Source organism: Paenibacillus sp. FSL R7-277 (assembly GCF_000517965.1).
In the GTDB taxonomy this organism is placed as follows: domain Bacteria; phylum Bacillota; class Bacilli; order Paenibacillales; family Paenibacillaceae; genus Paenibacillus_AQ; species Paenibacillus_AQ silagei.
This window is the reverse complement of record NZ_ASPX01000036.1, coordinates 57,672-115,342: the sequence shown is the minus strand read 5'-3', so window position 1 is coordinate 115,342 and position 57,671 is coordinate 57,672. Positions and strand designations below refer to the sequence as shown.

Annotated in this window: 53 protein-coding genes and 1 riboswitch (2 of these 54 cut by a window edge); of the genes, 42 read left to right on the top strand and 11 right to left on the bottom strand. The window is 54.2% G+C overall.

Annotated elements, in window-relative coordinates; genetic code table 11:
* The 6 genes from C173_RS14075 to C173_RS14050 form a co-directional block, all read right to left on the bottom strand.
* Positions 1-336, bottom strand: the 5' portion of a protein-coding gene (locus C173_RS14075; protein ID WP_036725785.1) for a hypothetical protein. It extends 243 nt beyond the left edge of the window; only the first 336 of its 579 coding nucleotides appear in the window; the start codon lies at positions 334-336; its stop codon lies off the left edge, out of view.
* A 4-nt stretch (positions 337-340) separates the two neighbouring features.
* Positions 341-865 (bottom strand): GrpB family protein, encoded by a 525-nt coding sequence (locus C173_RS14070; RefSeq protein WP_036725784.1) that lies wholly within the window; start codon positions 863-865, stop codon positions 341-343.
* 126 nt (positions 866-991) lie between these two features.
* On the bottom strand, positions 992-1,222 hold the full coding sequence (locus C173_RS14065; RefSeq protein WP_036725782.1) for a hypothetical protein: 231 nt from the start codon (positions 1,220-1,222) through the stop codon (positions 992-994).
* Between the two features lie 121 nt (positions 1,223-1,343).
* A complete protein-coding gene (locus C173_RS14060) occupies positions 1,344-1,775 on the bottom strand; it encodes a GNAT family N-acetyltransferase (RefSeq protein WP_036725779.1) in 432 nt (143 codons plus the stop codon).
* Positions 1,776-1,899: 124 nt separating this feature from the next.
* Entirely contained in the window at positions 1,900-2,829 is a 930-nt protein-coding gene (locus C173_RS14055; RefSeq protein ID WP_162174693.1) for an alpha/beta hydrolase family protein, read from the bottom strand.
* Between the two features lie 119 nt (positions 2,830-2,948).
* Positions 2,949-3,935, bottom strand: a complete 987-nt coding sequence (locus C173_RS14050) for an alpha/beta hydrolase (protein ID WP_036725774.1) — start codon at positions 3,933-3,935, stop codon at positions 2,949-2,951.
* A gap of 207 nt (positions 3,936-4,142) precedes the next feature.
* Between C173_RS14050 and iolG the strand changes: the two genes are divergently transcribed.
* The 18 genes from iolG (at position 4,143) to C173_RS13965 (ending at position 30,184) form a co-directional block, all read left to right on the top strand.
* The gene (gene iolG / locus C173_RS14045) at positions 4,143-5,192 is read left to right on the top strand and encodes an inositol 2-dehydrogenase (RefSeq protein ID WP_036725772.1); all 1,050 of its coding nucleotides are present in this window, start codon (positions 4,143-4,145) and stop codon (positions 5,190-5,192) included.
* 39 nt (positions 5,193-5,231) lie between these two features.
* On the top strand, positions 5,232-6,065 hold the full coding sequence (gene iolB, locus C173_RS14040) for a 5-deoxy-glucuronate isomerase (RefSeq protein ID WP_036725770.1): 834 nt from the start codon (positions 5,232-5,234) through the stop codon (positions 6,063-6,065).
* 198 nt (positions 6,066-6,263) lie between these two features.
* A complete protein-coding gene (locus C173_RS14035; protein ID WP_036725768.1) occupies positions 6,264-7,274 on the top strand; it encodes a LacI family DNA-binding transcriptional regulator in 1,011 nt (336 codons plus the stop codon).
* A gap of 868 nt (positions 7,275-8,142) precedes the next feature.
* On the top strand, positions 8,143-9,153 hold the full coding sequence (gene iolC, locus C173_RS14030; protein WP_036725765.1) for a 5-dehydro-2-deoxygluconokinase: 1,011 nt from the start codon (positions 8,143-8,145) through the stop codon (positions 9,151-9,153).
* Positions 9,154-9,200: 47 nt separating this feature from the next.
* The gene (locus C173_RS14025; RefSeq protein WP_036725762.1) at positions 9,201-10,661 is read left to right on the top strand and encodes a CoA-acylating methylmalonate-semialdehyde dehydrogenase; all 1,461 of its coding nucleotides are present in this window, start codon (positions 9,201-9,203) and stop codon (positions 10,659-10,661) included.
* A 23-nt stretch (positions 10,662-10,684) separates the two neighbouring features.
* Positions 10,685-12,631: a 3D-(3,5/4)-trihydroxycyclohexane-1,2-dione acylhydrolase (decyclizing) gene (gene iolD / locus C173_RS14020; RefSeq protein WP_036725759.1), complete on the top strand. Its 1,947-nt coding sequence runs from the start codon at positions 10,685-10,687 to the stop codon at positions 12,629-12,631.
* 94 nt (positions 12,632-12,725) lie between these two features.
* Positions 12,726-13,622, top strand: coding sequence for a myo-inosose-2 dehydratase (iolE, locus tag C173_RS14015; RefSeq protein ID WP_036725856.1), 897 nt, complete (start codon positions 12,726-12,728; stop codon positions 13,620-13,622).
* Between the two features lie 748 nt (positions 13,623-14,370).
* Positions 14,371-16,638: a helix-turn-helix domain-containing protein gene (locus C173_RS14010; protein WP_036725758.1), complete on the top strand. Its 2,268-nt coding sequence runs from the start codon at positions 14,371-14,373 to the stop codon at positions 16,636-16,638.
* A gap of 411 nt (positions 16,639-17,049) precedes the next feature.
* Positions 17,050-18,663: an extracellular solute-binding protein gene (locus C173_RS14005; protein WP_036725756.1), complete on the top strand. Its 1,614-nt coding sequence runs from the start codon at positions 17,050-17,052 to the stop codon at positions 18,661-18,663.
* Positions 18,664-18,800: 137 nt separating this feature from the next.
* Positions 18,801-19,640 (top strand): ABC transporter permease, encoded by an 840-nt coding sequence (locus C173_RS14000; RefSeq protein WP_235191891.1) that lies wholly within the window; start codon positions 18,801-18,803, stop codon positions 19,638-19,640.
* Positions 19,641-19,665: 25 nt separating this feature from the next.
* A complete protein-coding gene (locus C173_RS13995) occupies positions 19,666-20,538 on the top strand; it encodes a carbohydrate ABC transporter permease (protein ID WP_036725750.1) in 873 nt (290 codons plus the stop codon).
* Between the two features lie 78 nt (positions 20,539-20,616).
* Positions 20,617-21,519: a sugar phosphate isomerase/epimerase family protein gene (locus C173_RS13990; RefSeq protein ID WP_051478053.1), complete on the top strand. Its 903-nt coding sequence runs from the start codon at positions 20,617-20,619 to the stop codon at positions 21,517-21,519.
* 69 nt (positions 21,520-21,588) lie between these two features.
* On the top strand, positions 21,589-23,367 hold the full coding sequence (locus tag C173_RS13985; RefSeq protein WP_036725745.1) for a hypothetical protein: 1,779 nt from the start codon (positions 21,589-21,591) through the stop codon (positions 23,365-23,367).
* A 509-nt stretch (positions 23,368-23,876) separates the two neighbouring features.
* Positions 23,877-25,259, top strand: coding sequence for a radical SAM/SPASM domain-containing protein (locus tag C173_RS13980; protein WP_036725743.1), 1,383 nt, complete (start codon positions 23,877-23,879; stop codon positions 25,257-25,259).
* A 69-nt stretch (positions 25,260-25,328) separates the two neighbouring features.
* Positions 25,329-25,463 carry a hypothetical protein gene (locus C173_RS35350; protein ID WP_268748449.1) on the top strand — a complete coding sequence of 45 codons (135 nt, stop codon included), beginning with the start codon at positions 25,329-25,331 and terminating at the stop codon, positions 25,461-25,463.
* A gap of 77 nt (positions 25,464-25,540) precedes the next feature.
* A complete protein-coding gene (locus C173_RS13975; RefSeq protein WP_036725742.1) occupies positions 25,541-26,911 on the top strand; it encodes a radical SAM/SPASM domain-containing protein in 1,371 nt (456 codons plus the stop codon).
* A 28-nt stretch (positions 26,912-26,939) separates the two neighbouring features.
* Entirely contained in the window at positions 26,940-28,895 is a 1,956-nt protein-coding gene (locus tag C173_RS13970) for a B12-binding domain-containing radical SAM protein (RefSeq protein WP_036725741.1), read from the top strand.
* A gap of 41 nt (positions 28,896-28,936) precedes the next feature.
* Positions 28,937-30,184, top strand: a complete 1,248-nt coding sequence (locus C173_RS13965) for an MFS transporter (RefSeq protein WP_235191890.1) — start codon at positions 28,937-28,939, stop codon at positions 30,182-30,184.
* Between the two features lie 139 nt (positions 30,185-30,323).
* Here the strand turns inward: C173_RS13965 and C173_RS13960 are convergent, their stop codons facing one another.
* Both C173_RS13960 and C173_RS13955 read right to left on the bottom strand, forming a co-directional pair.
* Positions 30,324-30,638, bottom strand: a complete 315-nt coding sequence (locus C173_RS13960; protein WP_155991457.1) for a hypothetical protein — start codon at positions 30,636-30,638, stop codon at positions 30,324-30,326.
* Between the two features lie 140 nt (positions 30,639-30,778).
* Positions 30,779-32,143 carry a helix-turn-helix domain-containing protein gene (locus C173_RS13955; protein WP_036725736.1) on the bottom strand — a complete coding sequence of 455 codons (1,365 nt, stop codon included), beginning with the start codon at positions 32,141-32,143 and terminating at the stop codon, positions 30,779-30,781.
* A 116-nt stretch (positions 32,144-32,259) separates the two neighbouring features.
* On the opposite strand from C173_RS13955, the gene C173_RS13950 reads away from it, so the two are divergent.
* The 8 genes from C173_RS13950 to C173_RS13915 all read left to right on the top strand — a co-directional run bounded on the left by C173_RS13950 (position 32,260) and on the right by C173_RS13915 (position 42,107).
* Positions 32,260-34,539, top strand: coding sequence for a glycoside hydrolase family 3 C-terminal domain-containing protein (locus tag C173_RS13950; protein WP_036725734.1), 2,280 nt, complete (start codon positions 32,260-32,262; stop codon positions 34,537-34,539).
* A gap of 62 nt (positions 34,540-34,601) precedes the next feature.
* A riboswitch (guanidine-I (ykkC/yxkD leader) is annotated at positions 34,602-34,713 on the top strand.
* A 58-nt stretch (positions 34,714-34,771) separates the two neighbouring features.
* Positions 34,772-35,131, top strand: coding sequence for a DMT family transporter (locus C173_RS13945; protein ID WP_036725854.1), 360 nt, complete (start codon positions 34,772-34,774; stop codon positions 35,129-35,131).
* 1 nt (position 35,132) lies between these two features.
* Positions 35,133-35,447: a DMT family transporter gene (locus C173_RS13940; RefSeq protein WP_036725732.1), complete on the top strand. Its 315-nt coding sequence runs from the start codon at positions 35,133-35,135 to the stop codon at positions 35,445-35,447.
* Between the two features lie 111 nt (positions 35,448-35,558).
* A complete protein-coding gene (locus C173_RS13935; RefSeq protein ID WP_036725731.1) occupies positions 35,559-36,422 on the top strand; it encodes an aldo/keto reductase in 864 nt (287 codons plus the stop codon).
* Positions 36,423-36,896: 474 nt separating this feature from the next.
* Complete coding sequence (locus tag C173_RS13930) at positions 36,897-38,336, top strand: PTS mannitol transporter subunit IICB (protein WP_036725729.1); 1,440 nt, start codon at positions 36,897-36,899, stop codon at positions 38,334-38,336.
* 108 nt (positions 38,337-38,444) lie between these two features.
* On the top strand, positions 38,445-40,511 hold the full coding sequence (locus tag C173_RS13925) for a BglG family transcription antiterminator (protein ID WP_036725727.1): 2,067 nt from the start codon (positions 38,445-38,447) through the stop codon (positions 40,509-40,511).
* A 16-nt stretch (positions 40,512-40,527) separates the two neighbouring features.
* Positions 40,528-40,962: a PTS sugar transporter subunit IIA gene (locus C173_RS13920; RefSeq protein WP_036725726.1), complete on the top strand. Its 435-nt coding sequence runs from the start codon at positions 40,528-40,530 to the stop codon at positions 40,960-40,962.
* Positions 40,962-42,107, top strand: coding sequence for a mannitol-1-phosphate 5-dehydrogenase (locus tag C173_RS13915; protein ID WP_036725725.1), 1,146 nt, complete (start codon positions 40,962-40,964; stop codon positions 42,105-42,107). Before C173_RS13920 ends, C173_RS13915 begins: the two co-directional genes overlap by 1 nt.
* A gap of 204 nt (positions 42,108-42,311) precedes the next feature.
* Here C173_RS13915 and C173_RS13910 read toward each other — a convergent pair whose 3' ends face one another.
* The gene (locus C173_RS13910) at positions 42,312-43,385 is read right to left on the bottom strand and encodes a M42 family metallopeptidase (protein ID WP_036697912.1); all 1,074 of its coding nucleotides are present in this window, start codon (positions 43,383-43,385) and stop codon (positions 42,312-42,314) included.
* A gap of 153 nt (positions 43,386-43,538) precedes the next feature.
* Here C173_RS13910 and C173_RS34235 point away from each other — a divergent pair, with 153 nt between their 5' ends.
* The 16 genes from C173_RS34235 to C173_RS13835 all read left to right on the top strand — a co-directional run bounded on the left by C173_RS34235 (position 43,539) and on the right by C173_RS13835 (position 56,623).
* Complete coding sequence (locus C173_RS34235) at positions 43,539-43,715, top strand: hypothetical protein (RefSeq protein WP_155991454.1); 177 nt, start codon at positions 43,539-43,541, stop codon at positions 43,713-43,715.
* A gap of 139 nt (positions 43,716-43,854) precedes the next feature.
* Positions 43,855-44,352: a stage V sporulation protein AC gene (gene spoVAC, locus C173_RS13905; RefSeq protein WP_036725723.1), complete on the top strand. Its 498-nt coding sequence runs from the start codon at positions 43,855-43,857 to the stop codon at positions 44,350-44,352.
* A gap of 3 nt (positions 44,353-44,355) precedes the next feature.
* On the top strand, positions 44,356-45,390 hold the full coding sequence (gene spoVAD, locus C173_RS13900) for a stage V sporulation protein AD (RefSeq protein WP_036725720.1): 1,035 nt from the start codon (positions 44,356-44,358) through the stop codon (positions 45,388-45,390).
* Positions 45,387-45,737 (top strand): stage V sporulation protein AE, encoded by a 351-nt coding sequence (gene spoVAE / locus C173_RS13895; RefSeq protein WP_036697920.1) that lies wholly within the window; start codon positions 45,387-45,389, stop codon positions 45,735-45,737. The genes spoVAD and spoVAE overlap by 4 nt, the downstream gene beginning before the upstream one ends.
* A gap of 221 nt (positions 45,738-45,958) precedes the next feature.
* A complete protein-coding gene (locus C173_RS13890) occupies positions 45,959-46,915 on the top strand; it encodes an AAA family ATPase (RefSeq protein ID WP_036725719.1) in 957 nt (318 codons plus the stop codon).
* A gap of 1 nt (position 46,916) precedes the next feature.
* Entirely contained in the window at positions 46,917-48,167 is a 1,251-nt protein-coding gene (locus C173_RS13885; RefSeq protein ID WP_036725716.1) for a DUF58 domain-containing protein, read from the top strand.
* Positions 48,164-50,407: a DUF4129 domain-containing transglutaminase family protein gene (locus tag C173_RS13880; protein WP_036725714.1), complete on the top strand. Its 2,244-nt coding sequence runs from the start codon at positions 48,164-48,166 to the stop codon at positions 50,405-50,407. Before C173_RS13885 ends, C173_RS13880 begins: the two co-directional genes overlap by 4 nt.
* Before the next feature lie 95 nt (positions 50,408-50,502).
* Entirely contained in the window at positions 50,503-51,027 is a 525-nt protein-coding gene (locus tag C173_RS13875; protein WP_036697929.1) for a YqeG family HAD IIIA-type phosphatase, read from the top strand.
* 8 nt (positions 51,028-51,035) lie between these two features.
* Positions 51,036-52,157, top strand: a complete 1,122-nt coding sequence (gene yqeH / locus C173_RS13870; RefSeq protein ID WP_036725851.1) for a ribosome biogenesis GTPase YqeH — start codon at positions 51,036-51,038, stop codon at positions 52,155-52,157.
* A gap of 20 nt (positions 52,158-52,177) precedes the next feature.
* On the top strand, positions 52,178-53,056 hold the full coding sequence (gene aroE / locus C173_RS13865; RefSeq protein ID WP_036725704.1) for a shikimate dehydrogenase: 879 nt from the start codon (positions 52,178-52,180) through the stop codon (positions 53,054-53,056).
* Between the two features lie 51 nt (positions 53,057-53,107).
* Positions 53,108-53,401, top strand: coding sequence for a ribosome assembly RNA-binding protein YhbY (gene yhbY / locus C173_RS13860; RefSeq protein WP_036697934.1), 294 nt, complete (start codon positions 53,108-53,110; stop codon positions 53,399-53,401).
* 12 nt (positions 53,402-53,413) lie between these two features.
* A complete protein-coding gene (locus tag C173_RS13855; RefSeq protein WP_036725703.1) occupies positions 53,414-54,004 on the top strand; it encodes a nicotinate-nucleotide adenylyltransferase in 591 nt (196 codons plus the stop codon).
* Positions 53,988-54,566, top strand: a complete 579-nt coding sequence (gene yqeK / locus C173_RS13850; RefSeq protein WP_036725702.1) for a bis(5'-nucleosyl)-tetraphosphatase (symmetrical) YqeK — start codon at positions 53,988-53,990, stop codon at positions 54,564-54,566. Before C173_RS13855 ends, yqeK begins: the two co-directional genes overlap by 17 nt.
* Positions 54,563-54,910 (top strand): ribosome silencing factor, encoded by a 348-nt coding sequence (gene rsfS, locus C173_RS13845; protein ID WP_036725699.1) that lies wholly within the window; start codon positions 54,563-54,565, stop codon positions 54,908-54,910. Before yqeK ends, rsfS begins: the two co-directional genes overlap by 4 nt.
* Complete coding sequence (locus C173_RS13840) at positions 54,907-55,830, top strand: CvfB family protein (protein WP_036725698.1); 924 nt, start codon at positions 54,907-54,909, stop codon at positions 55,828-55,830. Before rsfS ends, C173_RS13840 begins: the two co-directional genes overlap by 4 nt.
* Positions 55,831-55,852: 22 nt before the next feature.
* Positions 55,853-56,623 (top strand): class I SAM-dependent DNA methyltransferase, encoded by a 771-nt coding sequence (locus tag C173_RS13835; RefSeq protein WP_036725696.1) that lies wholly within the window; start codon positions 55,853-55,855, stop codon positions 56,621-56,623.
* A 683-nt stretch (positions 56,624-57,306) separates the two neighbouring features.
* Here C173_RS13835 and C173_RS13830 read toward each other — a convergent pair.
* Positions 57,307-57,465, bottom strand: coding sequence for a hypothetical protein (locus C173_RS13830; protein ID WP_036725695.1), 159 nt, complete (start codon positions 57,463-57,465; stop codon positions 57,307-57,309).
* 118 nt (positions 57,466-57,583) lie between these two features.
* On the bottom strand, positions 57,584-57,671 hold the 3' portion of the coding sequence (locus tag C173_RS13825) for an ArsR/SmtB family transcription factor (RefSeq protein ID WP_036725693.1). Its footprint extends 872 nt past the window's final position; the window shows 88 of its 960 coding nt (coding positions 873-960); the start codon falls outside the window, past its right edge; it ends in the stop codon at positions 57,584-57,586.

Here is a 57,671-nt window from a genome sequence, read left to right as displayed (position 1 = left end):
ATGCCCCCGCCACTGCTCCCCTAAAGCCGACCGTAACAGATTCTTATTCACAGGATCAACTCCCCTGAACATCTCCAGTCCGGCAGGACCAAGATCCATGAAGAGGTTCCCGCAATTGGAGCACTGGTAAGCGGATTTGAACAGTCTAGTGATTAGGGATCTAATCCTCATAGCAGCTTCTTCCTTATCCCGCGGCGTCGGACCCGATTTCTCAATAGCATCGTCAATCTCATCCATAAGATCATCCTGATCCTGGTCCGCAAGGAAGTATCCTTTATAGGGCAAATAATCCGTATTGTCGTGGATTCGGTGTCCGCATTCACATCTGAAATTCATCGGCTCACCTCGCATCAGAACGCAGGCTTGTGTACCAGGAAAGCGCCTGTTGTTCCATTGAGCTCACAAATGCTTTTTTGGCCGGGCCGTACTGGCTGGTATCCTCGAAGCGATCCGCTAATTCTTGTTTGAACTGACTGTATCTTGCCGCTTCCGACGGATGGGCTCTTAAATAATCTCTGAACACGAGGTGCCGTTCAATCTGAGGGTTGTCTGCCTGATAACAATGAATATGATGCGTCCTTGCCTCTCCGCCCTTGCGGAATAGCCTTCTGCCGGGAATTCCCCATTCTCCACCTGCATCATATCCGAGCAGAGTCATCTTATCGTTGTACGAGTCGATTTTGCCTATGTCTTTTACAATACACATCATATCAATGACGGGTTTAGCTTTTAAACCGGGCACTGAGGTGCTGCCAAAATGCTCAAAACGTACGATTTCATCCGCAAATATTGTAGTTAAAAACGAAGCTTCCTCTTGGTAACGGTTAACCCAGTCCGGATTATAATCGCTTAGTCTAACTTTCATGAAAAACCCTCCTACGATACAGTTACTACAGGATCACCCTCTGAATTGATTGGAACAACGGTTTCGCTAGGCTGTAATGCTACATTTCGAGACACAGCACCCTTATGAAAATACTCCCGCGTTATCCTACTCATCGAGTATAGTGGCTAGAGTGACCGCCAGGATTATTGGAATTAACATTGCAATTGTGCTGATTATTATAGCGATTAAGGATTTCTTTCTATCAGCCTTCATTTGTTGCAAACTCAAAGCTATACTAATAATTCCAAAGACAACACCAATCAGCGACGAGATGAACATGCCTCCAGTTAAGGCAATGAAACTAAGAATAAGTGCTATATTCCTTTTAGCTTTCATAAGTAATCTATCCTTCTCTTAGATGCTTCAGGCAACACCTTTAATTTCCAATCTTCTTTTCCCAATTAAATAGATGTATGCTTGACTGGGGGGTGCGGTAGCCTAAGCTCTGGCTAACGAATTAACTGTTTTGAGAGATTTCTTTGGTCAAATAATAGTGAGAGTAACTGCCGGCGTTATGTATCGTTCCGAACACTTCATACCCTTGCTTTAAGTAAAAGTCCAATGCCTGAAAGCTTAGGGTATCTAATTTGATAAAATCACATTTTTTTTCTTTAGCCATTTTTTCGGCTTCGAGCAGCAGTTTCTTTCCATATCCGAATTTCCTGTAGTCCTCGTCAACGAATAGATACTGTACCTCTAACCAGTTCCAGCATATTTCACCAGTTAGTCCGCCGTATACATTTCCATCGCTATCCTTCAAAAGAAGGTTGACAGCTTGATATCTGCCCTTCAATTCGTCAGGGAAATGCTTGAGATTGAATTCAATCATTTTGTTTGTAACATAAGATGTATCGTTTGTGCCGGGCACTTTCACTATTTGTAATTGCATTTGGAACACTCCTTCAAGCAAGAGTTACGATAGCTTAAGTGTATCATTGAGTACCCGTATTTAGCTGTAAAGAACATTTAAAATTAAGCAATACTGCCCCTGCAACTACGTTTATTAATTCATGCTAAGTTCCTACAGGTTCACCCTCTGCGTTGATGGGAACGACGGTTTCTCCAGGCTTTAAAGCGAGATTTCGGCCCGCCTCACCCTTACAAAAGACCGCCTCCATGAATGCGGTTGCAGCTTCTGCGGTAACAGCATGAACGGGGACTGCGTGTTGATCACCGTAATGAAGCGGAATATCCGAAAACGACATGTGCTGAGCCCCTTTTACCCGATAGAAATGGGCATTATTCAGAGAGTTGAAGGCATAGCGCTGCCCATCGATGTAATCGTATGCAATGGTCTCATTCATAGATGCTGCCATCTCCCGGTACGCCGAAGCTTCTTGCCGCAGCAGCAGAACTGGAACAGAAGAGGGTACGTCTTCGCGGCGAATGAGGTGAAAACTGGGATCGAGCAGGACAGCCGCCTTGATCCGGTGATCCTGCTTGGCGGCCTCCAGGGAGGCGGCACCTCCGAGCGAATGTCCCATGACAGCAACCTTATCCAGGTCGAACACCCCGGCGAGCTCAGCATCATCGGAGCAGTTAAGCGTCTCAAGAACGTCCATAACTGCGTTTATGTATTGAACCCGGTTGAGGAGCAGACGGGACCAACTGGTGTAGTCGCTGCTTGCCAGCTCCGCCATTTCTGGTGCCTGCTTGAGATAGCTGCCGTCTGGAAATACGGTGAACACGGACTCATGCGGAGCGCTAATTGTAACTACCACGTAGTTTTTGGAGACTAGTTTGGAGATCAATCCAAGATACATATCGCGTTCTACACCGAAACCAGGGGAGAAGAGGACGACGGGATACCCTCCCTGTTTTGGAGCTATGGCCCCGTTGGTTGTTACACTGGTAATATTCAAGTTGTCCAGATCCACGCCCATCTCTGTCAAAAGCTTGGCGGCCTTCGCCTGACAAGGGGCATACAGGTCTATACCCTTCACCGGTTCTCCCCCGATGGCTGGATGAAAAATACTAATAACGAGTCTGGAACTTCCTTTTAGAACCCTTATGAATCTCCCAATCATGTTAGCTCACCTTTCATAATGGATATATATTCCTACTAAATAGACGCCTGCTTGTCTGTTTGGTTGCGATGATTTTCTCTTAATAAACTCAGTACCGAATCTACGACAGCTTGCGGCTGATAGAGTTGAATGGAATGCCAGCTATCCGTGGCGATGATCTGCCGGGTTTTTGCGGTTAACTGGAGGAGCTTCTTCTGTGATTGTTGCCAATCCTCATTCTGCCTTCCGGCAGATAATACGATGATTGGTAATTCCGGAACTAAAGGCTCTGACTCTATTAATTGGAGGGCACTTTCTATAGTGCAGAGAGATTCCAGATATGCCGCTTTATACGCATTATTTCGATATCCGAGTGTATTCACTGTATGTTGAACTGGTGGAGGCAGCCGTTTGGCACCAATAGGTTGTTTTAATAGACGGGGCAACCCAATAGGGGATAAAAGATAACCCATTCTTAGCCGTCTCAGGTGCCGCAGCCGTTCTTCATATCTGATTTGATTAAAAGTGGATTCTATGAATCTTTGCTCATGTGTGGAGTCCACAAGAATAATCCCGGAGACCTCTTCAGGATACTTAGAAGCAAACAGCCGCATGATCATTCCGCCATAGGAGTGCCCTACAAGAATGTATGGGGGTTCTAATTCAAGCTGCGTCAATAATTCCCGCAAATCACGAACATAGCCTTCGCAAGTCGGCTCACTGATAGGTGTAGTGCTCCAACCGAAACCGGCCCGGTCATAGGAGAGGACCTTGGTATGCTTGGCTAATGCGGGCTGAACCAATGACCAATCCAGAGCACAACCGCCCATTCCTGCTTCCAATAGAATCGTCGGAAGATTACTTGTGTTGCTGCCGGTAACCATCGCATGGAGATGATGTGAGCCAACGGAAATCTTTTCTCCTGGAGCTTTATATTTATACAGAAGGTATCTGGAAAGAGCCGCTTGAATCCCTGTGAATGGAAGTCCGATCAGAGAAATAATGACACGAAGCAGGCTTTCGGTAAAATTAATTTTGCTCATAAGTCACCTCATTTGCTGTTCTAGCTTAGATAATATAGGAATTCATGGGGTGTTAAAGAGAAATCTTACTGTATCTATTTCCTATTTTATTTCGGCCTACGCTTATCTGATCTTTTTGAGAAAAGATTTGCTTGAAGCTTTCCCGGGCATGAAGTATACTGTTCTCGGGAAGGTTAAGCGCTTACCCTTTGAGGAGGATAAGCGAACATGGTTAAACCGATTGTAGTTGGCATTATCGGCGCGGGAAGAATCGGCCGCCTCCACGCAGACAATCTGCGTGCGATGCCGTCGTTCAAGCTGAAGTCCATAGCTGAAGCTATGATGAGTGAGGAATTGCTGGCCTGGGCAGAGAGCAGGGGGCTTGGCTCTGTTTTTGCTGCGGGTGAAGATATACTGAATGATCCTGAGATTGAAGCGTTGTTCATCTGCACGCCGACCGATTCGCATGCGTCCTGGATTGAGCGGGCTGCGCACGCGGGCAAACATATCTTCTGTGAGAAGCCGATTAGCCTCTCCTCGGAAGAGACCCAGCGGGCTTTGCAGGCGGCAGAGGACGCTGGCGTGCTGCTGCAAGTCGGCTTCAACCGCCGGATGGACCCCAGCTTCCGAAAGCTGAAGCGGCTGGTTCAGTCCGGAGAGCTGGGGAATCCTCATATTGTGAAGATTACCTCGCGTGACCCGCAGCCTCCCGGTGAAGCTTATGTACGTTCTTCCGGTGGGATGTTCATGGATATGACGATTCATGATTTCGATATGGCCCGTTATCTGGTAGGCAGTGAAGTGGCTGAGGTCTACACCCGGGGGGCGAACCTGATTGATCCGATGTTCGGCCGTTGCGGGGATGTGGACACCGCCGTCATTACATTGACGTTCGTGAATGGGGCGATCTGCGTGATCGACAACAGCCGGCAGGCCGTATACGGCTATGATCAACGGGTCGAGGTCTTCGGAACGCTGGGTTCGGCGACCGCCGACAACTGCCGCCCGACAACAGTTGAGGTATCCACCGCGACTTCGGTTACCCGCGATCAGCCGGAGCATTTCTTCCTGGAGCGCTATAACCAGGCATTCACGGAGGAGATTGTTGCGTTTGCCCGTTCAGTAAGGCTACAGGAGCCGGTGATCTGCAGCGGCCGTGACGGCGAAGCCGCACAGCTCATTGCTGAAGCAGCCAGAGAATCGTATCTGAGCGGACTTCCCGTCAAGCTGTCTGTAACTGCTGCGGAAGCAGGATTTTCTGAACTGCAGGCCTTGTAAGCGGATACAGATTCTGAAGACAGAGGAGGATGAACGAGGATGTCTGATCTACTGATTAAGGCCGGAGCGCCGGATAAGGATGGCTGTATCGCTGCGGTCAGCCCCGAGAGTGCCGGATGGAAGTATGTCGGGTTCGAGGTGTACCAATTGCAGGCCGGGGCTACCCTGGAGCGTGATAGCGGGGGGAACGAGATCTGCCTGGTGCTGCTGGCGGGCAAAGCAGATATAGAGGTGGATGGCGAGCGGTTCGCCGATATCGGCGGACGCATGTCAGTCTTTGAAGATATGGCTCCTTATGCTGTGTATGTTCCGGCGGGAGCGCATTATGAGGTTACTGCACTGACAGAGCTGGAGCTTGGAGTCTGTCTTGCTCCGGGAAGCGGCAAATATCCGGCACGGCTGATTACCCCGTCAGATGCGGCAATCGAGGATCGCGGCTATGGCAGTATGTCACGCAAGGTTGTTAATATCCTGCCAGAGCAGAGTGTGGCCGAGAGCCTGCTGGTGGTCGAGGTGCGCACGGGCGGCGGCAATTGGTCCAGCTATCCGCCGCACAAGCATGACCAGGATAACCTGCCGGCCGAATCCTATCTGGAGGAGACTTACTATCACCGGGTTAATCCCGCCCACGGCTTCGTGGTGCAGCGGGTCTATAATGATGACCGCAGTCTCGACGAGACTATTGCTGTTCCGGATAAGAGCATTGTGCTTGTGCCGGAGGGCTATCATCCTGTCTCAGCACCGCCGGGATATGATTCGTATTATCTTAACGTGATGGCCGGACCGGTGCGCACATGGGTGTTCCACAATGATCCCGATCATGAGTGGCTGTTCAAGCCGGGACAGAGCGGGTCTGCGGCAGCGGCAGAGTAAATAGAGCTGCAGAGTGTAGAAAGTTATGCAGCTTGGCAGATAAGCGAATGGATTATTATGGGGCTTCCGCGCAGCGGGAGCCTTTTTGAACTAGCTGATTTGTAGAAGACACACATACCCGATAGATAGACAGCGTGGGAGGACTTCCTTATAATCGAAGGATAAGAAGGCATGAACGCAAAGGCGGGCTTAATAACAATGAAACCTACGATCTATGATGTGGCACGGGAAGCAGGCGTCTCTATCGCTACGGTGTCCAAGGTATTGAATAAAAGCGGCCGGATCAGCGACAAGACGCGGGAAAAGGTAGGGCGGGTCATGGAGGAGCTGAACTACCAGCCCAGTCTGGTAGCTTCTGCGTTGACCAGCCGCCGGACGGGTACCATCGGGCTGATGATCCCCGATATTGCCAATCCTTTTTTTGCGGAGACGGCCCGCGGCATCGAGGATTATGCCCAGGAGCAGGGCAGTGACTTAATCGTGTGCAGTACGGACCGCAGCGATGAGAAGGCAGCCCGGTACATCTCGCTGCTGCTGCGCAAACGGGTGGATGGCCTGATTATTGCCTCTCATACGGGGAATCTTGAGCTGATTCGCGGAATGGTGGCTGATCATGTGCCGCTTGTGCTGTTCTCAGCCGATATCCGTATGCTGGAGGGCAACAGTGTCACCGTCGATGATTACAAGGGCGGCTATCAGGCTACGGAATATTTGCTGTCCCTCGGTCACCGCAGGCTGGGAGTGATCTCTGACAATCTGCCGGGGAGCAGGCTGCGGGTGGAGGGGTTCCTGGATGCGCTGAAGGCGGCCGGGATTTCTTTTGACAATCCGGCGAATATGATCCACACCTCGGCAACGCTGGAGAACGGGCGTACGGCAGCAGCAGAAATGTTGAACCAGGCACAGAACATACGCCCGACCGCCATCTTTGGCTGCAATGATCTGCTGGCGATCGGGGTGCTCAAGGAGGCGCGCAGTGCCGGCCTGTCCATTCCCCGCGACCTGTCCGTAGTAGGCTTCGACAATACGATGCTGGCCGAAATCTGCCATCCCTCGCTGACCAGTATCGCCCAGCCTCTGCGCGAGATGACCGAGCAGGCGATGCTTCTGCTGAATGAATCAATCAGTAACCCCACCAGCCCCAAGCGCAAAATCATGCTGATGCCCGAACTTGTCATCCGCCATTCGACCGGACCAGTTCCGCACTAACCACACACTATCTATTCAAGACCTGTTCCGGCTGCGGCTGGGAGCGGGTCTTTTTTGCGTGCTGTAGTGGGGGAAGAGCGGGATGTGTGGGGGGCGTGTGCCGGAGAGATGCGAAAAACCGAACACAATGGGCCGAGCGAGTGTGTGTGGGCGAGATGTAAGCGAAAAATCGAACACAATGGGCGCTGCGGGGGCGTGTGGGCGAGATGTATGCGAAAAACCGAATACAATGGGCCGGGCGAGTGCGTGTTGGGCTAGCCGACTCTCCCCGCTAGGCAGCAGCGTGTGCTAAGTCGGAGAACAAGTGGATTTACTACAGCTGCTGGCGAACAATTGCCCGCCGGAGGAGCAGTAGTTGGAAAAATGGCACTTGAATAATCCCGACATCCACCTTGGCTGCAAAATCAATCACAGTAGTTGCTTTTTTCCACTTGCTTGCTCCTAAGTATCAAAAAATGAGAAATTAAGCTGCGTTTTTCCACCTGTTTTTCCGGGGGGCGAGGTTCCCCTTCAATTCCTTCTACCTGATTGTTGAGATCGCTTTCAAATTGAGGATTGCCAAAAGCTCGCTTCTAAACTATACTAAAGTAGAAAATTAGGTTAAGCGCTTACCCTCCCCCCGAAAAGAAATGAAACATTCTGTGCCGAAGGAAACGATTAAATGTTGAAATATTCAATCCGCACGCCAAGCGACTCTTACAGCTGCGTATCAAATTAAACTTACGATTATGCGATTTATAGCTGCACTGTACGATCTACAACTTCACTGTGTGATTTTCAACTTCATTGTCCCATTCACAGCGTTTTACAGCCATTCGTATTACCGAATGAACCACCTTTTCCCTAGCTTGATCAAGGAGGCATCACTATGAACGGTTTACAGTTCGACCCTGACCGGCGGCTGGATGTAGTTGCTGTTGGCCGGTTGTGTATTGATTTGAACGCCAATGAGACCGGGCGGCCGATGGAAGAGACGATGACCTTCACCAAATATGTCGGCGGCTCTCCGGCCAATATTATCATTGGTGCAGCGCGGCTCGGCATGCGTACCGGCTTCATCGGCAAGCTGGCCGACGACCAGATGGGCAGGTTCATCCGCAGCTATCTGCGCAAGGATGGCATTGACGACAGCCAGGTGTGCGTGGACCGGACGGGTGCGGTGACGGGGCTGGCTTTTACAGAAATTAAGAGCCCGCAGGAATGCAGCATTCTAATGTACCGCGACCATGTGGCCGATCTGCTGCTGAACACGGAGGAGATCTCGGAGGAGTACATCGCCAGCTCCAAGGCGCTGCTCATCTCCGGTACGGCGCTGGCGCAGAGCCCTTCCCGCGAAGCGGTGTTCCTGGCACTGGAATTTGCCCGCAAGCATAATGTGACCGTGTTCTTCGATCTCGATTACCGCCCTTATACCTGGACATCAGCCGCTGAAACGGCGGTCTACTATAACCTCGCAGCCGAGAAAAGCGACTGCATCATCGGCACACGCGAAGAATTCGACATGATGGAGAATCTGTACAATCTGGCTGGCGCCGATGATCAGGCCACCGCAGCCCGCTGGTTCTCGCATCAGGCAGAGCTGGTGGTCATTAAGCACGGCGGCAGAGGTTCGATCGGCTATACAGCGGATGGGCAGAGCCACCGGAGCGGGATTTTCCCGGCAAAAGTGCTCAAGACGTTCGGCGCAGGCGATTCCTATGCGTCAGCCTTTATCCACAGTCTGATGAGCGGGCACAGTGTCAGCGAGGCGATGCGGCGCGGCAGTGCTTCAGCATCCATTGTCATCTCCCGCCACAGCTGCTCCGATGCTATGCCAACCCTGGAGGAGCTGGAGGAATTCCTGCGAACCAACGAGGAGGTTACAGCAGGAGCGCAATAAGTAAGGTTAGTCAGCAGACTTTATATAGAACAGAAGGAGTGGACAGAATGACAGAGCAAACGGCACAAGTACTCAAAAATTATATCAACGGGCAATGGGTAACAGCCGATACGGAGCAGACGGAGCCGGTAGTGAATCCGGCCACAGGTGAGCTGCTGGGCAGAACGCCTCTATCCGGCAGAGCCGATGTAGACCGGGCGGTGGCGGCGGCTAAGGCAGCTTTTGCAGGCTGGTCTGCAACACCTGTGCCGCGCAGAGCACGGATTCTGTTCAAATATCAGCAGCTGCTGGTCGAGAATTGGGAGCCGCTGGCGAAGATCATCACCCTGGAGAACGGCAAAAGCTTCAAAGAAGCCTACGGCGAAGTCCAACGCGGCATTGAATGCGTAGAATTCGCAGCAGGTGCTCCGACACTGATGATGGGCCGGCAGCTGCCGGATATTGCGACTGGCATCGAGTCAGGCATGTACCGCTATCCGATTGGAGTGGTTGGCGGGATTACCCCGTTCAATTTCCCGATGATGGTGCCTTGCTGGATGTTCCCGCTGGCGATTGCCTGCGGCAACACCTTTGTGCTGAAGCCATCGGAGCGTACACCGCTGCTGGCGGCCCGCCTTGCGGAGCTGCTGGAGGAAGCCGGATTGCCTAACGGTGTGCTAAATGTGGTGAACGGCGCGCATGAGGTGGTGAACGGGCTGCTGGAGCACCCGGATGTCAAGGCGATTTCTTTTGTCGGATCGCAGCCGGTGGCGGAATATGTATACAAAAAAGGAACAGACCATCTCAAGCGCGTTCAGGCGCTAGCCGGAGCGAAGAACCACTCCATCGTGCTGGCGGACGCGAACCTGGAGGCTTCGGCCTCCCAGATTGTGAATGCGGCCTTCGGCTCTGCCGGGGAACGCTGCATGGCCTGCTCGGTGGTAACGGTGCAGGAGGAAGTCGCTGATGAGCTGATCTCCATTCTGCTGCGGGAGTGCAACAGCATGACCATTGGGAATGGACTGGAGGAGGATACGTTCCTGGGGCCGGTGATCCGTCAAGGCCATAAAGAGCGGACAGTTAGCTACATTGAACAGGGGATCGCCGAAGGCGCGAAGCTGCTCAGGGATGGCCGTGAGGATGCGGCGGTGCAGGGAGACGGTTATTTCATCGGACCTACGCTGTTCGACGGGGTGACGGAGGAGATGAAGATCTGGCAGGAGGAGATTTTTGCGCCGGTGCTGTCGGTGATCCGGGTGAAGGATGTGGCCCAGGCGGTGGAGATTGCGAATCGCTCGCGGTTTGCGAACGGAGCTTGTATCTTCACGAATGATGGCGGGAAGGTCCGTTACTTCCGCGAACATATCGAGTCCGGCATGCTGGGAGTCAATGTTGGAGTGCCTGCACCGATGGCCTTCTTCCCGTTCTCGGGCTGGAAGGATTCGTTCTACGGCGATCTTCATGCGAACGGAAGCGACGGGGTAGAATTCTATACGCGCAAAAAAGTCGTCACTGCCCGCTGGCAGTAGACAAGGCGAAGGGAGGACATGAAGTGGAACGTATCCGATTAACGACAGCGCAGGCGCTGGTTAAATTTCTGAATCAGCAGTATGTGGATTACGGCGGCGGGCCGGAACGCTTCGTGCACGGGGTATTCACCGTGTTCGGGCATGGTAATGTACTTGGATTGGGGCAGGCCTTGCAGGAAGCGCCGGGTGAACTGACCGCCTACCAGGGACGCAATGAGCAAGGGATGGTTCACGCGGCAACCGCGTTCGCCAAGCAGAGCCGCAGACGGAAGATTATGGCCTGTACGGCTTCAGTAGGGCCGGGGGCTGCCAATATGCTGACGGCTGCTGCAACAGCAACGGCGAATCAGATTCCTGTGTTGCTGCTGCCGGGAGATACCTTCGCTACCCGCCAGCCTGACCCAGTGCTCCAGCAGATGGAGCATACGTATAACTTGTCGATCACGGTCAATGACGCCTTCAAGGCGGTCAGCAAATACTGGGACCGTGTCACCCGGCCGGAGCAGCTGATGTCGGCAATGCTGAACGCGATGCGGGTGCTGACGGATCCGGGAGATACTGGGGCGGTTACGATTGCGCTGCCGCAGGATGTGCAGGGCGAAGCCTGGGAGTATCCGGCTGATTTCTTCCGCAAGCGGATTCACCGGGTCATCGCCCGGTTGCCTCATCCACAGGAGATCGCGGCTGCGGCTGAGCTGATCGCCAGCAAGCAGCGGCCGCTGCTGGTCTGCGGCGGGGGTGTCCGGTATGGGGATGCCGGAGCGGCGCTGCGCGCTTTTGCCGAGAAATTCGCCATTCCGTTCGGAGAGACCCAGGCCGGCAAAAGCGCCGTAGCCAGCAGCTTCGAGTACAACCTCGGCGGCATCGGCGTCACCGGCAACGGCTGTGCAAATGCGCTGGCCCCGGAGGCCGATCTGGTGATCGGCGTAGGCACCCGGTTTACGGACTTCACCACCGCCTCGAAGAGTCTGTTCAGTCATCCTGAGGTGGAATTCCTGACGCTGAACGCCTCGCCATATCATGCGGCCAAGCTGGATGCGCTTGCGGTGGTCTGCGATGCTGCCGAAGGCTTGAACGCCTTAGCCGCAGCTCTGGAAGAGCGGGGATACCGCTCAGCGTATACGGACGAGATCACCCAGGCGAAGAAATCGTGGGCTGCGGAGAGGGAACGCCTGGCTGGTGTGGAGTATCCGGTGAACACCGGCAACACAGGTGCGTTCACCCCGGAGGTAGCCGGTCATCTCGATGAGAAGCTCCCGGAATATGCAGAGGTGCTAGGCACTTCGCTGACCCAGACGCAGGTGCTGGGGATCATTAATGAAGCTATTCCGCAGGATGCGATTGTCATTGGAGCGGCGGGCAGTCTGCCTGGAGATATGCAGCGGATGTGGAACTCGGAGGTGCCGGATACCTATCATATGGAATACGGATTCTCGTGTATGGGCTATGAGATTGCCGGGGCGCTGGGCATCAAGCTGGCTGAGCCGGGGCGTGAAGTGTACGCGCTGGTCGGGGACGGCAGCTACCAGATGCTGCATTCCGAGCTGGTAACCAGCCTGCAGGAGAACCGGAAGATCAACGTCCTTCTGCTGGATAATGCAGGCTTCGGCTGTATTAATAATCTGCAGATGGAGCAGGGAATGGACAGCATGGCCACAGAATTCCGCCACCGGGGTACGGACGGCCAGCTCAGTGGTGAGCTGATGCGGATCGACTATGCGGCAAGTGCGGCCGGTTATGGGGTGCAGACCTTCCGCGCGTCTACAGCCCAGGAGCTTCACACGGCCCTGGCGGCGGCCCGCCAATCGGAACGCTCCACGCTGATCGACATCAAAGTGCTGCCGAAGACGATGACCCACGGCTATGGGGCTTGGTGGAATGTCGGGGTTGCGGAAGTGTCCGGCAAGGAAGCGGTACAGGAGGCTTATGACCGGAAGCACAGCGGACTCAAGAAAGCCCGGAGCTACTAAGCGGGCGCTGCATGTGCGCGAACCAAGGCAGACGGCGCACAGTGGATCAAGGATTCTGCCATACTTGGGATTGTGGAAGGGGTAGAACATGAGCATGTTCAGAGACAATGCCGTCCGGCTGGCGATCGCTCCGATTGCCTGGACGAATGATGATATGCCTGAGCTGGGTGGCGGCAATACGTTCGAGCAATGCATCAGCGAGATGGCGCTTGCCGGATATGAGGGCAGCGAGGTGGGCAACAAGTATCCGCGTTCCCCGGAGCTTTTGCACAAGGCACTGGAACTGCGCGGTCTGAGTATCGCCAGTGCCTGGTTCAGCGCCTTCCTGACGGTGCGTCCGTATGAGGAGACAGCGGAAGCCTTCCGTGCGCACCGGGATTTCCTGCATGAGATGGGTGCCAAGGTCATTGTAGTATCCGAGCAGGGCCGGAGTATTCAGGGGCAGATGGATACGCCGCTGTTCGCTGACAAGCCGGTATTTACCGAAGCGGATTGGGCTGCGCTTGCGGCAGGTCTTAGCGGGCTGGGACGGCTGGCGGCTGAGAAGGGCATGACGCTGGTCTATCACCATCACATGGGCACCGGGGTGCAGACTGCAGCGGAGATTGCCCGGCTGATGGAGCTTACAGATCCTAATGAAGTATCGCTGCTATACGATACGGGACATCTGGCCTTCTCCGGCGAGAATCCTCTGGAGGTGCTGCGTGAGCATCTGCCGCGGATTAAGCATGTGCATCTGAAGGACATCCGTCCGGAGGTAGTCAAGCGGGTGAAGGCAGAGAACCTAAGCTTCCTTCAGGCGGTAAAAGCGGGAGCCTTCACCGTACCGGGCGATGGCTGTATCGCGTTCGGAGAGATTTTTGCCGAACTGGCTGCCTCCCCCTATACGGGATGGTTCGTTGTTGAAGCGGAGCAGGACCCGGCGCTGGCCGATCCGCTGGAATATGCGATCAAGGCGCGGCGGTATATCCGGGAGCATAGCGGTTTGTAGGACATCCGGGTGGCAGCCTGTATGTCTGAAGGGCAGGAATATGCGGGGGTGCACAGCTGCGGCTGTGCGCGCTCCGTTTTTTCATGAAATCCATAGATCAGGTGGAAGCTACGGGCGGAGTTAGTTGGAATTACTCCACTTGCTGCCGGAAGAATGAATCCTGGTACAACAGCAGTTGGAAAAACAGCACTTAATTTAATCACATTTCATTCAAAGTGCCATTATCGATACTATTAAATGCTGTTTTTCCACTTGCTTGGGCATAAATGTAATAAATTGAATAAATAAGTTTATCCATCTGTTGTGGCCGGAGTCGGTTGCAGGGGTGGTGGACGAGTGGGTTGAAGACAGTGCCGGAGTTGGTTACCGAGGTATGCCAAGGTGGTTGTGAAGCAGTTACAGCAGCGTTGGCCGCTGTGATTGTTAAGGTAGTGCGTGCGCAGTTACAGTGGCACCCGCCGAAGCGGTTGAAGCGCTAATTACTGACTGTTTGTGGAGGCAGTTACAACCTGCACCAGCACAGGAGAATGGCGGGAAAAGGCCCGAGGGGAGTTGACTTTATCTGGTTAGCTGGAGGGGAAGCGCATGTGCTATAATGGCAGGAATTCGAACGGCGGTCAGTATGGCCGGTTGCCGCAGATGAAATAGATCTGAAGTCCATAGCCGCCCCAGAGCAGCCTTGGACGATATGTATATGAAGCGGCCGGATGCGGCCGGGTATTCTGATGGTTGTGGAGGAGGTTGTCGAATGTCCCGTTCCTGGTATCGCCGGTTGCTGCTGTCTTATTTCCCTATATTTTTGCTGACGGTGACGATTCTGATCTTTGCCTCATTTGTGTTTATTAATGATATCTCCCGGACGGAGACGAAGAAGGCAGACCGCATCTCCGCCAGCTATCTCAGGGATAGTGTGGACCGGACGATCAAGGAAGCCGAGCTGTCGGTGCTGGATGCGGTAGAGCGGAGCGAGGTCTACAAACGTTATTTCAATACGCAGAGCCAGCCGGACCAGGCGACGATCTATGCGGTTGCCCAGAGTCTGCGAAATCTGATACAGGAATCCTCATATATCCAGTCGGTGTATTTGTATGACCGGGTGCGTGGAAGCGTTCTAACCGATACGGGACTGAAGGAGCTGGAGGGATTCGCCGATGAGGACTGGATCAGGGCCATGACTTCGACTCCGGCAGTACCGGAAGGCTGGCAACCGGTCAGGGATTATCATTCGGGTCTGTCCCAGCGTACAGAAATTCGTGTGCTGACAACCAATAAAGCAATGCCGCTTCCCTTCGGCTCCGGGGGAATACTAGTCATTAACATCAAAGTGAGTGCCCTGGAGCAGCTCATAGACAGCATGGTTAACCAGCAGCTCTCGTTCATGACTATTCTGGACGGCAATGGCAACACCGTGTACCAGGCCCATTCCGATACGGAAGGTGCGGCTGACGGCAAGCTGCTGAACACACTTAAGCTGGAGAGAACCGGCTGGACGTTCGAGAGCGGAATCAAGGCGGGGAATCTGTTCAGTTGGGTCTCTGTGATCTCTTATCTCTGGGTAGCGATTGCGGTGGGGACCGTGCTCTGTGCGGTATTGTATCTGATCTATGTAACCCGGCGCAATTATAAGCCGATCCAGGTGATTATGAACCGGATTGAAGGCCATCAGATCCGCACGATGGATCAGTCTACCGACAGGCCGGACGAGATGATGCTGATTGACGGCGTGCTGGAGAATCTGATTAACCACATGACAGATTATGATACCAAAACCAGGGAGAACCTGCTGCTGCAGCGCAGCAAGCTGTTCACCGATCTGCTGCATAGCGAGCGGCTGGAGCAGGTGACCCGGCGGCTGGAGGAGCTGTCTCCGCTTACTGGTGCGAATGCTTCCTCGCGCTTCATCGTTGTGCTTGGGGAGATCAACCGCTATGAGCAGGTATTCGAGGACAGGTATACCCGGGGGGATCAGAATACGCTGAAGTTTGCCCTGATGAATGTATTTCAGGAATTGGCACGGAATGCGGAGCTGCAGGGATGGGCAGAATGGGTGGGCACCGAACGCGCAGCGATTCTGTTCCTGGCGACTGGCAGCGATCAGGAGATGGAGGCCAAGCTCCGGGTCTTCGCGGAGGATTGCCGCTCCTGGGTTGAGCAGAATCTGCGGATCTCGCTCAGCTTCGGTATCGGCTCCGCTGCCGCCGGGCCGGGGATGATCCGGGAGTCTTATGCGGCAGCCGAATATGTGATGCAGCACAAGCTGCTGATTCATGAGGATATCGTCTTGGCAGGCAGCGGCGAAGCGCGCCAGCCGCTGCTTGAGACGTATAAATATCTGCAGATGATTGCTGAATTCGTGAAGTATTTCCGCATGTCGAGCGGCCAGTGGCGGGAGCAGCTGGAACGGATCTTCGAGTCGTTTGAACAGGATTTCCTGAAGGACGAGGATATCCGTTCCCTGATCCAGGCTATGCTGCAGATGCTGAGCCGGGAAGTGGCGGTGATGTCTGAACAGCTGCAGGACGAGCTGTCGGCAGAGAATGCTGAGGTCCGGCTGAAGCAGCTGGAGGAGGCCGAGGCGCTCCATGAAGTGAAGACGGTTCTATTCGAATATGTCACCGACTTATTCCGCACCTATGTCTCTGCCAGCGAAACGAAGAGCTACCGGGCCATGGTCAATGAGATGAAGGATTATATCGAAGAGAATTTCACGAATCCCGATCTCTCGCTGAAGCATCTGAGTGACCGGTTCCAGGTCTCCGGCAAATATGCCAGCTATCTGTTCAAGACCGAATTCAAAATGAAGTTCGTGGATTTCCTAACTGAGCTGCGGATGAAGCAAGCCGAGCAGCTGCTGATAGATACGGATTGTTCCCTCCAGGATATCGCACTTCAAGTAGGGTATGGGAATGCCATTTCATTCGGAAGAGTCTTCAAGCGGATTGCCGGCATCACGCCGGGCGATTACCGCTCCTCCAGACGCCGCGAAGCAGCCTCCAGATTGGAGCCGCAGGACTAGCGTAAGCTGGGGAAATGAAGGAATTCCGTTTGATGGTGAAGCATGGGATTCATCTGCCGCATTCGTGTAAGGTCCAGGCCGCATTTCTCTTACGCCAACCGCTGAACAAGGGGGGCGAATAGCGATGCGGCCTGTGTTTTTGCTGATATGAAAGCGGTTTATTGTACGAAAATCGTTGGTCTGATAAACCGGATGTCCGAATTCAGGCGCTTTATCGCATCCGAAACAGGTTTATTGTCAGACCTCCGAATGTTATGGAATACTGTGGTCATCCCGCAGCAGCAAGCAGCCTTGAAACACTGAGGCCGGCCTACATGAACGGGATGAACGAATAAGACATACGGGCATCATCAAGCTCGGGGGTATCATGAAGTCACCATTATAGCCTGCTAAGGCGAGGGAGATGGAACAATGACAGTGAACGTAAACCAAAGAGTTCTGAAGAAGGCAATCGGCATCGGCTTGACCGCAGTAATGGGAGCTACTCTGCTTGCAGGCTGTTCCTCAGACGGTAAATCGAATTCGGCAGCCGGAGGTACAGACGCACCGGGGAAGAGCGCGGAACGCGTAACCTTGAAGGTGGAGATCTTCGACCGCGGTAAAACGCCGAAGCAATACACCATTACCAACAACTTCGTGTCCCAGATGATTCAGAAAAATTTCGGTGATCCTAATAATATCAATGTAGAATTTGTCCCGGTGCAGCGTTCGGAAGAAGTGACCAAGTTGAACGTATTGATGGCCAGTAATACGGATGTGCCGGATATTGTCTTCACTTATGATTCCAGTGTCTTCTACCGTTACGCCCAGCAGGGCGGGTTGACCGACGTAGGTTCCTTATTAGAGGAGCACGGCCAGACGCTGAAGAAATTCATTGGTGACGAGACGATGGCCTTCGGCCAGCTCGACGGCAAGCAGTTCGCCATCCCTGGTAAACGGGCGATTACAGGCCGTTACGCTTCATACATCCGCCAGGACTGGCTGGATAAGCTGGGGCTGCCGGTACCGAAGAACACCGATGAGCTATACACTACTTTGAAAGCGTTTAAAGAGAAGGACCCGGGCGGTCTTGGCAGCAAAACCATTCCGATGGGCATGTCCCTCGGCTCGGCTCAGCTGGAGACCCTGATCTACTCCTTCATCAAGCCGATCAGCGGCGACCTTACTTACAGCCAGCGCTACGAGCTGCCGCTGCATGAGGGCTTCAAGGATGCGGCACAGTTCCTCAACAAGCTCTACAATGAAGGGCTGGTCAGCAAGGACTTCAGTCTGGATGAAGACAAAGCCCAGGTATCCAAGGATATTCAGAACGGCAACGTCGGCTTCTGGTCGGAGGATGTGGATAGTATGTTTTATGCCGATGGCACTCTTGATAATCTCTACAAGAATGTGCCGGGCAGCAAGGTGCTGCCGGCGGATATCCTCACCAATGCCAAGGTGGACAATAAATATATCAAATCCCGCTATGCCTCGAACGGTATGTACATCATGATCCCTAAGAGCAGCAAGCGTGCGGTGGAAGCGGTGAAATATCTCGATTGGATGGCGACTGGCAACAACCTGATTGACATTTACAACGGTGTTGAAGGCGAGAACTATGATATGGTGGACGGCATCCCGGTCGTTAAGGCTGATGTTTCCCAGGAATTCCAAGACCGTCTGTTCACTTCCGGGGACACCGCAATTATCTCCAACGGTAAGAACCTCGGCGATCAGGCTACCAATGAGAAAGCCTGGATTCTGGGCTTCCCTGCCAACAACCAGGAGGCGCTGAAGCAGTCTATTGATATTGCCAACACAGATACTGTGGGTCCTATCGTCTTCGGTAAGCCGATTGAATCGGAATCGAAATACGGCACTACGCTCAGCGATAAGCTTAACGTGATCATCGTGAAGACTGCGATGGCGAAGCCGGATCAATTCGATACTATTTTCGAACAGGAAATGAAGGACTACATGTCTCTGGGCGGAGACAAGCTGAAAGCGGAGCTGGAGCAGGCGCTTACAGAGATTTCAGCCAAATAAACTAAAAAAAGTGAAAACCGGGGGGAGCTGGCATGCTGCTCTGCCCGGTTTTTTCTCCATAGGAGGAGAGGAACTTGAGCAAAGCGTCTTACATCAGAAGGTACTGGCAACTATACGCGCTGCTTTCACTGCCCATTATGTATTTCCTGATTTTCCGCTACGGCCCGATGTACGGGGTGCAGATTGCCTTTAAGGATTTCAACCTGTTCCAAGGCATCAACGGCAGTGAGTGGATCGGCTTCGATGCGTTCCGCGAAGTTTTTGGCATGAAGGAGTTTTACAGCAGTCTGCGCAATACGTTTATGCTGAATTTTCTCGATTTGATAGTGTCTTTCCCGGCCCCGATTATTCTGGCTATTATGCTGTATGAAGTGAAGTCGGTATGGTTCAAAAAAATATCACAGACCCTCCTCTACATTCCCCATTTCATTTCCTGGGTGATTATCGGGGGTATCGTCTATCAATTGTTCGGCAACCAATCCGGTATGGTGAACGGTGTACTGGAGAGCATGGGGCTGAACCCTATTCCTTTTTTGACCGAAAAAAATCCATGGCTGATTACCTACCTGTTCACGGGTGTCTGGCAAAGTGCCGGCTGGGGGACCATCCTGTATCTGGCGGCGCTTACCGGTGTCAACCGCGAGCTGTTCGAGGCTGCTGAAGTGGATGGGGCTACCCGGATGAAGAAGATCTTCTACATTACGCTGCCCAGTATCAAGCCAACCATTATTACCCTGCTCATTCTCAACCTGGGGAAAATGGTCAGCATCGGCTTCGATCGTCCTTACATCATCGGGAATACGGCAGTGCGCGAATACTCCGATGTGCTTAGTACCTTCGTCTACCGGATTGGTCTGGAATCGGGCCAGTATACGCTGGCAACTGTAGTTGGATTGTTCCAGGCGGTGGTTGGACTGGTGTTCATCCTTGGTTCCAATTATATATCGAAAAAAGTGACCGGCGACGGCATTCTATGATTATACAGAAAGGAGGCGGAGTACGATGAGTGAACGTACCTCTAACCGGATATTCGATATCGTTAACGTTACCTTTATTGCACTGTTCGTGCTGTTCTGCCTGGCTCCGTTTATACACGTTATTGCGGTGTCCCTCAGCTCCACGCGGGCTATTACTTCCGGGGAAGTTACGATTTTCCCGATTGAGCTGAACTGGAAGGCGTATGTGCAGGTCTTCACCGACAATGCGATGATCCGCTCGCTGATCTTCACCATTATTTTGACGGTTGCGACTACGGTATTATGTATGCTGTTCACCGTTGCAGCTGCTTACCCGCTGACCAAAAGCAAGCTGAAGGGCCGTACGATGTTCATGTACCTGATCATCATCACCATGTTCTTCAGCGGCGGTATTATTCCTGAGTACCTGCTGATCCGTGATCTGCATATGATCGATTCTGTCTGGTCGCTGATTCTGCCCGGTCTGGTCAGCCCGTTCAACCTGATTATCCTGATCTCCTTCTTCCGCAGCATTCCGCCGAGTCTGGAAGAATCGGCCGAGATTGACGGCAGCTCGCATATCCGCACCCTGCTCAAAATCGTTCTGCCGTTATCTATGCCGGTTATGGCTACACTTGCGCTCTTCTATGCGGTAGGACGCTGGAACGGATTCCAGGATTCCCTGATGTATATCAATAATCCCGATCTGTATCCGCTTCAGCTGAAGCTCTTCCAGATGGTTCAGAACAATATGATCACTGAGCTGACGAACCTGGAGGGGGCGGCCCGCACCAAGCTGCCGCCGGAGAGCCTCAAGGCCGCCACTGTCGTCTTCGCCACGGTGCCGATTCTGGTCGTCTATCCTTGGCTGCAGAAATATTTCGTCAGTGGTGTTATGCTGGGAGCTGTGAAGGGCTGATTGATATCACTTAGAGTTGCGAGAGGAGAGACGGTCGTGGAGGATAAGGGAGAATTCTCCTTCTCCACCTGCTGGAATATGAGACGTCATTCTACAGGTGATGGATTACTTAATGAGATCCGGGAGCTGGGGTTCCGCAGGGTGGAGCTGAATTATAATGTGACGGAGGAAATGCTGGTTACCATCGAGCCGATGATTGAACGCGGGGAGATCGGTATATCGAGCGTTCATAATACGTTCCCCCATGTCCCGGACCCTGACTACGGCACGGATTCGGTCCTGCTGGGCTTCGAGGACAAGGAGAAACGGAAGCGGGCAATAGACCTGCTGGTCCGCTCGGCAGAGTACGCTCAGCGTTACGGCGGCGAAGCCGTGGTAGTGCATCCGGGCGAGGTACCGTTCCCGTATGATATCTCCGGGGAGCTGGAGCAGATCTACGAGGGGCAGGGCAGGGATTCGGCAGCTTACCGCAGCAAATGGGCGGAGCTGATGGAGCGGCGTGAAGCGTATAGTACAGGCTATGTGCAGACCATTATCGAGAGTCTGGACGAGGTGTGTAACCGCGCGGTGTCCAAGGGGCTGAATATCCGCTTCGGCATCGAGACCCGCTCCAAGCCGCAGCAGATTCCGACACTGGCGGAAGCGAAGACGATCATCCATGCCTTAAAGGGAGCGCCTGTCGGCATCTGGTACGATACGGGTCACGCTATTCTGATGGACCGTCTGGGCCTGTATGACAGTATAGGGGAAATGGAAGGGCTGATGGATGATATCGTCGGTGTCCATATTCATGAGACGATCGGCCTTGCCGACCACTGGTGCCCTTATGTGAACAGCGGAGATCCGGATTTCTACGATGCTTATCTGCCGATGATTGAACGGGCACAGGTCAAGGTGTATGAACTGAAGGCGGCCTGCCGCCCGGAAGAGATGCATGAGAGCCACCGTCTACTTACAGCCAAGCTGGCGCGCAGAGGATAGGCCGCAGGCGGATGGGCACCAGAGGAATCAGAGAAATTAGCCAGAGAGCTTCCCGCAAGGAGGAACCTAATGTATAAGCAATTGGTAGAGAGTAATGACAGAGCAGTAGAACAGGGAATTCCCCGGCAGGTGCTGGATCAGAGCAACCTGTATTATGGGGGAACCCTTGATCCCCATACGGGGATTGCCTGGGTGAATCACACCACTGGTACCCCAACGGATATGTGTTACTGGGGTGCGGCGCTGGTGAACCCGGATTCGAAGTATTACCGGGATGAGGAGCTGCTGGAACGGCTGAAGCTGGCGACGGAGTTCGTGCTGCGCTTCCAGCATCAGGACGGCTCCATCTCCCCGGGCTGGACGAATTATCATTCGCCGCCGGATACGGCCTTCGTTGTGGTCGGCTACGCGCAGTTATATCAGCTGTTGGCGAAGCAGGAGTGGCCGCCGCTTCAGCCGGTGCTGGACAACATGCTCCTGTTCCTGGAGCAGTCCCTCCCCGTAATGCTTACGGGCGGGGTCCATACTCCGAATCACCGCTGGGTGATGTGCGCGGCGCTAGGGTTTCTCTATGAGCTGTTCGGCAGAGAAGAGGCCCGGCAGCGGGCGGATGAATGGCTGGCAGAAGGAATGGACATCACGCCGGAAGGGGAATGGACCGAGCGGAGCAACGGCATCTACAGCGCCGTAAGTGATATTATGCTGATTCATGCCGCCCGGCTGCTGGATAAGCCGGAGCTACTGGAACCGGTGCGCCGGAACCTGCACATGATGGTCTACCTTGTTCACCCGTCCGGCGAAGTCGTGACCGATTATTCCGGGCGGCAGGATCTGGGGGTGCTCCATGATCTGTCTCCTTATTATCTGCCGTATGCGATCCTTGCCCGTTCGGACAAGGATGCCGTGCTGGCCGGTATGGCGGAATGGGCCGGACGCTCCTTGTCCAATCCGGGCGTCTGCTCGGTGAACGCCCTGGTACGTATGCTGCTGGAGCCGGAGCTGCAGCAGCCGCCGGAGGCTACAGCAGAGCTGCCTGTGCAGTATGAGCAAATCCTGAACGGTGATTTCCTGCGGGAGCGCTATCTGCAAAGAATGGAGTCGGCGGGTCACCAGGGACGGATCTACCACAGCCGGCTGCATACCGACTTCGGGGCGCCTGTGGCCCGGCTCAGAGACGGGGCGACCAGCGTGACGCTGATCACGGAGACGCCTTCGTTCTTCGCGATGCGTCACGGTGCTGTAAGGCTGCTGGCCGTGCAGCTGAATACCAGCTTCTACCCCGGATTCGTGCCGATGCAGGAGATGACCCGGCTGCCGGAGGGCTACCTGCTGAAGGGCGTGCAGAAGAAGGGCTACTACGGTCCGGTGGAGAGTGCGCTTCTCCCGCCGGAAGCGGGTACGGCTGTCAGTCCGTGGTATCTTTTGCCGCATCAGAGCCGTCCGCTGACCCATGAACAGACGTTGTCTGTGGCGACTGAGGTACACCGTACAGAAACGGGCTGGAGTATCCGGCTGCACTGCGCGGAACCAGCCCAGGTCCTGGCTCAGTTGTCCTTCAAATTCGGCTGGGAAGGTAACTTCGCTTCAGGTGAGCTTCCGCCAGCGGATCAGAACAACTTCACCCTGGGAGAACTGCAGTCAGTGGATGAGGATAACTTCCTGTGGAGCGGCGGGCAGATTCGGTATACTTCTGGCGGAGAGTGGATCGACCTGACGGGCGGCGAAATGGCCCATCTCGGCAGAACATCCCCGGAACCCGGCCCGCCGAAGAGCTACAAAACCGTGCAGGTTAACCTGGTGACCCCGTTCGATAAGACATTTACGCTTACACTGTCTCCTGCGCAGTAGAGTTGGCAGAAGTAGTAGCGTGTGGGCGATGGCATGTTCGCTTGGACATGCGCAAAGACACCAGCATCTTCGGAGAGGCCACTGAAAAACTACCTATTCCGCGAAAATACCAACATTTTAGGGGGTCAAATATGATCCCCGAAATGCGAAACGAGCCTTAGAAGCGATTCTAGCGGCTCGTTTTTTTTGACGTTTTTAAAAAAGAGACTTTTTCAGTGGCCTCTCTTCGGAGGCTGGTGTCTTTGGCGTGAGGATACGGTTGGCACAATGAGGTGCATTAGTGCACCTGATTTCGGAAAAGTTGGCGGCAGGTGCGGACTGGAGTGGTTAACCGCTTCTATCTACTTATTGCAAGAGTAATTGAAAATTTCTATTTCCCTGTTTTTTTATCATTTAATAGATTATTTCCTATTTTATGACTTTTATCATAGTTGTCCATCAGGAAAAGTTTTACATTATTTACAAGTTAGTAAATGCAACTCTATCAGTCCTGAGGAGGATGAGGGCGTATGAGATTGTCTAAGTATAACTACAAACACAGATTAAGCGATGATGTTCTGCTGATCATGAATACATTAACCGGCGCTGTAGACTTGGTTGAGCCTAAGGTAGCCCGTGTTCTTTTTAATAGAAGCTCTGATGCATCTGCATTAAACGATCTGGATCCGGAAACTCGTACCCTGCTTAAGAGCAGAGGGTATCTCACGGATATGAAGGAAGAACAATATGTCCGTGAATCACTTGAAACCTACTACCGCTCTCATCCGGCCTTACAATTCACAATCTGCCCCACCTACAAATGTAACCTCGCCTGCCCTTATTGCTTCCAATCGGACATTCACCAGGACTCGCCGACGCTTGACCTTGCACAGATTAATGAGATATTTCAGGCGATGGATCAGATGGTGCATCTGAAGCCTGAGGCGGCCGTCCAGTTCGAGCTTTTCGGGGGCGAGCCCTTCCTGGCCCGTAATCAATCTCAGGTGGAGTATATTTTACAGCAGGCTATTGAGCGGAGTTGGCCTATTCTCTCCATTACGAACGGTACCGAACTCGGTGCGTATTTCCCTTTTCTGCAGAAGCACTCGGCGCATTTCCGCCATATGCAAATCACACTGGACGGCCCGAAGGAGATCCACGACCAGCTGCGTAAATACAGGAACAACAGCGGCAGCTATGATCTTATCTGCTCAAACATTACTTTTCTCCTGGAGCACCATATACCCGTAACCGTCCGAATCAACACAGGCCGGGAGAATGTCCGGCATTTGCCGGAGATGTTCGCCGGGTTCGAGCGGCTTCAGTGGACAAGCTCACCTGATTTCTCCTGCCAGATTGCCCCGATCAATGATAATTTCAATACGGGGAAGGTTGCCGGCTTCCAGCCTGAATCTGATCTTCTGAAGCAGCTTCATTTACTCTTCCCGGATTGGGAAGCCACCCGGCGCAGGTATAAGGTCAGCCTGGGGTATTTCATGGAGAAGAAGCTGCGGATACTCCGCAAAGCTATGTTTGACACAGACGATGACCACTATTACTTCGATCTGTCCGGCTGCAGTGCTTCAAAGCGTCATAATCTCGTATTTGGTGCAGACGGGCGGCTGTATCCGTGTGTTGAAACCGTCGGATTCCCGGATTATTCGATTGGAAGCTACCTTCAAGGGCTGCATTTGGATGAAGAGAAGTGGCAGAGATGGCACCGGGATATCGTGGTGAATGACAAATGCAGACACTGTAATCTTGCGCCTCTCTGTGGTGGCGGCTGCGTACTGAAAGGAAGCAGAGACGGGGAATTACGGGATTTCGAATCGAACTGCAGCGATACAAGGCAATATCTGAAGACCTATCTCGATCTTCACCGGGACCGTCTGCTCGAAAGCTATTGCCAGTGAACACCATTACCCTGATGTCAAGGTATTTACCTTGCCATAAATATTCTTAGAGGAGAGGAGGTAATGTACATGAAATCACTGACGAAGAACAAGGATCTCTGGACGAATCTCACAGCCAAAGACCTTGAAGAAATTACGGTTCCAATGGCATGTTGCCAGAAAGCATCCATTCAAATCAACAATCCTACCAAAAAAGCCATCTAACAGCATCCTTATATTTGGGAAATAGCGGGAAGCGCATCCTTATGCCTTCCCGCTGTTCATACCAGGGGGGATAGATATTGTATATTTCAGAATATATTCTTACGTATCGCTTAAGAAACGGCCGTCATCTTATCTTCAATTCCCTGTCAGGCGCAATGGATATTGTGGAAGAGCATATCAGCCAGTTCCTCCAGAAACAACAGCCTGTTGCCTATACTCTCACCGCTGATGAAGAACAGTTTCTGGCCGGCAGAGGTTATCTGTACAGGGAGCGTGAAGAGGAGCAAGCCCTGATCCGCCGGTACAAAGAATACCTGGATCAGCATGGATCGGGTGACATTTCCTTTGTGTTCTGTCCTTCCATGACCTGTAATTTGAAATGTGTCTACTGCTTTGAGCCCCAAGAGATCCGCTCCAGCCATGAACAGATGACTGAAGATCAGGTGCAGGCTGCCTTCCTGGCCATGGATCAAATCATGCAGCAGCAACAGTCTGCCCGGCATCATTTTGTTATTTTTGGCGGGGAACCGCTCCTGCCCCTGAACCATTCTATCGTCGGACTTATTCTTGAGCAGGCCAAAGCTAGGGGAATTACAGGAACGGTCATATCCAATGGGGTGTTCCTGTCACACTATCAGGAATTGCTAGAGCCTTACAAGGACATGCTCAGAATCCAGTTAACCATAGACGGCCCCCAGGCGGTTCATGACCGGCGGCGGATCACCCGGGCCAATGAGGGAACCTTTATGAAAATAACCGCTCAGATTGACTCCTTCCTGGAGCATAATTTCGACATCGCTATTCGTGTCAATCTGGATGGTGAGAATATAGAGCATCTGAATGAACTCCTGGATTTCTTCCAGGAACGGCAATGGAATGCTTACCCTAACTTCTCGGTTTCACTGTCTCCCGTTGAGAATTATGCAGGGAATTCCGCCCCGGGCCTGCTGCCCAGCTATCAGCTCACGGAATTCATCAAAGTGCATGTGCCAAACGATAAACTAAAAAGGCTGAATGTCGTATTAAACAGTGATCTAACCAGACTCTCCCTGCCGTTCGAGCACGTGCTGGGAACAGGCCTCGCTAAAGATAACTATTTCCCTAACTATTATTTTTGTGAGGCGGCCGGAGGAAAAACATTCACCTTCTCGCCGGACCACCAGGTCTACCCTTGCACCAGTATTATAGGTAATCCCAAATGGAGTCTTGGAACGTATTACCCTCAGCTTAAGCTGGATGACCAGAAGCTGGCGCTCTGGAAGGAACGTCATGTCTTGAATCAGCCGGAGTGTAAAGGATGCAATATCGCTTTTCTATGCTCCGGGAATTGTCCGGTTCAAGCCGACCGAACCACCGGTTCGATCTTAGGCGCCTACTGCGGAAATGTGAAGCGTGACCTTGACAGCCATCTGGAGCTGCTGAATGCTTCGTTCACCGCCTTAAGTTAAATCTTCTCCTACGTGAGGTGACTGGGAAATGATTCAATTGATATGTCCGCCCTATAATGCAGCTGTGGATACCGTTGATCCTCCGCTCAACCTGCTTGTGCTAGGCGCTGCACTTCTTGAAGCGGGGTACGGGGTATGTCTCACTGATCTGGCATTACTCTATTCAGGCACCAGCCATTTCGATACAGCAGCCCTTGCCGGTATTGCCCGATTAATCATCGGCAAGCCCTCCAGAGTTCTCGGATTCACGGCGATGTGCGGCAATTATTCGATCGCACTGAGAATTGCGGAGGAATGCAAACGGCTGGACCCGGACAGAATCATTATTCTTGGCGGACCCCATGCGAGCTTCGTAGCGGCTGAAACCTTAACCCATTTCCCAGCGATAGACTATATCGTTGCCGGAGAAGGCGAGCTGACGCTGCCGGAGCTGATTGCGGTCCTGGAGTCGGGCCATCCGCTCTCAGAGGTAGAAGGAATCTGCTTCCGTGAAGAGGGGACAATCCGCACCAATCCGCCGCGGCCGATTCTGAGGAATCTCGATGATACGCCCTTCCCTGCCTTTCATCTAATCGAGGATATTGAAGCTTATTTTACCACTCCGGAGAGCCGGTTTTTTCCGGTTGAGGCGGGACGCGGCTGTCCCTTTAATTGCAGCTTTTGCAGCACCTCGACTTTCTTTTCACGAAAATACAGAACTAAAAGTCCTGCACGGATCATCGCCGAGATGAGATACGTCAGGGATCGTTGGGGAATCACCCATTTCAGCTTAACGCATGATAATTTCACGGTTAATCAGAAGTTTGTCAGACAATTCTGCCAGGAGCTGCTGGATTGCAGCGAGCCCTTCACCTGGAGCTGCTCCTCCCGGACGGACCACGTCAATATAGAACTGTTTGAGGTGATGATGCAGGCTGGATGTAATGGCGTCTTCTTCGGGATTGAGAGCGGCAGCCAGCCCATCCAGCAGGTCATTGGCAAAAAGCTCGATCTGAACCAGGCTTATGAGCTGCTCCGCGAGCTTCATCGGCTGGGTCTGTCATGTACGGCTTCATTTATTACCGGATTTCCCGAAGAGACAACCGAAGACCTTAATCAGACGCTGGATATGATTGTCCGGCTGCTCTCCATAGGAATAGCGGATGTGCAGCTGCATCAACTGTCCCTTTTTCCCGGAACCCAATTGTTTGACGCAGCGAAGGGCAGCCTGGTGCTGGACGAGCAGTTCTGGAGCACGAACGATATGAACAGTGATTTCCAGCTATCCGGCATTGAAAAGAACTGGATTGCCAGCTACCCGCAAATTTTCAGCAACTATTACTCCTTGCGGTCTGTGGATACACACACTCTGCACAGGATCAGAAAGCTCTACTACCCGCTGGCCCGTTCGTTCTTCCGCACCTTGTATTATCTCAATCATCTGGCGGCTGTTCCATACACCCGTACAATCGATTATGTCTCTGCCAGGCTGGATATGCATGAGGCAACACCGCCGGAAGCGGAGCTGGCCCTCATTCTTGATGAGCTGGTGCAGGGTCTTGTGCCGGAAACCGGGCGGGTCCTTAAGGACTTCCTGTCTTATGAGCGTGCGGTGATGGAACTGATGCAGCAGGATACAGCTCCGCAGGACACAACTGCTATGAAGCCTGTCAAAGTGATGCAACCGCACTATTCCATCCCTGCGCTGAAGCTGCACAGTCCCCTTCCTGCAGAGCTTGAGCTTGCGGAAGGGCATGAAGATTGGATTCTGCTGGTGCTGGAGAGCGCACCGGCTCTTGAAGGGCGCAGGCGCTACGTCCGGGTGATGAGCATGGACCCTTTAAGCATTGCTATTATTCAACAGATGGAGGACGGGAGCGACTTCAGGACGGTTGTACACAACCTGGCGTTAGAGAATCCTTTTGCTGCCAGCGAACAGGATCGGCAGGAATGGATCAGCCGGGTGTACGACCATTTCCATACGCATGAATTGCTGACTTCTTAGGGTGACAATACCGAAAGAGAGGGGGCCTTTCCTTGTGGAGTATGCTGAAGAACGGAGTGTTCCGACGGTTATGGTGCACGCAGACCTTATCTTCTGTAGGAGATGAGATCAGGAACTGGGCCATCCTGTTCTGGGTATTTGCAGAAGCGGATCAAGCTGTCTTTTACCGGACGGCTCTTTTGTTTGCCCAGATGCTCCCGGTCTTTATCATGGCTCCTCTTGCCGGAACATGGGTTGACCGCAGGAAACCAAAGAAGGTGCTGCAGGCGACGCTGGTGATCCGGGCCGCGATGTCTTTTGTACTGGCCGGATTGATCTGGATGGAGCAGGTTCCGCTTTTGCTGGTCATGCTGGCCTTCACCTGTACGGTTCAGCAATTTTTTCAGCCTGCCATCAGTAAATTAACGGTCACAGCCGTGGACAACGAGGATTACGGTACCGCCAGTTCCTCTGTAAAGACGGTAGATACGCTGATCAGTCTTGCCGGGCCTGCAATCGGAGCCTTTGTCTACCAATGGTGGGGGGCGTCAACTTCTTTAATTGTGGACGGCTTTTGTTTCATCGCAGGCAGCCTGTTCATTCTGAGTCTTAAGGTGAGCCCGGCCCCCCTGGCAGCACCCTCCGATTCCGGTCCGGCAACCTCCTTTTGGGTGGATGTCCTGGAAGGCTTCCGGTATATCTTCGCTTCTGCGCTCACCAAACGCTTATTTATCATGTTGGCGGTAATGGGGGCGTGCACAGGGGCGATTAATCTGTTAAATATATATTTCGTAGTGAAAGAGCTGCATTTAGACCAGAATTACTTAGCCTGGGCAAGCACCGCCGGGGGCATCGGTATGTTCGCGGGGGCGCTCGGTCTGAACCTGCTTGGGACAAAATTCAAAAATTATGTGCGAATCAACATTTGGGGAGCAGCGGTCATGACTCTGGGGCTGTTGCTGCTAACGCTCTCCTTCGGCTCTTGGTCCATGCTGCTCAGCCGTGTCATTATCGGGATTGGCATATCCCTGCTGAGCATTACGCTGTCGACTCTGTTAATGACCTATGTTCCTGAGAACCTGCTCGGACGCGTCGGTTCCGTGTTTGAAGGCGGTCCGCTGGCAACCAATATGCTGTCTTATCTATTTTTCGGATGGTTGTATGTGTACACTGGCGCCAGATTGATCTTCGGCATCTCTACTATACTGTTCTTCATGGCGTTTCTGCTGGCCCTTAGCCTTCAGTCTGTACTCTCCCCGGCCCGGAGAGTCCGTGCCGAACAGCAGGAGTTCATCAGCCCGTCCCAGTAACAGCCTAACCCGGGATGCACCGGCGGGATGAGCGTTAAAGAGTAGCCCATTCAGACGCAGCAAGCGTTCCCCGTAATCTATTTCACCACAGAAGCCTCCCAAGCTGCCGCTTCCCGGCAGTCTGAGAGGCTCCATGATTCTATCCGTCAGTCTCCCCCACCGCCACCAGAATCACCGCCACCAGAATCGCCACCGCCTCCGAAATCGCCTCCTCCATGGCTGCTGTGACCTCCGCTATCCCAGCCTCCGTGGCTGCCGTGATAATGATCATGGGTATGATTCCCGTGGTGATGACCATGATGATGGCTGGGGCCGCTGTGCCCGTCCGTGCCCGGATGGATTTTGTGTGGGCTGTTTTCGTTGTAGCTGCCCGCATCGGCTCCGGTACCTGTGATAAAATAATGATCTCCAGAGTGAGAGCGGGTTCTATTGCCGTAATTTTTGTACCGCGCATTACGATTACTGCGATTAATCAACTTCACCGCAACGAAGATAACTGCTCCTGCGAATATTAAGCTTCCCATCATGCAGAACCTCTCCTTTAACTAAATGTAGGATTGCCCTCATAGCTGAATCATACCATAATTCTGGAAACTACTTGAAATGCTGCTTGAATTGTCCCGGGGTGAGGCCGGTATACTTCTTGAATACCTTGGTAAAATAGCTCTGGTCGTTAAAATGCAGACGGGTAGCGATATCCGACAGCGTGATCCCGGGCAGCTGGATCAGACGCTTGGCTTCTTCGACCCGCTGCTGCTGGATGTAGTCGCTGATGGCGGTTCCAGTTTCTTTTTTGAACAGCTGGGACAGGTAACTGGCACTCATTCCGGCGTATTCAGCCAGCCTGCCGAGTGGAAGCTCCTCATACAGATGATTGTAAATATAATTCCGGCACCGGTCGGAGATGCGGGAATGTCTTGCGCTGCGGCTGCCCTCCACCTGATCGGCAAAGTCACAGAGTGCGGCTAGCATAGCACGATCCACCGCCGGAATATCACGGAGCTCCTCAATATACTGGATATGGAAGTCACTCAGGGTATAGGCAGCCTCCCAGAACAGTCCGCCTTCAATCGCCGCGCGGGTGGCCAGCGTGATGGAGGAGACAGCCAGATTTTTTTTGCTGCGCAGCTGGCTTTTGCGGGACAACCTTCCGAAGCTCTCCTCGGCAAAAGAAGCATGGGTCCGCAGCAGCCCCGCCTTGTCCCCATTGGTAATATAGCGGAACATTTCGCGTTCCTGCATCGGGTCATGGTGCAGCCATGTATGCTCGCGGCGGTAGGACAAGTCCAGATCCGGGCTGTCGTCCGCCGGATGCAGCGGTTCCGCCAGCGGACCCGCCGCCAGCAGCAGCTCCGTTACGGACAATGCCTGCCCGGTGACAAGCGTGTAGAGCAGCAGCGCCGCATGATACCAGCGCTTCCGGCTAATTATAGGCAGGTTGCCGTAATACTCTAGCCAGCTTGCCTGCTGCCCGGGCGGGATGTTGTGGTCGCGCAGCAGGCTGGCTGCATTATCACCGGTAACAGGTGCGTTCAGCGCCGGGCCGGTGACGATGGCACCGTCAGCGCCGGGAAGCTGGAGAATAATGAAATTCTCCAGAAAGCCAGTCGCGTACAGACGCGGTAACGCGGGTGCGGCCGCAGCAGCAGTTCTACCCGTGACCGCGTTGAGCGTCCCGCCTTCAACTGCAGTCCTGCTACTAACCGTACTATACGTCTTGTCCGTCTCCACATTGAGCGTCCTGCCCGCTGCCGCTCCTCCGTGCCCCCGCACTAGCTCCATCACCTCAACCGGCAGGCCGCCTGTTCCCTGAACGGAAGGGCGGTTTAGTGCAGCCGGTCCCAGGGCTAGACGGGGCGCAGCCGCTTCATCAACCCACAAGACCGGGACCCGGTAAGCTTCGTAGATTAGCTTGCAGATGTACTGTATACCTTCGTCATTCCCGATTCCCTTCGCCATAGGCCGCCCCCTCTTTTGTCTACTTAGAATACCAAAAATCGAATGAAAGTACCATAATTGGCCGGAACAGTCATATAGAATGGAGTCAAGAAACCGTATTCATAGGAGGCTATATAATGGCAAAGGACGTAACAGAGCTTCAAAAGCTCATTTCGCAAATGACACTGGAAGAGAAGGCCGGACTCTGCTCCGGGCTGGATTTCTGGAACACCAAAGGCATTGAACGTCTGGGTATCCCCTCAGTGATGGTAACGGACGGTCCTCACGGTCTCCGCAAGCAGCAGGGTGACGCAGACCATCTTGGATTGAATAACAGTGTACCGGCAACCTGTTTTCCGTCAGCGGCCGGACTGGCCTCCTCGTGGGACCGTGATCTGATCTTCCGGGTGGGCGAGGCGCTGGGAACGGAATGCCAGGTGGAGAATGTCGCCGTTCTGCTCGGACCAGGCAATAATATCAAGCGCTCTCCGTTGAATGGGCGGAACTTTGAATATTTCTCGGAGGACCCGTTCCTGGCCTCAGAGATGGCTGCGAATCATGTGAAGGGTGTGCAGAGCCAGGGAGTGGGGACGTCGCTGAAGCATTTTGCCGCCAATAACCAGGAACACCGCCGCATGTCAGTGGATGCGGTTATTGATGAGCGGACGCTCCGCGAGATTTATCTAGCCAGCTTCGAAGGCACCGTGAAGCAGAGCCAGCCGTGGAGTGTGATGTGCTCGTACAATCAGGTGAATGGAGAGTATGCTTCCGAGAGCTATGAGCTGCTGACCAAGGTGCTGCGCGAGGAATGGGGCTTCGAAGGCTTCGTCGTGTCCGACTGGGGAGCTGTCAATGAGCGGGTAAAGGCACTGGCAGCAGGGCTGGAGCTGGAAATGCCGTCAAGCGCAGGAATCGGAGACGCCAAGATTGTAGCGGCTGTGAAGAGCGGAGAATTGGCTATGGAGACGCTGGATCTCGCTGTAGAACGGATACTGGCCTTTATCTTCAAAAGTGTCGAAAACCGCAACCCGCACGCGGTCTTCGACCCGGAGAAGCATCATCAGCTTGCGCGCGAAGTGGCCCGGGAGAGTATGGTGCTGCTGAAGAATGAAGGCGGGATTCTGCCACTTGTGAAGAGCGGCCGGATCGCCGTGATCGGTGAATTCGCCAAGCAGCCGCGCTATCAGGGCGGGGGCAGCTCGCATGTGAATCCGAGCCGGATGGATGATGCCTTCGTTGAATTGCAGGCCGTTGCCGGGGATGCGGCCAGCTTCCTGTACGCACAGGGCTATGAGCTGGAGAGCGATGACATCAATGCTGATCTGCTGCGCGAAGCCTGTGATACAGCAGCTAAGGCGGATGCAGCTGTGCTGTTCCTTGGTCTGCCTGACCGCTACGAATCGGAGGGCTATGACCGTAGCCATCTGCTGCTTCCTGCGAGCCATAAGGCGCTGATCGAAGCGGTGGCCGAGGTTCAGAGCGAGATTATTGTAGTGCTGAGCAACGGCGCGCCGGTCGAGATGCCTTGGCTGCATAGGGCGAAGGCGGTGCTTGAAGGCTACCTGGGCGGTCAGGCTTTTGGCGGTGCGGTTGCGGATCTGTTATTCGGCGATGTGAGCCCGAGCGGCAAGCTGGCGGAGACCTTCCCGATGAAGCTGAGCGACAATCCGTCCTTCCTGAACTTCCCCGGTGAAGGCGATACGGTGGAGTACAAGGAAGGCTTGTTCGTAGGCTACCGTTATTATGACAAAAAAGAAATCGAGCCTCTGTTCCCCTTCGGCTACGGCCTCAGCTACACGGAATTCGAGTACAGCCGCCTGCTGCTGGATCAGACCCGCATTCAGGACACAGATACCGTTCAGGTATCGGTCACTGTCAAGAACACCGGCAGCAGAGCGGGCAAGGAAGTCGTGCAGCTGTATGTCAGTGATGTGGAGAGCAGTGTGATCCGTCCGCTGCAGGAGCTGAAGGGCTTCGGCAAGATTGAGCTGCAGCCGGGGGAAGAACGCACCGTAACCTTCACCTTGGATAAGCGTTCCTTCGCTTATTATAATGTGCAGTTAGGCGACTGGCATGTGGAGAGCGGGAGGTTCAAGATCGCTGTAGGATCTTCCTCGCGCGATATCCGTCTGAGCACGGAGCTTGAGGTGGAATCCACCGTGAAGCTGTCCGGCCGCTTCCACCGCAACACCACAGTCGGTGACCTGCTTGCCAATCCGCTGACGGAGGAGAAGGCGAAGAGCTTCAGCAGCGTGTTCGGGCTGGAGGATGTGCTTGGCGACAATCCGGAGATGCTGCTGGCCATGATGAAATATATGCCGCTGCGCGCCATGATCGGCTTCGGCCAGGGCAAGTATACCGAGGCGGATCTGGAAGCGGATCTGCAGGAGCTGAACAGGCTGGCCGGACAGGAGTAAGAGATGCAGGGGTTGCATTCCGCAGCGTAGTTTGCTAACATACGGTGTAAGTTCATAAGCAGTTAATAGTTCTCTAGGGTTCCGCAGCAGGTACACACCGCTGGCCTGGTCCGAGGGAGAACACACGGATGAAGCCAATCCGTGTATACACGGAGGGACAAAAGCCCGGGAGGTATCGTCAATAATGACGATAACCTTCCGGGCTTATTTTATGAAACAGGAGGCAGGAGAAATGAAGAAGAGCACTAAGAGCTGGATCATGATTGCAGGCGCTGCTTGCTTTGAAGTGGTATGGGTCATCGGGCTGAAGCATGCCTCCGCTCCATGGGAATGGGCGGTTACGGCAGCGGCGATACTGATCAGCTTCTACGCCCTCATCTGGGCCAGCGGCAGGCTGCCGGTCGGGACGGTCTATGCTGTATTTGTCGGACTTGGAACCGCAGGTACCGTTCTTGCGGGCGGAGTCCTGTTCGGTGAACCGCTGCGGCCGCTGAAGCTGCTGCTGATTGGCCTGCTGCTGGCAGGGGTCGTCGGACTGAAGCTGGTTACCCCGGCTCAGGCTGAATCTGAACAGACAAAGGGGCTGAACTGATATGGCATGGGTTATGCTGATTGCCGCCGGTATATGTGAAATGTTCGGGGTTGCCATGATTGGCAAGCTGCACAAGGACCGCAACTGGCAGTCTGTCTGCCTTCTGATTCTAGGCTTCGGGGCAAGCTTCCTGCTGCTGTCTCTGGCGATGGAAAGTCTGCCGATGGGAATTGCCTATGCGATCTGGACAGGAATTGGAGCGTCAGGGGCAGCGGTTATGGGCATGTTGTTCTACGGTGAAGCCCGCGATCCGCGGCGGATCTTCTGCATTGTGCTGATCCTGGGAGCCGTAGCCGGCTTGAAGCTGATTGGCTGAGAATTCCGCTGAAACGTTACTGAGTTGGACACTTAACGGATGTTTCGCTGCCCCGGTTATGGTAAGTATAGTTAGTAAGAACATTATTCTTAATAAGGAGACTTATCACATATGAGCAGACCTGTATCTGAGAATATCCGCCTGAAGGACGGAGCTGTGCTGCCCAGACTGGGGCAGGGAACGTGGAGGATTGGCGACCAGCCGGCGAACCGGGCAGAAGAGATTGCTGCGCTTCGCCAGGGTGTGGAGCTGGGTATGAATCTGATTGATACGGCTGAGATGTACGGGGACGGACGTTCCGAGGAGCTGGTTGGTGAAGCGCTGCGGGGAATCCGCGACCGCGTATTCCTGGTCTCCAAGGTCTATCCGCATAATGCGGGCGGGACTAAGCTGATTAACAGCTGCGAAGCCAGCCTGAAGCGGCTCGGCACGGACCATCTGGACCTGTACCTGCTGCATTGGCGCGGCAACATTCCTCTGGAAGAGACCGTGGAGGGGATGGAGGCACTGGTGGCTTCCGGTAAAATCGCCCGCTGGGGCGTATCCAATCTGGATACGGCAGATATGCAGGAGCTGCTGAGTATTCCCGGCGGCAATCACTGCGCAGTCAATCAAGTGCTCTACCATCTGGGCTCAAGAGGGATCGAGCATGATCTGCTGCCCTGGCTGAGAGGACATAAGATTCCTGTCATGGCCTATTCTCCGCTGGCCCAGGCAGGCACGCTGAGAAAAGGGCTGACTGAGAATGAAGCTGTGCAGCAGATTGCCCGGAATCATGAGGTCACTCCGCTGCAGGTTCTGCTGGCCTGGAGTATCCGGGACGAGGATATCCTGGCTATCCCCAAAGCCGCCACCTGCGAACATGTGAATGAGAATGCCGCTGCCGCGAAGCTTGTGCTTTCAGACGAAGAGTTGTGGCAGCTCGACGATGCTTTTCCCCAGCCGTCGTGGAAGATTCCGCTGGACATGATTTAATCATAGCTTAACCGCTGCTGTATGGTATAGCTGTCTCCGCTTAGGGGGCGGCTTTTTTGTTGTTCTAGGAGACAAAAATATGAAGCTGCTAAGGTGCGCGGGCCGAATGTATGTGGAAAACCGAATACAATGTGCTGGCGCAAAGGTGTGTGGGCCGTATAGCGGCTACAGACCGCGAATGAGGAGCGTACATAGGTTGATTCCGTTCTTGTACGCTTCCTAAGCCTTAGATGATATTATACGGGAATTTGTGCATCCTATGAGGAAGCTTGTAGGCCGTTGGAAGCAAGGCGGATACTGGACTTAAGCCCCTTGGCAGGAGCTCTTAAATGTTGTCAACAATGTTCATGCCGAAACCGTGTTTTCAATTTGGTGACAAAGAAAGCGCTTTGATTTACGATGTGTTCAAAGGGAAACACCTTTCAGGAAGAGTTGCGGAAGGTTCCCGTTCATTACAATAAGGGGGCATCTTAAATGGCCACAACGGCAACGAAACAAGCTTCATCCGGCGGTGGAAGGGTGAAGGTTCAACAATTCGGACGTATGCTCAGCGGTATGGTTATGCCGAATATCGGCGCTTTTATCGCTTGGGGATTAATTACAGCATTATTCATTCCGACCGGCTGGTATCCCAATGAAAGCCTGGCAGCACTGGTAGGCCCAATCATTACTTACCTGCTTCCGCTGCTAATCGGGTACACCGGCGGACAGATGGTTCACGGCAAACGCGGTGCAGTTATCGGCGCGCTGGTGACCATGGGGGTTATCGTAGGTACAACCATTCCAATGTTCCTGGGTGCGATGATTGTCGGTCCGCTGGCTGCTTGGATTCTGAAGCAGTTTGACAGAGCAATAGACGGCAAAATCAGAGCCGGCTTCGAAATGCTGGTTAACAATTTCTCACTGGGTATCATCGGCGGCGCTTTGACGCTTGGAGCCTTAAAAGGCGTTGGACCGCTGGTTCAAGGATTGACCAATATTCTATCGAATGGCGTGGAGTTCCTGGTGAACCATAACCTGCTGCCGCTCATCAATATCATCATTGAGCCGGCCAAGGTTTTGTTCTTGAACAATGCGATTAACCACGGCATCTTAACTCCTATTGCTACAGAAGAATCTTTAAGAATAGGTAAGTCTGTTCTTTACATGTTGGAATCCAACCCTGGTCCCGGACTTGGTATCTTGCTGGCTTACTGGCTGGTGGGTAAAGGCTCTGCGAAATCTTCTGCACCAGGCGCAGTAATCATTCACTTCCTGGGCGGGATTCATGAGATCTACTTCCCTTACATCCTGATGAACCCGCGTCTGATTCTGGCAGTCATCGGCGGCGGTGTTTCCGGTACATTCACGTTCCAGCTTCTTGGCGCAGGACTTACAGCGTCACCTTCTCCTGGTAGTATCTTTGCCTACTTCGCAATGACGCCAAAAGGTGGATACCTTCCAATGCTGGCAGGGGTAATTGTTGCTACGGTCGTATCCTTCCTGCTTGCAGCTCTCCTGCTGAAGTCTGTGAAGAAGAATGATGATGAAGAGATGGATCTGGAAGACGCAGCAGCTAAAATGAAAGACATGAAGTCGGCCGGTACTGCAGCTCAGACTGCGGCTACAGCAACCGTGGCTTCCAATATCCGCAACAAAGCAAGTGTCCACAAAATCGTATTCGCTTGTGATGCAGGGATGGGATCGAGTGCCATGGGGGCATCGGTGCTGAGAAAGAAACTGCAGAACGCAGGGGTCAACATCACGGTGACTAACTCTGCCGTCAGTGAAATTCCTGCCGACGCGGATATCGTGGTTACCCAGAAGACGCTGACGGACCGGGCGATTGCCAGCAATCCGAATGCCGAGCATATTTCTATCGACAACTTCCTGAAGAGCCCGAAATACGATGAGCTCGTAGAACGTTTGAAGTAAGAGGCACAAGTGTAAAATCTAAGTATATAGTTCTCGCTGAAACGGATGCCGTCCTCTGAGGGACGGTATAGCCGTTTTTGCTTGATGCAAGGCGGAGGGTTAGCGGAAATGACGAAAATTACCGCCAGACAGCGCCAGATCCTGTGGCTTCTGCTTGAAGCCAGCGGAGAGATTACCGCTGTAAAAATTGCCGAGGCTACCGGGGTAAGCGTAAGAACCGTACACCGGGAGATGGAGGATATAGAGTCCGCGCTTGAGGACTTTGGTCTTGATCTCATCAAAAAATCAGGCAAAGGAATCCAGTTGAGCGGCCCGGAGGCCGGTCTTGCGGAGCTGCGCCTATTCCTGCGGGAAGAGAAGCCGGCGGATTATTCCGGCGAAGACCGCAAGGTATTCGAGCTCTGCGTGCTGCTGGAGGCAGAGGAGCCGGTGAAGCTGTTCACACTTGCGCATTCCCTCAAGGTTACAGTTGCTTCTATTAGCTACGATCTGGATGAACTGGAGCAATGGGTCCGTAAGTTCGGCCTGGAGCTGGTTCGTAGACGAGGCTACGGCGTAGAAATCACCGGCAGCGAGATCGACAAGCGCCGGGCGATTGGCCGGTTAGCCGCAGAGCATCTGGATTTGTCCGATCTGGTCGGCCATGGTTCTGTGGCTGAGAGCAATCCGGCTTTTCGTGTTCTATTAACTACAGTTGGACAATCCAACCTTATGGAAGTAGAGAATACGCTGTGGGATATGGAATGGAAATGGACGGCGGAGCTTCCCGAAATTGTCTATATGGAGATGCTCCTGGCCCTTGCTGTCACTACCCGGAGGATTGAGCTTAGCCGAAGCATCGACAGCGGGGCGGATGCGGGCTATTCCAGGGTGTCCGATCACCGGAACATTGCCGGAGCCGAGCGATTTGTGGGGCAGCTCGCTGAGGTGCTTAAGCTGAAAATCCCCCGGGTAGAGATTCTGTATATCGCCGGGCTGTTCGACCGGGTCCAGGATTCCTTCTCCTCGTCGGGCTACGCCTATGGCGATATTGAATTAATGGAGATTGTCTATAAGCTGACGGAGAGTGTGGTCAAGCGGACAGGGCTGCCCTTCCAGAGTGACCGTACTCTGCGCGAGGGGCTGCTGGAGCATATTGATCCGGCGCTGAAGCGGATCCGGGAAGGCACACGCATCCGCAATCCGCTGCTCGGCCCGATCCGCAGGGATTACGAATATCTGTTCAACATCATCCGCGCAGCCGTGGAGGATATGCAGCTGGAACTTGCGATTCCGGATGAAGAGATCGGATTTCTGGTCATGCATTTCGGAGCTTCCGCAGAGCGGCTGAACCAGCTAAGGCGCAACGTAAGAGCCATTCTGGTCTGTGCCAGCGGCCTTAGCTCTTCCCGTCTGCTCGCCACCCGGCTGACCAAGGAAATGCCGCAGATTGAGATTCTGGGCAACATCTCCTGGTATGAAGCGGCGCGCCTGCCGGATGAAGATTACGATCTGATTATATCTACCATTGATCTGCCGATTGATAAGGAGCGTTACATCAAGATCAGCCCCCTGCTCACAGCGGAGGAGATTGAGAAGCTGCTGAATTACATCCAGAATACTACCCTGCGGGAACGAGGGAAGGGGATGTCCGGTGAACCGGACCAGGCGGTGCGGGAGGAAGCCTCGCTTGAACGGCTCAGGAGCTACAAGGGTATTCTGGATGAGATCGTCAGCTTGCTGGAGCGGTTCCGCTTCCATCCGATTGATAATAAGGGGATGGATCTGTCAGCGACGATAGTGGAGATGCTGGAGACACTGAATGGAAACGGCGTGGTCGGGGATGCCGGTATTGTGCTGGAGCGTCTGCTCGAACGGGAGCGGATGACCAGCCAAGTGATACCCGATACCGCATTGGCGTTGTTCCATACCAGAAGCAGCCATATTCACCTGTCATCGTTGACCCTGTACCGGCTTGATCAGCCCGTAATTCTGGAGGGGGATACAGAGGTCAGAGTCATTCTGCTCATGCTGGCTCCGCGCAGACTCTCCAAGGAGAGCCTGGAGGTGCTCAGCGAGATCAGCGCACTGCTTCTGAATTCCGAGCTGGTTCAATTGCTGGAAGAACGTTCAGAGTCAGAGATCCGGGGGTATTTGTCCTCGGAGCTGCTTCATTTTTTTCAAAATAAAAGTTGAAAGCGGGAGAAACCATATGAGTATACTGTCAGAAAATAAAGTGATTATGCACGGTGCGGCAAACGATAAATACGAAGCCATCAAGATGGCGGGCAAGCTGCTGGTCGATGCAGGGCATGTAACGGAGGAATATGTTCCCAAGATGCTGGAGCGCGAGAAAGTGGTGTCCACTTATATGGGCGGCGGATTGGCTATTCCGCATGGTACCAAAGAAGCGCGGCCTTTTATTAAGTCAACAGGGTTGTCTATTATCCGCTTCCCGGACGGGGTGGATTTCGGCGGCGATGAGCCGGCGTTTGTAGTCATCGGCATTGCAGCTGCAGGTGACGGGCATATGGAGGTTCTGACGAACGTGGCGATGATTTTCACCGAGGATGATGCCATTGACCGCGTCATGAACGCCCCTACGGCTGCTGATGTTATTGCAATCTTCGAAGGGGGACTGGAGTAATGAAGGCGGTCCATTTCGGCGCGGGCAATATCGGCAGGGGCTTCATCGGGCTACTGCTGTCGCAGGCGGGCTATGAAGTTACTTTTGTGGATGTGAATGAGGCCTTTGTTACCCAGCTCAAGGAACGCGGCGAGTATCCGGTCACGCTGGCCAGCGACGGTCAGGAAACGGTCATCGTGAAGAATGTAACGGCTCTTAGCAGTGTCACGCATGCGGATGAAGTGGCGGCGACTATTGCTGAAGCGGATCTGGTTACTACGGCGGTCGGCGTGTCGATTCTGAAGCATATCGCGGGTGTACTGGCTGATGGCATCAGCAGAAGAGTAGCTGTCTCCTCCGCGCCGCTGCATGTGATCGCCTGCGAGAATGCGATTGGCGGCAGTGCACAGCTCAAGGAGCTGGTGTACGCGAAGCTCGATGAAGCTGCCCGTGCGAAGGCTGAATCTTCGGTTGCTTTTCCTAACGCGGCAGTGGACCGGATCGTTCCGCTCCAGCAGCATGAGGATATTCTGAAGGTGGTCGTTGAGCCGTTCTATGAATGGGTGGTGGACGCCTCGCAGATGATCCCGGGCTATACGCCGGTTGAAGGTGTGCATTATGTAGAGAATCTGGAGCCGTATATTGAACGCAAGCTCTTCACTGTGAACACGGGGCACTGCTCTGCGGCGTACCTGGGCTATCTGCAGGGCTACGAGACCATACAGCAGGCTATGGCGGATGAGGCGTTAACGGCGAAGGTTCGTGAGGTACTTGAGGAGACCGGCGCAGTGCTGGTCCAGAAGCATGGCTTCGATGAAGCGGAGCACAGTAAGTATATCGATAAAATCCTGGAGCGCTTCCGCAATCCGGCGCTGACCGATGAGGTGTCCCGTGTAGGCCGTTCGCCGCTGCGCAAGCTGTCGCCAAATGACCGTCTGGTATCCCCTGCAACGCAGGCGTATGACAGAGGGCTGAGCTACACCGCGTTGACACGTTCCATGGCCGGTGCGCTGCTGTTCAAGGAGGGGGATGACCCGGAAGCGGTGGAGCTGCAAGCCGCAATCGCGGAGCTTGGAGCAGAAGCAGCGCTGACGAAGTACACGGGTCTTGCTGCGGATCACCCTATTCATCAGTCGGCGATGGAGCAATACGCGAAGCTGAGCTAAGAACATATGAGCTAACAACATAAAAATACAGCCGCAGGGAAAGCCTATAAGCTTATCCCTGCGGCTGTTTGCGTTAGTCTGTGACTCTTAAAAGAGTGGCAATACCGTTTTTCGCTTGAAAGAAAAGACTTTATATATTTTGGGGTCCCCGCAAAGTACCTGAATAGGCTTCGGAGCTAAAGCCCCAATTTATCGGGAGATTCTCTAGCTGTTCTCCAGAATCGTCTGCAGTGTCGTGCGGTCCAGTCCTTGTACCAGCTTAATCAGCAGCTCTTTGGCTGCCGCATAATCATCACTGTGGATGATCGAGGTTGCCGTGTGGATGTAACGGGAGCAGATCCCGATCACCGCTGAAGGAATACCGATTCCGCTGAGATGCACCTGACCCGCATCCGTTCCTCCCTGGGAGACGAAATACTGGTATTTGATCTTATGGGTATCAGCTGTATCCTGCACATATTCAATCAGTCCCCGGTGGGTAATCATCGTCGGGTCAAAAATACGCAGCAGCGCGCCCTGGCCCAGATGGCCGAAGGCCTGGCGGTCGCCGGTCATATCGGCAGCGGCGCTGGCATCCAGCCCGAAGAAAATATCCGGTGCCAGCAGATTTGCAGCTGTCCGGGCACCGCGCAGCCCGACCTCTTCCTGAACGGTAGCCCCGCAGTAGAGCGTATTCGGCAAGGCTTGCCCGTGCAGTTCCTTCATTAATTCAATAGCCAGTCCAACGCCATAGCGGTTGTCCCAGGCTTTGGCCATAATCTTCTTCGGATTGGCGAGTGGTGTGAACGGGCAGACCGGCACGACCTGCTGTCCTGGAGCTACACCGAAGCTCTGCGCCTCTTCCCGGCTGTCTGCGCCGATATCGATGTACATCTTGCTGATCTCCCCGGCTTTGCCGCGTTCATCCGCGCTCAGCAGATGGATAGGTGTACTGCCGACCACGCCGTTCAGCGTACCCTTCGGCGTAATAATCTGCAGGCGCTGTGAGGCCACGGCCGAAGCCAGCCATCCGCCCAGCGGTGTGAAGCGGATCATCCCGTTGTCTGTAATGCCGGTAACCATGAAGCCTACCTCATCGAAATGGCCGGCCACCATAATCTTGGGACCGTTAGCTTCACCGCGCATCACACCGAACAGGCTGCCCAGCCGGTCCTGTACGAATTCGTCCGTATAAGGCGTCATAGCCTCCTTGACATAAGCGCGCAGCTCGCGCTCGAAGCCGGAGGCTGAGGGGAATTCTGTTAATGTTTTGAACAATTCAAGTGTGTCTGTATTCATACATATATCGCTCCTTTATGTTATGACATCTAGTATGAACATTCTTACTCCGCTTGTCCATGCCGGGAGGGCAAATGAACACAGAGACTCCCTGTGCGAATACTATACCGTAAGGGCTCTGCAGGCAGGAGCCGGAGAAAGGAAGCGAGGAGAATGTGGCTCTCGGGGAGCGTAGCCCAGGCAGGCAGCCGGAGCGGATTCCGGAAAGTGCCGGCCCGCAGGCAGGGCTTGCCCAGGCGGTACCGCCGCCGGTACGGGCGGGAGAATGAGGCAGTGCTGATCCTGGTGCTGTTTCTGCTGCTGATTGTTGTGCTGTTTTATTTTTCCTGAGCAGGAGGGACATAACGGGGCCGCCTGAAGTGAACAATAAGGAAAACTTAATTCCGCACAGCACGAAGGGACGGGACTACAGCACAGCTTACCCGCTGCCCGTTCCCTTTCGTATCCAACAGTTCAGGGGGTGTCTGCATTGCCGGCAAAAACAAAAAAGTCAGGCGTCAAGCTGAACCTTGACGGTCTGACCCCGAAGTCTTATCAGGAATTGGCCAAGCCTTATGTACCCTCCCGTCCGATATTCAAGAATTGTATACGTGCCTTCCTGTCGGGAGGCTTGATCTGTGTGCTGGGACAAGGCATCCAGGAAGCGTTCATGGCGATATTCGATATGACCTCCCGGGAGGCGGCAAGCCCGACAGTTGCCATTCTGATTCTGCTCTCCGTCATACTGACCAGCTTCGGGGTGTATGATAAGCTCGCCCAGTGGTGCGGTGCCGGCACAGCGGTTCCGGTCACAGGATTCGCCAACAGTATGTGCTCCGCCGCACTGGAGCACCGGGCTGAAGGGCTGGTGCTGGGTGTGGGGGGGAACATGTTCAAGCTGGCCGGGTCGGTTATTGTGTTCGGTGTCGTTGCCGCTTTTATCGTGGGTGTAGTGTATGCCGTTATGGGCTGGGGAGGTGCACATTAAACGATGAAGCAGCTCGGCAGTCAGACCTGGGAATTTACGAACCGTCCGGTGATCCTTGGGACCTCCGCTGTGGTGGGACCTGAAGAAGGGGAAGGGCCGCTGGCCTCAAGCTTCGACTTCATCTATGATTCGCTGGAGATGGGCGAGAAGACATGGGAGAAGGCAGAACGCGCTCTGTTCGAAAAAGCCGCCAAGCTCGCCCTGATGAATGCGAATCTGGAGCAGGATAAGCTGGAATTCTTCGTCGGCGGGGATCTGATGAATCAGATCATCAGCAGCTCCTTCGCCGCGCGGAAGCTCGGCGTGCCTTACTTGGGAGTGTTCGGTGCCTGTTCCACCTCGATGGAGAGCCTCGCCATCGCCTCCATGATTGTGGATTCCGGCGGCGGCAAGTATGCGCTGGCCGGTACATCCAGCCATAACTGTACAGTTGAGAAGCAGTTCCGCTACCCGACAGAGTATGGCTCGCAGAAGCCGCCCACCGCCCAATATACCGTTACAGGCTCCGGCTGCGCAGTGGTAGGAGTGAACGATGGGGCGGTTCAAGGGCCGCAAGTGGTGTACGCAACTCTTGGGCGCATCATGGATCTGGGGCTGAAAGATCCATTCAATATGGGAACTGCTATGGCCCCGGCAGCCGCCGATACCATCACGGCACATTTCCGCGATACGGGGCTGTCGCCCGGTCACTATGATCTGATTGTTACGGGCGATCTGGCTTCCGTCGGCTTGCCGATTGCCAAGGATCTGCTGGCCAAGGAAGGCATCCCGATGGAGGAGACGGTCTTCAATGACTGCGGACTCATGATGTACGACCTGGACAAGCAGAAGTATGTCATTGCCGGGGGAAGCGGCGCGGGCTGCTCCGCCACGGTAACCTACGGGCATATTATCGGCCGGATGAAGAAGGGGGAGTTGAAACGGGTATTGATCGTGGCGACTGGAGCGCTGCTCTCGCCGCTGTCTTATCAGCAAGGGGAGAGTATTCCGTGCGTAGCCCATGCGGTAGCCCTGGAGATCGGAGGTGAGGGAGCATGATTTATTTATGGGCTTTTCTGGTCGGGGGTGCGATATGCGTGATCGGCCAGCTGATGTTCGATGTGCTGAAGCTGACTCCGGCCCATACCATGAGTACGCTGGTGGTGCTTGGTGCGGCTGCCGATGCTTTTGGCATCTACGATCCGCTCGTGAAATTCGCCGGAGCCGGGGCCAGCGTGCCCATTACCAGCTTCGGGAATTCTCTGGTCCACGGCGCGCTGACTGAGCTGGAACGCGATGGCTGGGTCGGTGTCGTCACCGGGATCTTCGATGTGACCAGCGCCGGGATTTCCTCGGCGATTGTCTTCTCTTTCCTGGCGGCGCTGGTGGTCCGGCCGAAGGGGTAACTGACGGTAGATGGAGCGTATACAGATATGTTAATTCCGGGATCGCCCATGGCGGTCCCTTTTTATATGAAGGGGGTGTACGACGCCGGATGCGGGTTTCTTTTAGACAAATCTAGCATGCCGCTCTATAAATTCACTTGGCCTAACATGTACTTTCGGTACTCCTATCATGTAAAATGTATATATTACTGCTTATTCTGATATAGGAGGGTTTAACATACATGCCCGTACGTCAAGAATCCACGCAAATTATGAACGCTGTCCGCACTAATCTGGAATCCTGTATTCTCGGTAAAAGCTTTGAAATAGAACTGCTGCTGACTGCACTGTTAGCGGGCGGACATGTCCTGATTGAGGATGTTCCGGGGACTGGCAAAACCCAGCTGATCCGCGCGCTCTCCCGGTCGATGTCCGGCGAATACCGGCGCATCCAGTGTAACCCGGATATTCTTCCGAGTGATATTACCGGCGTATCCGTCTATCATCCGCGTGATGAGATGTTCCACTTCCGTCCGGGTCCGGTGATGACCAATATCCTGCTGGCCGATGAGATCAACCGGGCGACCACCAAGACCCAGTCCGCACTGCTTGAGGTAATGGAAGAACGCAATGTTACGGTCGATGGAGAGACCTATCCCCTTCCGCATCCGTTCATGCTCTGTGCGACCCAGAATCCGATAGATTTCGAGGGAACCTATACCCTTCCCGAAGCTCAGCTGGACCGCTTCATGCTGCGCATCAGCCTGGGCTACCCCGATGCCGATACCGAGAAGAACCTGCTGCTAACCCATCAGCAGGGCCAGCCGGTGGACAGGCTGGCTCCCGTAACCAGCATGGAGACGATTGCTGCCATTCAGGAGGAGATCCGTGATGTGTTCATCAGCGAGCCGGTGCTGAACTACCTGCTGGATGTGGTCCGCCAGACGCGGGTACATCCGCTGGTGATGCTGGGCGCAAGCCCCCGGGCATCCTTATCGTTCATGATGGCCTGCAAGGCCTACGCTTTTCTCCAGGAACGGGATTATGTGCTGCCTGACGATGTGAAGACCCTGACCCCGTATACACTGGGACACCGGATCCTGCTGCGGCCGGAATCACGCCTGGACAACGTCAGCATGGACTCCCTGCTGCAGAAGCTGCTTCAGAGCATTAATGTGCCTGTAACCATGAGGCAATAAGATGAGGGCCTTACTTACGCGGGCTGCCGCTGCGGTTCAGCTGAGGAAGTTCACGGGCGTTCTGGCAATTTGGGTCATTACACTCTTCTACGTGCTGTTTCAGGGCGGCAAAACCTCGTTCATGCTGTTCATCATGGTCTCTGTTCTTTTTCTGTATCTGTTCATTGGCGGTCTTGAAGGGGTCCGGCGGGCCAGAGGTGCACGCAGCTTCTATTCCGAACAGGATAAGCCGGATCTGCTCTATGCCGGGGGTTTTCTCAAGGTGAAGCTGGAAGTGACCATTCCGGGATTTCTGCCTTTGCCCTACGTGGTTGTAAGAGAAATTCTGAAGCGCCATAACGGAGAGTCCTGGGTGTTCGAGGAGAGCCTGATTCCGAACATGGGCGGACGGGGCGAGCTGCTGTTCCAGACGCCGCTGCTGGAGCGGGGCCGTTATTCTTTTGAGAATACGGATATTCTCAGCGAGGATATCTTCGGTCTGATGGAGCATAAGGGGACCTTCAAGGCAGAAGGCCAATTCCGGGTGATGCCACGGGCCGTCGTAGTGCCGCGCTGGCAGCTGTATGAGCGAAAGGCGCGCCTGTCGGGGCCGCAGGTATCACTGCTTCAGTCCAGGCGCGAGACCACGCAGATCAACGGTGTCCGTGATTATGTCTACGGGGACCGGCTGACGCGCATTCACTGGAATGCAACGGCGAAGACCGGCGAGTGGAAGTCGAAGGAATTCGAGCATGAATCCGTTCCCAGAACCATTCTGGTGCTGGACGGAACCTCCAGCGGCTATTATAACTCTGCACAATTCGAGCTGGCAGTCTCGGTCACGGCTTCTCTCCTCGGCTTCGGCATCCGGGAGCGGATCGGCATCGGCCTGTGCTGTCTGGATAAGCATAATAAGGTGTTCAGTCCGGCGGAAGGCAATGCCGAGCGGCAAAAGATGATTCAGTATCTGATTGACATCAACGCAGAAGGCAAGGGGCCGCTGATTGACAGGCTGGAGAGTGTCCAGCGGCTGTTCCCCAAGGGGTCGTATTTCGTACTGATCAGTCCGCAGAGCGGCAGAGTGGTACTGGATACGCTGCGCTGGGCGGAGAACCGGGGGATGACCCCTTCCCATATTCATGTTCTGCATCCTTCCGGGAAATACCGGGCCGGAGAGTGGCAGAATATTCTGCACTCGCATGGCGTTACCGGACATAGCATCAGCACACTTCAGGAGCTTCCTGCGGTACTTGGAGGTGATTCTGTCCGATGAAGCACTGGTTCCAGGCGATACGTTCCTCATGGCATCACGGGCTGACGCTGCTATGGCTGAGCATTATCGCCATGCAGTGGGTGTCCTATACGGTGCCCTTCTGGCTGCAGGAGACCACCGTTTCTGTGGCGCTAACCCTGCTGGCTGTTACAGCTATTGAAATCATTTTTCCGTTCAAAAGAGTGTACCGCATGCTGCTGGAAGGCGCGGCAGTGGTATTAATTGTATACAACGTGATTATCAGCTACGGGATTTACATTCCCGATCCTCTGCTGCCGGCATTTCTTGACCGGCTGCCCGGGATAGCGGTATCGATGATTCCGTACATGTGGTTTGTGCTGGGGGCTTGGGCGCTGCTGCTTATGTCCGCTTGGTGGGTGAACGGCAAGGCGCGGATTCTGATGTTCATCGCGGCGAATATCACGGCCTTCGCCGCGCTGGATTCATTCACGACAGCGGTAATGTGGCAGGAGGTAGCCTGGACGGTCTTTGCCGGGATGGGCTGGCTGGTCACCCGGCATCTGAGGAATTTCCAGCTGCATTATCCGCGCGGCTGGACCTATATGCTGAGGTATCCGATGAAGGTTGCCTTGAATATAGCGATAGTTTTCTCACTGGTCATCCTTGCCGGGGTGAATATGCCGGGCGTGCGTCCCACCTTGACCGACCCTTATACCGCCTGGCAAAAGTGGAATGGGAACTCCGTCTCTTCCAGACCCTCCTCCGGGAGCGGGGACGCTGCAAGCGGCGGGTCAGCGGCGAACGGGACGACCTCGGGCTACAGCCTGAACGATGACAATCTGGGCGGGGGCTTCAACTTCGATTATTCGCCGGTCATGCAAGTGACCTCCGATCTGCGCACCTATATGCGCGGCGAGATCCGCAGCGTGTATTCGGGCAAAGGCTGGACAGACGATGATACCTCCGGCCGGGGAACGCATAACGAGGTGCAGGTGGGCGAGCCGCTGGAACGTGCTGCCGCCTCCAAGACAGAGACGCGTACGCTCAAGCAGACTGTCAAGCTGCTCGGAGGGAACAGTTATCCGGTTCTGTTCGGCGGCTATTCGATCTCGGGGGTAGACTCGGTGGACGGGCAGGAACAGAGCACCGGCTTGTCCTGGCGGAGTGAAGACAGTGAGCTGCTGTGGAATCCCGGAGGCAAAACAAGAGCTTATCCGCAGACCTATGTGGTAACCTCGGAGGTGCCGGTGGTTCCCCTTCAGGAGTTAAGCAAGCAGACCTTCGAGCAGCTCTATGGGAACAAGAATATCGACCCGCAGTATCTTCAGCTCCCGGATAACTATCCCGAGCGGGTGAGCGCGCTGGCCAAGGAGATTACGGACAGAGCACAGACGCCTTACGAGAAGACGATCCTGCTGCAGCAATACCTGCAAGCAACCTTTCCCTACACGAATCAGCCGGATACCTCACGGGCCAGAAGCAAGGACATGGTCGAGAGCTTCCTGTTTGAGATCAGGGAAGGATACTGCGACTACTATTCCACGGCGCTTGTCACCATGGCGAGGTCACTGGATATACCGGCCCGCTGGGTGAAGGGATATGCTCCCGGGGAGCAGGCCGAGATTCCGGATAGCGTAATGCTTCAGCAGGGTGCTGCCGGTTATGTAAATAACAATTACACGATTACCAATGCAGACGCCCACTCCTGGGCCGAGATCTATTTCGGCGATTACGGATGGGTTCCTGTTGAGGCAACGCCAGGATTCGATGTTCCGGTGCTGACGCAGAGTGAGCAGGATAATCCGGACCAACCTGAGGTAGAGGTAGAGGAGCCTGAAGAGCTTGAACCGGCGGCAGCGGGCCAGACGGACAAGTCTTCCGGATTCCATCCCGGCACCTGGGCCGTGGCTGGAGCAGCGGCTGTACTCCTGCTCTGGACCCTATTCCTGATCTGGCAGCGCCGGCTGAGCCTGCGCTTCCTGATTACCCGTATCCGCCTCGGCGGCCAGCCCACTCCGGCGCAAAAAGTTGCCGCAGAAACGGAGCGCTGGGTAAGGTATATGCGCAGGAAGGGTATGCTGAAGAAAGAGCATGAAACCCTGCGCGAATCCGTGGCACGGTGGAGCGTGGAACGCCCGCAAGCTGCAGGCAGTCTTGCTGCACTGCTGAAGATGTTCGAGCGGGCGAATTACAGCCCTGAGGTTATTGAAGACAAAGACTGGCACAGCGTGTATACTGAAGCTTTGCGGCTGCGAAAAATCATGAAGTCCGGCAAGTAATGCCCACTGGTGGTGAAATGCTGCCGGACCCTGGGATTTTTGCAGTCCTATAGAGCCGGGTTACAAGTTTCCTGTATGAAAATGAGGTGAATGTATTGTTTGAAAGATTAGTCCCCAAGCTCCGGGTCAACACGGTGTTTGATATCGCTCTGGAGGAGCTGTACCGCCAAGGCTACCGGGGAATTATTACGGATCTGGATAATACGCTGGTCGGCGCCAAGGCGCCGCTGGCTACTCCTGAGCTGCTGCTCTGGTTCGCCAAGGTGAAGGAGCTGGGCTTCAAGCTTGTGATCGTATCCAACAACAATATGGACCGGGTGTCGCGTTTTGCCACCCCGCTGAATATTGAATTTGTACATCAGGCCAAGAAGCCCAGCAATTCCCCGTTCCTGCGGGCGATGAAGCTGATGGAGCTGGGACCGGAGCAGACAATTGTGGTTGGCGACCAGATGCTTACGGATGTATATGGCGGCAACCGGCTGGGTCTGTTCACGGTACTCGTGCTGCCGATCTCCGTCAAGGATGAAGGAATAGGAACAAGAATTAACCGCAGAGTGGAGCAGATAGCCTTGACCCGTCTGCGTAAGCAAGGATTGTGGCAAGAGGAGGATAAATCTTAATGAATGCAATGAACGATGGAACAGCGCGGCCTGAGAAATGCAGCGGCTGCGGCATTAAGCTACAGAGCGTAGACAAGGAGCTCCCCGGCTATATTCCGGAGGTCGCCTTCGAACGGGAGCCGGTAATTTGCCAGCGCTGCTTCCGGATCAAGAATTACAATGAAGCCTCTTCCGTATCGGTGAACCAGGATGAATTCCTGAAGCTGTTAAGCGGAGTAGGCGAGAAGAATGCACTGGTAATCCATATTGTGGATCTGTTCGATTTCGAGGGCAGTCTGATTTCCGGGCTGCAGCGGTTTGTCGGCAATAATCAGGTCATTCTGGCAGTGAACAAGATTGATCTGCTGCCGAAGGTGACCAACTGGAACCGATTGCGCAACTGGATGCAGCAGCGCTGCAAGGAAGAGGGACTGCGCACGGCGGAGATTGTCCTGGTCAGCGCGAAGCGTAATCAGGGCTTCGACCGTCTGCTGGAGGCCGTTACCGAGCTGCGCGGCCAGCGTGATGTATACGTTGTCGGGGCTACCAATGTAGGCAAGTCCACCTTGATTAACCGGCTGATCTCCGATTACAGTGACCTGGAAGAGGAGCTGACGACCTCCCGTTATCCGGGCACTACCCTCGATATGGTCAAAATCCCGCTGGATGACGGCCATTCCATCATTGATACGCCGGGAATCGTGTACCCGTGGCGGTACAGCGAGCTGGTCGAGCGCAAGGATCTGGGCGCAGTGATGCCCGAGAATCCGCTCAAGCCTGCGGTCTATCAGCTGAATGAAGGCCAGTCGCTGTTCTTCGGCGGACTGGGACGCTTCGACTTCATTCAGGGGGAACGCCAGTCCTTCACCTGCTTCATCAGCGGCACACTGAAGATTCACCGCACGAAGCTGGAGCGTGCAGATTCTCTGTATCAAGACCACCGGGGCGAGCTGCTGTCTCCGCCGGGAACGGCCGACATGGATAAGCTGCCGCAGTGGCAGCGCCATGAATTCCGTATCGCCAGGAATAGTGAGACCGACCTGTTCATCTCCGGTCTGGGCTGGATCAAAGTGAACGGTACAGCCGGAGCGGTAGTAGCTGTCCATGTGCCGCGCGGCGTCAAGGTGCTTACCCGTCCTTCGCTGATCTAATTGTACAGGAGGAAGGCGACATGACTGAGACAAACAGGAACACGCAGAGTCACGGGGAGCTGCTGCTGGGCGTGATGGGTGACCCGATTGCCCAGTCCAAATCCCCGCTGATGCACGGGGCGGCGCTCCAGGCGCTCGGTCTCTCCGGGGCTTATGTGCCGCTGCACATTACGCCTGACAAGCTGGGCGATGCGGTGCAGGCGATACGGACGCTTGGCTTCCGGGGCGTGAATGTAACGATCCCCCATAAGGTTGCCGTGATGGAGTATCTGGACCGGCTGGATTCAAGTGCGGTGGATGTCGGCGCAGTCAATACCATCGTCAACGACAATGGCATACTGACCGGCTTCAATACGGATGGCATCGGTTATGTCCGCTCACTGAAGACAGAGGCTGCGCCGGATCTTACCGGCGCCCGCATCCTCGTGATTGGAGCCGGCGGTGCGGCCAGAGGGATTGTCTCGGCGCTGCTGAAGGAGCAGCCGGCAATGATCCTGATTGTGAACCGAAATGAGGAACGGGCCCGTCAGCTGGCAGACAGCTTCAGCAGCCGGGGCAGCTTAACCGGAGCAGGGATGGATGCCGTTCCCGGCGTGCTGGGCAGCATGGATATTGTAATTAATACGACATCCGTAGGCATGTATCCGCATATGGAGGACATGCCGATCGATCCGGCCGGGCTGCATGAAGGGATGATCGTCAGCGATCTGATCTATAATCCGCTGCATACCCGGCTGCTTACAGAGAGCATGAAGCGCGGCTGCACCGTTCACGGCGGGCTGGGCATGTTCGTCTACCAGGGAGCTTACGCCCTGGAATATTGGACGGGGCTTACGGCTCCCGCAGCGATTATGCGGCAGACTATTGCGGATTGTCTCGGCCAGGTGCCGGGCAAATGATTTTCACTGAACAGGGTAATAATATATGTTAATTAAGGAGTTTTCACATTTATGTTAACAGGCAAACAAAAACGTTATTTGCGCTCTTTGGCTCATCATCTGGATGCTGTATTCCAGGTTGGCAAAGGCGGCGTAAACGATCATCTGATCCGTCACATTGAAGAAGCTATTGAGAAACGCGAGCTGATGAAGATCAGTGTACTGAATAACAACGCTGATGATCCCAAGGAAATTGGTGCCGCGCTTGCCGAGCAGTCCGGTTCGGAGCTTGTTCAGGTTATCGGCAAGACTATCGTTCTGTACAAGGAATCACGCGACAACAAAACGATTGAGCTTCCAAGATAGGAGGTTGACCTCTTGAGAGTAGGCATAATGGGAGGGACCTTCGATCCTCTGCATATCGGCCATATGATGGCCGCTGAGACGGCGCGCGAGAGCTACGGTCTGCAGGAGGTCTGGTTCATGCCTTCGCATATTCCGCCTCATAAGCATGAGGCCGGGGCAACCGGTGAAGAGCGGCTGGCAATGGTGGAGGGAGCGGTGAAGAATCACCCTTCCTTTGGCATTCTTGACTGGGAAATCGTGCGGGGCGGAGTATCCTATACGCTGGAGACGGTGATTAGTCTGCAGGAGGAATATCCGCAGCATGAGTTCTTTTTCATCGTGGGTGCGGATATGGTTCAGTATCTGCCCAAGTGGCAGGGGATCGAAGAGCTGGTGCAGCGGCTGACCTTCATCGGTGTCGGACGTCCGGGCACTCCGCTGGATCTGGGACTGCTGCCGGAGTTCATTGCCGGTAAAGTGCTGCTGGCGGATATGCCGCTGGTCGATCTCTCCTCCACCATGCTCAGAGCCCGGGCCGCCGAAGGAAAGTCGATCCGCTATATGGTTCCGGATGCTGTATATGAATATGTTCAAAGGAGTGGATTGTATGGAGTACAGCCGTGAAGCGCTGATTGAGGCGGTATCCGGCCAGATGCCGGACAAACGCTGGAAGCATACACTCGGTGTGATGGAGTCTGCTGTGAAGCTGGCGCAGCGGTATGGCGCTGACCCGCAGCGGGCCGAGACCGCTGCCATCCTGCATGATGTGGCCAAATATTGGCCGGTGGAACGGATGCGGGAGATCATTGAACAGAATGGATTATCCGCTGAGCTTTTGAAATATGACAAGCAGCTATGGCATGCTGAGGTTGGTGCTTATACCGCCGAGCATGATTATGGCATTACGGATTCGGAGGTACTGGATGCGATCCGTTACCATACCTCGGGCCGGGAGAACATGAGTCTGCTGGAGCGGATCGTCTGTCTGGCTGATTATATTGAGCCTGGACGGGACTTCCCCGGTGTGGAGGAGATCCGCAGGCTATCGAAGGTCAGCCTGGAGGAAGGGCTGATTGCTGGACTGGATTCCACTATACGCGTGCTGCTGGAGAAGCGCCGGGTCGTATTTCCGCTTACGGTGCTGGCGCGCAACGATTTAGTTAGAACATTGGAGGATAAACTATGAGTGTACAATCAAACAAGCTGTTTGAGCTGGCGTTACACGCCGTTCAGGATAAAAAAGCAATGAATGTGGTGGCTCTCGATCTGCGCAGTGTGTCGCCGATCAGCGATTATTTCATCATCTGCCACGGTAATTCCGATACCCAGGTTCAGGCAATTGCCACTGAGGTGCGCAAGGTTGTTCATGAAGCTGGCGGAATGATCAAAGGCATTGAGGGGATGGATGCAGCACGCTGGGTACTGATGGACCTTGGCGATGTGATCGTCCATGTCTTCCACCGCGATGAACGTGAATATTACAATATTGAGCGTCTGTGGTCGGATGCCAAGGTCGTGGAGACGGTATGAGTCTGATTGCAGGAACTAAGGTTACGCTTGAAGTGATGCGGGAGGTATCCCCTTACGGGTACTTCCTGAGCGCAGGCGACCAGGATATCATGCTTCATTACACCGAGCTTGTGGGCAGCAAGCCGAAGATCGGCGACAAGGTGGAGGTATTCCTCTTCTTCGATACCGAGGACCGTCCTGCGGCGACGATGAAGAAGCCGTATCTGACGCTTGGCGAGATGGCGCTGCTGGAAGTGGCGGATATCCATCCGCGGCTGGGCTGCTTCCTGGAGATGGGGCTTGGACGGCAGCTGCTGCTGCCGCTCAGCGAGCTTCCCGAGCTGGTGGAGCTGCGTCCGCAGATTGGCGACAAGGTCTTCGCAATTATGGAGCATGACAAGCAGGGACGTCTCCGTGCCAAGCTGGCCGGAGAGCAGGAGCTTGCGCCGCTGGCCTTGCCTGCACCGGAATCGTGGCAGGGGCAGACGGTCACAGCTCGGGTATACAAGCCGCTGCAGATGGGCACCTTCGTGCTTGTAGATGCTGGTGTGCTCGGCTTCGGCATCATCGGTATGGTCCACTCCTCTGAACGCGTTCGCTTGCTGCGTCTGGGTGAAGTGATTGAAGCGCGCGTGGCCCATATCCGTGAGGATGGCCGCGTCAACCTCAGCATGGGCCACCGCAAGGAAGTGGGCCGTGATGTGGATTCGGCGGCTCTGTTAGATTTTCTGGCTTCCCGTCCGGGCGGCGGAATGCCATATTCGGATGCTACGCCTCCCGATATTATCAAGCAGCGCTTCGGCATCAGCAAATCAGCGTTCAAGCGCGCGCTGGGCAAGCTGATGAAGGAAGGGCTGGTTGTCCAGAAGGAGAACTGGACCTATCTGGCTTCCCGCGAAGAGGAACAGGCCGGACCGGACAGCGATTCTGACAACCAATAGTATAGAGAAAGCGGTGTACGCAGTGTCTTCCTATGGCAAATTTGCTTATGTATACGATGCGCTTATGGCGGATATGCCGTATCCGGATTGGCTGGCCTTTGCCGAGACGGCATGGGGCAAATACGGCAAGCCGCGCACGGTAGCCGAACTCGGCTGTGGTACCGGCAGCCTGACGATTCCGCTGGCGGGGGCAGGGTATCACATGACGGGGATTGATCTTTCTTCGGACATGCTGTCCGTTGCCCAGCGTAAGCTGGAGCAGCAGCCGCAGGGACGGCGCTTTTTGCGGGAGGGCAGTGTGCAGTGGGTTCAGCAGAACATGAAGGAATGGGAGCTGCCGGAGCCGGTGGATTCCGTGATTTCCTTCTGCGACTGCCTGAATTATGTGCTGGAGGAGCAGGACATCCGGAAGGTATTCTCCTGCACGTATGGCGGGCTTAAGCCAGGCGGGACCTTCCTGTTCGATGTGCATCATCCGAACACGCTGATCCGCTATGAGGAAGAGCAGCCCTTCGTGCTGGATGAGCCGGATGTATCCTACATCTGGACCTGTGAGCTGGATGTGCCGCGCCGGGAGATTGAGCATCACCTGTCCATCTTCGCCCGCGAGGAGGGCCGCTCAGACACGTACCGGCGCTTCGAAGAGACTCATACCCAGCGTGCCTATGACCCGGAGTGGATGAAGCAGGAGCTGCTTGCCGCCGGATTCAGCGAGGTGTCGGTGTATGCGGACTTTGAGTGGGTGGCGGCGGATGATTCGGCGCAGCGGCTGTTCTATGTGGCTGTGAAATGAAGCTGCTAAAGAAAACTTGAAGCGTAATCGTCACTGCGGAGAACATTTGGACTTTTAGCCGCTGGTCAACAGAGTTCTTTATTGTATAGAGCACAGATGAGAACTTGAAGCGTAATCGTCACTGCGGTGAACATTTGGACTTACGGCCGCTGTTGTCTGCAGATTTCATGATTTAATACTGCTGTTCGCGGTAGAAATCCGCAGACAAAGGCGGACGCTACCGCTCCTACAGTTCCAAATTTCCCCTCCGTTCCTTTTTGCTTTTCGTTTAATTATCAAGTGCTTCTTATACAACCGCTTATAGCAGTTGAAATCTGTTGAAGACAGCAGAAGTTCCAAATTTCCCTCTTCGTTCCTTTAGCTTTGGTTAAATTCTTTAGAGCTTCTTATGTGGTTTAGGTAGTATGGAGGTCCTTACCCGAATTGGGTAAGGGCCTTTTCGATCTTCAAACACTATAAATGCTGAGCCTGAAATATATGCGAAAAACAGGCATGACAAGACAGAGGCCTTGTCACCCCCAGGAATGAAAATAAGTCGGGTGCATCAGTCGCATCCCGACTTTTATTTTCGTATTAAACCGAAAACAATGGGCAGGCGCGAGGTGTGTAGCCGTTCCTGCTTGCAAGACATAGCAAACCGGACCCTATCCGAAGGATAGGGTCCGGTCATCTTTCAAGCAGGCTTACCGGTGTTCGAACAAATCGATGGTGCCGAGTACAATATGCGCCAGACCAAATCCAAGAATGCCGGTTGCCGCGATCTTATATCTGCTCCCCAGAAAAGCTGCACTCGAAGCAGTAACTACGGTTCCCAGTACGGCGGGTATCATCCCTTCACGCATTCGAAACACTCCCTCACGGTAGTTTGAAAGACATTAGTTAGTGTGGGTTAAGGCCTGGACAATTATACTTCGAGTTTATGCCAGCGGCGGCAGGGAAGCGGCTGTCTGTTATAAACGGTCAATCTGCCACTCCCGCTGTGGTCACCCGGCCGGAAGGGTCTTCGACCTCATGCACATTGTAGAGCACGCGCGCCAGCAGATCCTGG

What these genes read in the sequence shown, in the direction of transcription:
- yqeH (WP_036725851.1), top strand. Translation starts at nt 51,036, where the DNA reads ATGAACGATGGAACAGCGCGGCCTGAGAAATGCAGCGGCTGCGGCATT.
- C173_RS13960 (WP_155991457.1), bottom strand. Translation starts at nt 30,638, where the DNA reads ATGCGCGGTACAAAAATTACGGCAATAGAACCCGCTCTCACTCTGGAG.
- C173_RS13925 (WP_036725727.1), top strand. Translation starts at nt 38,445, where the DNA reads ATGACGAAAATTACCGCCAGACAGCGCCAGATCCTGTGGCTTCTGCTT.
- yqeK (WP_036725702.1), top strand. Translation starts at nt 53,988, where the DNA reads ATGGAGTACAGCCGTGAAGCGCTGATTGAGGCGGTATCCGGCCAGATG.
- C173_RS13910 (WP_036697912.1), bottom strand. Translation starts at nt 43,385, where the DNA reads ATGAATACAGACACACTTGAATTGTTCAAAACATTAACAGAATTCCCC.
- C173_RS13970 (WP_036725741.1), top strand. Translation starts at nt 26,940, where the DNA reads ATGATTCAATTGATATGTCCGCCCTATAATGCAGCTGTGGATACCGTT.
- C173_RS13890 (WP_036725719.1), top strand. Translation starts at nt 45,959, where the DNA reads ATGCCCGTACGTCAAGAATCCACGCAAATTATGAACGCTGTCCGCACT.
- iolE (WP_036725856.1), top strand. Translation starts at nt 12,726, where the DNA reads ATGTTCAGAGACAATGCCGTCCGGCTGGCGATCGCTCCGATTGCCTGG.
- spoVAD (WP_036725720.1), top strand. Translation starts at nt 44,356, where the DNA reads ATGAAGCAGCTCGGCAGTCAGACCTGGGAATTTACGAACCGTCCGGTG.
- C173_RS13995 (WP_036725750.1), top strand. Translation starts at nt 19,666, where the DNA reads ATGAGTGAACGTACCTCTAACCGGATATTCGATATCGTTAACGTTACC.
- C173_RS14025 (WP_036725762.1), top strand. Translation starts at nt 9,201, where the DNA reads ATGACAGAGCAAACGGCACAAGTACTCAAAAATTATATCAACGGGCAA.
- C173_RS13955 (WP_036725736.1), bottom strand. Translation starts at nt 32,143, where the DNA reads ATGGCGAAGGGAATCGGGAATGACGAAGGTATACAGTACATCTGCAAG.
- C173_RS13915 (WP_036725725.1), top strand. Translation starts at nt 40,962, where the DNA reads ATGAAGGCGGTCCATTTCGGCGCGGGCAATATCGGCAGGGGCTTCATC.
- C173_RS35350 (WP_268748449.1), top strand. Translation starts at nt 25,329, where the DNA reads ATGAAATCACTGACGAAGAACAAGGATCTCTGGACGAATCTCACAGCC.
- C173_RS13885 (WP_036725716.1), top strand. Translation starts at nt 46,917, where the DNA reads ATGAGGGCCTTACTTACGCGGGCTGCCGCTGCGGTTCAGCTGAGGAAG.
- C173_RS13940 (WP_036725732.1), top strand. Translation starts at nt 35,133, where the DNA reads ATGGCATGGGTTATGCTGATTGCCGCCGGTATATGTGAAATGTTCGGG.
- C173_RS14070 (WP_036725784.1), bottom strand. Translation starts at nt 865, where the DNA reads ATGAAAGTTAGACTAAGCGATTATAATCCGGACTGGGTTAACCGTTAC.
- C173_RS13935 (WP_036725731.1), top strand. Translation starts at nt 35,559, where the DNA reads ATGAGCAGACCTGTATCTGAGAATATCCGCCTGAAGGACGGAGCTGTG.
- C173_RS14060 (WP_036725779.1), bottom strand. Translation starts at nt 1,775, where the DNA reads ATGCAATTACAAATAGTGAAAGTGCCCGGCACAAACGATACATCTTAT.
- C173_RS13830 (WP_036725695.1), bottom strand. Translation starts at nt 57,465, where the DNA reads ATGCGTGAAGGGATGATACCCGCCGTACTGGGAACCGTAGTTACTGCT.
- C173_RS14050 (WP_036725774.1), bottom strand. Translation starts at nt 3,935, where the DNA reads ATGAGCAAAATTAATTTTACCGAAAGCCTGCTTCGTGTCATTATTTCT.
- C173_RS13980 (WP_036725743.1), top strand. Translation starts at nt 23,877, where the DNA reads ATGAGATTGTCTAAGTATAACTACAAACACAGATTAAGCGATGATGTT.
- C173_RS14035 (WP_036725768.1), top strand. Translation starts at nt 6,264, where the DNA reads ATGAAACCTACGATCTATGATGTGGCACGGGAAGCAGGCGTCTCTATC.
- C173_RS14000 (WP_235191891.1), top strand. Translation starts at nt 18,801, where the DNA reads ATGTATTTCCTGATTTTCCGCTACGGCCCGATGTACGGGGTGCAGATT.
- iolG (WP_036725772.1), top strand. Translation starts at nt 4,143, where the DNA reads ATGGTTAAACCGATTGTAGTTGGCATTATCGGCGCGGGAAGAATCGGC.
- C173_RS14065 (WP_036725782.1), bottom strand. Translation starts at nt 1,222, where the DNA reads ATGAAAGCTAAAAGGAATATAGCACTTATTCTTAGTTTCATTGCCTTA.
- C173_RS13965 (WP_235191890.1), top strand. Translation starts at nt 28,937, where the DNA reads ATGCTGAAGAACGGAGTGTTCCGACGGTTATGGTGCACGCAGACCTTA.
- C173_RS13985 (WP_036725745.1), top strand. Translation starts at nt 21,589, where the DNA reads ATGTATAAGCAATTGGTAGAGAGTAATGACAGAGCAGTAGAACAGGGA.
- aroE (WP_036725704.1), top strand. Translation starts at nt 52,178, where the DNA reads ATGACTGAGACAAACAGGAACACGCAGAGTCACGGGGAGCTGCTGCTG.
- C173_RS13840 (WP_036725698.1), top strand. Translation starts at nt 54,907, where the DNA reads ATGAGTCTGATTGCAGGAACTAAGGTTACGCTTGAAGTGATGCGGGAG.
- C173_RS14010 (WP_036725758.1), top strand. Translation starts at nt 14,371, where the DNA reads ATGTCCCGTTCCTGGTATCGCCGGTTGCTGCTGTCTTATTTCCCTATA.
- C173_RS13930 (WP_036725729.1), top strand. Translation starts at nt 36,897, where the DNA reads ATGGCCACAACGGCAACGAAACAAGCTTCATCCGGCGGTGGAAGGGTG.
- C173_RS13945 (WP_036725854.1), top strand. Translation starts at nt 34,772, where the DNA reads ATGAAGAAGAGCACTAAGAGCTGGATCATGATTGCAGGCGCTGCTTGC.
- rsfS (WP_036725699.1), top strand. Translation starts at nt 54,563, where the DNA reads ATGAGTGTACAATCAAACAAGCTGTTTGAGCTGGCGTTACACGCCGTT.
- spoVAE (WP_036697920.1), top strand. Translation starts at nt 45,387, where the DNA reads ATGATTTATTTATGGGCTTTTCTGGTCGGGGGTGCGATATGCGTGATC.
- C173_RS13880 (WP_036725714.1), top strand. Translation starts at nt 48,164, where the DNA reads ATGAAGCACTGGTTCCAGGCGATACGTTCCTCATGGCATCACGGGCTG.
- iolC (WP_036725765.1), top strand. Translation starts at nt 8,143, where the DNA reads ATGAACGGTTTACAGTTCGACCCTGACCGGCGGCTGGATGTAGTTGCT.
- C173_RS13920 (WP_036725726.1), top strand. Translation starts at nt 40,528, where the DNA reads ATGAGTATACTGTCAGAAAATAAAGTGATTATGCACGGTGCGGCAAAC.
- C173_RS13950 (WP_036725734.1), top strand. Translation starts at nt 32,260, where the DNA reads ATGGCAAAGGACGTAACAGAGCTTCAAAAGCTCATTTCGCAAATGACA.
- iolB (WP_036725770.1), top strand. Translation starts at nt 5,232, where the DNA reads ATGTCTGATCTACTGATTAAGGCCGGAGCGCCGGATAAGGATGGCTGT.
- yhbY (WP_036697934.1), top strand. Translation starts at nt 53,108, where the DNA reads ATGTTAACAGGCAAACAAAAACGTTATTTGCGCTCTTTGGCTCATCAT.
- C173_RS34235 (WP_155991454.1), top strand. Translation starts at nt 43,539, where the DNA reads ATGTGGCTCTCGGGGAGCGTAGCCCAGGCAGGCAGCCGGAGCGGATTC.
- C173_RS14005 (WP_036725756.1), top strand. Translation starts at nt 17,050, where the DNA reads ATGACAGTGAACGTAAACCAAAGAGTTCTGAAGAAGGCAATCGGCATC.
- C173_RS13990 (WP_051478053.1), top strand. Translation starts at nt 20,617, where the DNA reads ATGAGACGTCATTCTACAGGTGATGGATTACTTAATGAGATCCGGGAG.